The 57,671-nt window shown below is 43.3% G+C and carries 60 protein-coding genes and 1 pseudogene (2 of these 61 cut by a window edge); 55 read left to right on the top strand and 6 right to left on the bottom strand.

Going from position 1 to position 57,671, the window contains the following annotated elements:
• A protein-coding gene (locus BCU94_RS01405) for a FlgO family outer membrane protein (RefSeq protein WP_102440681.1) crosses the window boundary here: on the top strand, positions 1-601 show its 3' portion. Its footprint begins 104 nt before the window's first position; the window shows 601 of its 705 coding nt (coding positions 105-705); its start codon lies off the left edge, out of view; it ends in the stop codon at positions 599-601.
• Positions 598-1,053 (top strand): LPP20 family lipoprotein, encoded by a 456-nt coding sequence (locus BCU94_RS01400; protein ID WP_102475412.1) that lies wholly within the window; start codon positions 598-600, stop codon positions 1,051-1,053. Before BCU94_RS01405 ends, BCU94_RS01400 begins: the two co-directional genes overlap by 4 nt.
• 137 nt (positions 1,054-1,190) lie before the next feature.
• On the opposite strand, the gene BCU94_RS01395 is transcribed toward BCU94_RS01400, so the two are convergent.
• The 3 genes from BCU94_RS01395 to flgA form a co-directional block, all read right to left on the bottom strand.
• Positions 1,191-1,616, bottom strand: coding sequence for a flagellar protein FlgN (locus tag BCU94_RS01395; RefSeq protein WP_102440679.1), 426 nt, complete (start codon positions 1,614-1,616; stop codon positions 1,191-1,193).
• Positions 1,617-1,690: 74 nt separating this feature from the next.
• Positions 1,691-2,023, bottom strand: coding sequence for a flagellar biosynthesis anti-sigma factor FlgM (gene flgM, locus BCU94_RS01390; RefSeq protein WP_102440678.1), 333 nt, complete (start codon positions 2,021-2,023; stop codon positions 1,691-1,693).
• 72 nt (positions 2,024-2,095) lie between these two features.
• Complete coding sequence (gene flgA, locus BCU94_RS01385; RefSeq protein WP_102440677.1) at positions 2,096-2,803, bottom strand: flagellar basal body P-ring formation chaperone FlgA; 708 nt, start codon at positions 2,801-2,803, stop codon at positions 2,096-2,098.
• A 319-nt stretch (positions 2,804-3,122) separates the two neighbouring features.
• Here flgA and BCU94_RS01380 point away from each other — a divergent pair, with 319 nt between their 5' ends.
• The 51 genes and pseudogenes from BCU94_RS01380 (at position 3,123) to BCU94_RS01135 (ending at position 52,768) form a co-directional block, all read left to right on the top strand.
• Complete coding sequence (locus BCU94_RS01380; protein ID WP_102440676.1) at positions 3,123-4,043, top strand: chemotaxis protein CheV; 921 nt, start codon at positions 3,123-3,125, stop codon at positions 4,041-4,043.
• 141 nt (positions 4,044-4,184) lie between these two features.
• On the top strand, positions 4,185-5,024 hold the full coding sequence (locus tag BCU94_RS01375) for a protein-glutamate O-methyltransferase CheR (RefSeq protein WP_102475411.1): 840 nt from the start codon (positions 4,185-4,187) through the stop codon (positions 5,022-5,024).
• A gap of 143 nt (positions 5,025-5,167) precedes the next feature.
• Positions 5,168-5,566, top strand: a complete 399-nt coding sequence (gene flgB / locus BCU94_RS01370; RefSeq protein ID WP_076540181.1) for a flagellar basal body rod protein FlgB — start codon at positions 5,168-5,170, stop codon at positions 5,564-5,566.
• 2 nt (positions 5,567-5,568) lie between these two features.
• Positions 5,569-5,985: a flagellar basal body rod protein FlgC gene (gene flgC / locus BCU94_RS01365; RefSeq protein ID WP_102439333.1), complete on the top strand. Its 417-nt coding sequence runs from the start codon at positions 5,569-5,571 to the stop codon at positions 5,983-5,985.
• A 24-nt stretch (positions 5,986-6,009) separates the two neighbouring features.
• Positions 6,010-6,807: a flagellar hook assembly protein FlgD gene (flgD, locus tag BCU94_RS01360; protein WP_102439332.1), complete on the top strand. Its 798-nt coding sequence runs from the start codon at positions 6,010-6,012 to the stop codon at positions 6,805-6,807.
• Between the two features lie 75 nt (positions 6,808-6,882).
• Positions 6,883-8,247, top strand: a complete 1,365-nt coding sequence (gene flgE / locus BCU94_RS01355; protein WP_102439331.1) for a flagellar hook protein FlgE — start codon at positions 6,883-6,885, stop codon at positions 8,245-8,247.
• Positions 8,248-8,516: 269 nt separating this feature from the next.
• On the top strand, positions 8,517-9,260 hold the full coding sequence (gene flgF / locus BCU94_RS01350) for a flagellar basal-body rod protein FlgF (protein WP_076540191.1): 744 nt from the start codon (positions 8,517-8,519) through the stop codon (positions 9,258-9,260).
• 11 nt (positions 9,261-9,271) lie between these two features.
• On the top strand, positions 9,272-10,060 hold the full coding sequence (gene flgG, locus BCU94_RS01345) for a flagellar basal-body rod protein FlgG (RefSeq protein ID WP_102439330.1): 789 nt from the start codon (positions 9,272-9,274) through the stop codon (positions 10,058-10,060).
• A 24-nt stretch (positions 10,061-10,084) separates the two neighbouring features.
• Complete coding sequence (flgH, locus tag BCU94_RS01340; protein ID WP_102439334.1) at positions 10,085-10,759, top strand: flagellar basal body L-ring protein FlgH; 675 nt, start codon at positions 10,085-10,087, stop codon at positions 10,757-10,759.
• Between the two features lie 10 nt (positions 10,760-10,769).
• Entirely contained in the window at positions 10,770-11,867 is a 1,098-nt protein-coding gene (locus tag BCU94_RS01335; RefSeq protein WP_102439329.1) for a flagellar basal body P-ring protein FlgI, read from the top strand.
• A gap of 17 nt (positions 11,868-11,884) precedes the next feature.
• Positions 11,885-13,021: a flagellar assembly peptidoglycan hydrolase FlgJ gene (flgJ, locus tag BCU94_RS01330; RefSeq protein ID WP_102475410.1), complete on the top strand. Its 1,137-nt coding sequence runs from the start codon at positions 11,885-11,887 to the stop codon at positions 13,019-13,021.
• Positions 13,021-14,943 (top strand): flagellar hook-associated protein FlgK, encoded by a 1,923-nt coding sequence (gene flgK, locus BCU94_RS01325; protein ID WP_102475409.1) that lies wholly within the window; start codon positions 13,021-13,023, stop codon positions 14,941-14,943. Before flgJ ends, flgK begins: the two co-directional genes overlap by 1 nt.
• Positions 14,944-14,954: 11 nt before the next feature.
• Positions 14,955-16,160, top strand: coding sequence for a flagellar hook-associated protein FlgL (gene flgL, locus BCU94_RS01320; RefSeq protein WP_102475408.1), 1,206 nt, complete (start codon positions 14,955-14,957; stop codon positions 16,158-16,160).
• A 280-nt stretch (positions 16,161-16,440) separates the two neighbouring features.
• Positions 16,441-17,814: a flagellin gene (locus BCU94_RS01315; protein ID WP_102475431.1), complete on the top strand. Its 1,374-nt coding sequence runs from the start codon at positions 16,441-16,443 to the stop codon at positions 17,812-17,814.
• 309 nt (positions 17,815-18,123) lie between these two features.
• Positions 18,124-18,700: pseudogene (locus BCU94_RS01310) on the top strand (flagellin); the annotation flags it as partial.
• A 2-nt stretch (positions 18,701-18,702) separates the two neighbouring features.
• Positions 18,703-18,828 (top strand): flagellin (locus BCU94_RS19710; protein WP_277869667.1); only part of this gene is annotated, 126 nt, incomplete at its 5' end.
• A 246-nt stretch (positions 18,829-19,074) separates the two neighbouring features.
• On the top strand, positions 19,075-19,470 hold the full coding sequence (locus BCU94_RS01305) for a flagellar protein FlaG (RefSeq protein ID WP_102475406.1): 396 nt from the start codon (positions 19,075-19,077) through the stop codon (positions 19,468-19,470).
• A gap of 78 nt (positions 19,471-19,548) precedes the next feature.
• On the top strand, positions 19,549-20,916 hold the full coding sequence (fliD, locus tag BCU94_RS01300) for a flagellar filament capping protein FliD (RefSeq protein WP_102475405.1): 1,368 nt from the start codon (positions 19,549-19,551) through the stop codon (positions 20,914-20,916).
• A gap of 100 nt (positions 20,917-21,016) precedes the next feature.
• Complete coding sequence (locus tag BCU94_RS01295; protein ID WP_102475404.1) at positions 21,017-21,349, top strand: hypothetical protein; 333 nt, start codon at positions 21,017-21,019, stop codon at positions 21,347-21,349.
• Positions 21,350-21,355: 6 nt separating this feature from the next.
• Positions 21,356-21,760, top strand: coding sequence for a flagellar export chaperone FliS (gene fliS / locus BCU94_RS01290; RefSeq protein ID WP_102439482.1), 405 nt, complete (start codon positions 21,356-21,358; stop codon positions 21,758-21,760).
• Positions 21,761-22,159: 399 nt separating this feature from the next.
• Positions 22,160-23,590, top strand: a complete 1,431-nt coding sequence (locus BCU94_RS01285) for a sigma-54 dependent transcriptional regulator (protein WP_102475403.1) — start codon at positions 22,160-22,162, stop codon at positions 23,588-23,590.
• Positions 23,591-23,751: 161 nt separating this feature from the next.
• Complete coding sequence (locus BCU94_RS01280) at positions 23,752-24,927, top strand: PAS domain-containing sensor histidine kinase (RefSeq protein WP_102439484.1); 1,176 nt, start codon at positions 23,752-23,754, stop codon at positions 24,925-24,927.
• A complete protein-coding gene (locus tag BCU94_RS01275; RefSeq protein WP_102439485.1) occupies positions 24,920-26,263 on the top strand; it encodes a sigma-54 dependent transcriptional regulator in 1,344 nt (447 codons plus the stop codon). The genes BCU94_RS01280 and BCU94_RS01275 overlap by 8 nt, the downstream gene beginning before the upstream one ends.
• Before the next feature lie 228 nt (positions 26,264-26,491).
• Positions 26,492-26,833 (top strand): flagellar hook-basal body complex protein FliE, encoded by a 342-nt coding sequence (gene fliE, locus BCU94_RS01270; protein WP_102439486.1) that lies wholly within the window; start codon positions 26,492-26,494, stop codon positions 26,831-26,833.
• Between the two features lie 54 nt (positions 26,834-26,887).
• Entirely contained in the window at positions 26,888-28,582 is a 1,695-nt protein-coding gene (gene fliF / locus BCU94_RS01265; protein WP_102439487.1) for a flagellar basal-body MS-ring/collar protein FliF, read from the top strand.
• Complete coding sequence (fliG, locus tag BCU94_RS01260; RefSeq protein ID WP_102475402.1) at positions 28,572-29,615, top strand: flagellar motor switch protein FliG; 1,044 nt, start codon at positions 28,572-28,574, stop codon at positions 29,613-29,615. The genes fliF and fliG overlap by 11 nt, the downstream gene beginning before the upstream one ends.
• 44 nt (positions 29,616-29,659) lie before the next feature.
• Positions 29,660-30,637: a flagellar assembly protein FliH gene (gene fliH, locus BCU94_RS01255; protein ID WP_102475401.1), complete on the top strand. Its 978-nt coding sequence runs from the start codon at positions 29,660-29,662 to the stop codon at positions 30,635-30,637.
• Entirely contained in the window at positions 30,606-31,943 is a 1,338-nt protein-coding gene (gene fliI, locus BCU94_RS01250; protein WP_102475400.1) for a flagellar protein export ATPase FliI, read from the top strand. Before fliH ends, fliI begins: the two co-directional genes overlap by 32 nt.
• Positions 31,943-32,389: a flagellar export protein FliJ gene (gene fliJ / locus BCU94_RS01245; protein WP_102439491.1), complete on the top strand. Its 447-nt coding sequence runs from the start codon at positions 31,943-31,945 to the stop codon at positions 32,387-32,389. Before fliI ends, fliJ begins: the two co-directional genes overlap by 1 nt.
• A 148-nt stretch (positions 32,390-32,537) precedes the next feature.
• Positions 32,538-33,920 carry a flagellar hook-length control protein FliK gene (locus BCU94_RS01240; RefSeq protein ID WP_102475399.1) on the top strand — a complete coding sequence of 461 codons (1,383 nt, stop codon included), beginning with the start codon at positions 32,538-32,540 and terminating at the stop codon, positions 33,918-33,920.
• A 91-nt stretch (positions 33,921-34,011) separates the two neighbouring features.
• Positions 34,012-34,536 carry a flagellar basal body-associated protein FliL gene (gene fliL / locus BCU94_RS01235; protein ID WP_102439493.1) on the top strand — a complete coding sequence of 175 codons (525 nt, stop codon included), beginning with the start codon at positions 34,012-34,014 and terminating at the stop codon, positions 34,534-34,536.
• Positions 34,537-34,562: 26 nt separating this feature from the next.
• Positions 34,563-35,588, top strand: coding sequence for a flagellar motor switch protein FliM (gene fliM / locus BCU94_RS01230; protein WP_102439494.1), 1,026 nt, complete (start codon positions 34,563-34,565; stop codon positions 35,586-35,588).
• Between the two features lie 152 nt (positions 35,589-35,740).
• Positions 35,741-36,124, top strand: a complete 384-nt coding sequence (gene fliN, locus BCU94_RS01225; protein WP_076540237.1) for a flagellar motor switch protein FliN — start codon at positions 35,741-35,743, stop codon at positions 36,122-36,124.
• Between the two features lie 30 nt (positions 36,125-36,154).
• Positions 36,155-36,580, top strand: coding sequence for a flagellar biosynthetic protein FliO (gene fliO / locus BCU94_RS01220; protein WP_241901020.1), 426 nt, complete (start codon positions 36,155-36,157; stop codon positions 36,578-36,580).
• Positions 36,581-36,618: 38 nt separating this feature from the next.
• Positions 36,619-37,326 carry a flagellar type III secretion system pore protein FliP gene (gene fliP, locus BCU94_RS01215; protein ID WP_241901019.1) on the top strand — a complete coding sequence of 236 codons (708 nt, stop codon included), beginning with the start codon at positions 36,619-36,621 and terminating at the stop codon, positions 37,324-37,326.
• Between the two features lie 18 nt (positions 37,327-37,344).
• Positions 37,345-37,614: a flagellar biosynthesis protein FliQ gene (fliQ, locus tag BCU94_RS01210; protein ID WP_076540242.1), complete on the top strand. Its 270-nt coding sequence runs from the start codon at positions 37,345-37,347 to the stop codon at positions 37,612-37,614.
• 4 nt (positions 37,615-37,618) lie between these two features.
• The gene (gene fliR, locus BCU94_RS01205; RefSeq protein WP_102439496.1) at positions 37,619-38,422 is read left to right on the top strand and encodes a flagellar biosynthetic protein FliR; all 804 of its coding nucleotides are present in this window, start codon (positions 37,619-37,621) and stop codon (positions 38,420-38,422) included.
• Positions 38,423-38,429: 7 nt separating this feature from the next.
• The gene (gene flhB, locus BCU94_RS01200; RefSeq protein ID WP_102439497.1) at positions 38,430-39,560 is read left to right on the top strand and encodes a flagellar biosynthesis protein FlhB; all 1,131 of its coding nucleotides are present in this window, start codon (positions 38,430-38,432) and stop codon (positions 39,558-39,560) included.
• A 115-nt stretch (positions 39,561-39,675) separates the two neighbouring features.
• Positions 39,676-41,775: a flagellar biosynthesis protein FlhA gene (gene flhA, locus BCU94_RS01195; protein WP_102439498.1), complete on the top strand. Its 2,100-nt coding sequence runs from the start codon at positions 39,676-39,678 to the stop codon at positions 41,773-41,775.
• Between the two features lie 30 nt (positions 41,776-41,805).
• The gene (gene flhF / locus BCU94_RS01190) at positions 41,806-43,191 is read left to right on the top strand and encodes a flagellar biosynthesis protein FlhF (protein WP_102475398.1); all 1,386 of its coding nucleotides are present in this window, start codon (positions 41,806-41,808) and stop codon (positions 43,189-43,191) included.
• A gap of 4 nt (positions 43,192-43,195) precedes the next feature.
• Positions 43,196-44,077 (top strand): MinD/ParA family protein, encoded by an 882-nt coding sequence (locus BCU94_RS01185; RefSeq protein ID WP_076540438.1) that lies wholly within the window; start codon positions 43,196-43,198, stop codon positions 44,075-44,077.
• On the top strand, positions 44,070-44,789 hold the full coding sequence (locus tag BCU94_RS01180; protein WP_102439500.1) for an RNA polymerase sigma factor FliA: 720 nt from the start codon (positions 44,070-44,072) through the stop codon (positions 44,787-44,789). The genes BCU94_RS01185 and BCU94_RS01180 overlap by 8 nt, the downstream gene beginning before the upstream one ends.
• A gap of 41 nt (positions 44,790-44,830) precedes the next feature.
• Positions 44,831-45,214: a chemotaxis response regulator CheY gene (gene cheY / locus BCU94_RS01175; protein ID WP_076540257.1), complete on the top strand. Its 384-nt coding sequence runs from the start codon at positions 44,831-44,833 to the stop codon at positions 45,212-45,214.
• 14 nt (positions 45,215-45,228) lie between these two features.
• Positions 45,229-45,966: a protein phosphatase CheZ gene (locus tag BCU94_RS01170; RefSeq protein ID WP_102439501.1), complete on the top strand. Its 738-nt coding sequence runs from the start codon at positions 45,229-45,231 to the stop codon at positions 45,964-45,966.
• Positions 45,967-45,982: 16 nt separating this feature from the next.
• Complete coding sequence (locus BCU94_RS01165; RefSeq protein ID WP_102475397.1) at positions 45,983-48,247, top strand: chemotaxis protein CheA; 2,265 nt, start codon at positions 45,983-45,985, stop codon at positions 48,245-48,247.
• Between the two features lie 23 nt (positions 48,248-48,270).
• Positions 48,271-49,428 (top strand): chemotaxis response regulator protein-glutamate methylesterase, encoded by a 1,158-nt coding sequence (locus BCU94_RS01160; protein WP_102439502.1) that lies wholly within the window; start codon positions 48,271-48,273, stop codon positions 49,426-49,428.
• A gap of 13 nt (positions 49,429-49,441) precedes the next feature.
• Positions 49,442-49,846, top strand: a complete 405-nt coding sequence (locus BCU94_RS01155; RefSeq protein WP_241904940.1) for a hypothetical protein — start codon at positions 49,442-49,444, stop codon at positions 49,844-49,846.
• Between the two features lie 73 nt (positions 49,847-49,919).
• Positions 49,920-50,711, top strand: a complete 792-nt coding sequence (locus BCU94_RS01150; RefSeq protein ID WP_102439503.1) for a ParA family protein — start codon at positions 49,920-49,922, stop codon at positions 50,709-50,711.
• Positions 50,695-51,777, top strand: a complete 1,083-nt coding sequence (locus BCU94_RS01145; protein WP_102439504.1) for a chemotaxis protein CheW — start codon at positions 50,695-50,697, stop codon at positions 51,775-51,777. The genes BCU94_RS01150 and BCU94_RS01145 overlap by 17 nt, the downstream gene beginning before the upstream one ends.
• Positions 51,778-51,785: 8 nt before the next feature.
• Positions 51,786-52,280, top strand: a complete 495-nt coding sequence (locus BCU94_RS01140; protein WP_076540271.1) for a chemotaxis protein CheW — start codon at positions 51,786-51,788, stop codon at positions 52,278-52,280.
• A gap of 89 nt (positions 52,281-52,369) precedes the next feature.
• Positions 52,370-52,768, top strand: coding sequence for a DUF2802 domain-containing protein (locus tag BCU94_RS01135; RefSeq protein WP_102439505.1), 399 nt, complete (start codon positions 52,370-52,372; stop codon positions 52,766-52,768).
• 20 nt (positions 52,769-52,788) lie between these two features.
• Here BCU94_RS01135 and BCU94_RS01130 read toward each other — a convergent pair whose 3' ends face one another.
• Complete coding sequence (locus tag BCU94_RS01130; RefSeq protein ID WP_102475396.1) at positions 52,789-53,088, bottom strand: EscU/YscU/HrcU family type III secretion system export apparatus switch protein; 300 nt, start codon at positions 53,086-53,088, stop codon at positions 52,789-52,791.
• A 34-nt stretch (positions 53,089-53,122) separates the two neighbouring features.
• Positions 53,123-54,922, bottom strand: coding sequence for a hypothetical protein (locus tag BCU94_RS01125; RefSeq protein ID WP_102475395.1), 1,800 nt, complete (start codon positions 54,920-54,922; stop codon positions 53,123-53,125).
• A 481-nt stretch (positions 54,923-55,403) separates the two neighbouring features.
• Here BCU94_RS01125 and BCU94_RS01120 point away from each other — a divergent pair, with 481 nt between their 5' ends.
• Both BCU94_RS01120 and BCU94_RS01115 read left to right on the top strand, forming a co-directional pair.
• The gene (locus tag BCU94_RS01120) at positions 55,404-56,141 is read left to right on the top strand and encodes a VacJ family lipoprotein (RefSeq protein WP_241901018.1); all 738 of its coding nucleotides are present in this window, start codon (positions 55,404-55,406) and stop codon (positions 56,139-56,141) included.
• Between the two features lie 51 nt (positions 56,142-56,192).
• A complete protein-coding gene (locus BCU94_RS01115) occupies positions 56,193-57,338 on the top strand; it encodes a response regulator (RefSeq protein WP_102475394.1) in 1,146 nt (381 codons plus the stop codon).
• Positions 57,339-57,452: 114 nt separating this feature from the next.
• On the opposite strand, the gene BCU94_RS01110 is transcribed toward BCU94_RS01115, so the two are convergent.
• On the bottom strand, positions 57,453-57,671 hold the end of the coding sequence (locus BCU94_RS01110) for a peptide MFS transporter (protein ID WP_102439510.1). 1,287 nt of this gene lie beyond the right edge of the window; 219 of the gene's 1,506 nt are visible here — the last part of the coding sequence; its start codon lies beyond the right edge, outside the window; it ends in the stop codon at positions 57,453-57,455.

Below are 57,671 nucleotides of genomic sequence, written 5' to 3'. Positions count from 1 at the left end.
GATGAATTTTTGGTATGAGTCTGAGCCCAAAACGGATCATGTTATTCACTACGATATTCAGCAGTCAGGCATAGCGCCCAAAGCTGGGGTTAACCGCTTGGCGGAAAAAATTGTCAATGAATTAGTGCTACAAAACGACAGCTTACGAGCTGATCAACCACTGCTGATCACCACACCTGTCATGCTTGATGATTACGGACAAACTAATTTGCTGGGGCAGCAATTGCAGCAAGGCATGTTGACTGCATTTCATGCCAATGAATTTAATCTTGTTGATATGAATGTGGCTAGTTCACTTCGCGCCACTGCGGAGGGTGAGTTTATTTTAAGCCGCGACTGGAAGCAGCTTGCCACAGATTTAGCGGTATCCCATGTGGTCGTAGCCACCATGGGCACTACCTCAGAGGGTGTGGTGGTCAATGCCAGAATTGTCAATACTAGCAATAATCGAGTAGTGTCAGCGGTACAAACCTTTGTTAAAACCCACAGCCTGCCAGGCTATTTAACACCTGCCAATAAGGTGATTTCAAAAGACGGCATCTTGTATCGAAACGAGCATGCAGGTATGGCAAGCGTGACTATTTTAGGAGATAACCAATGAAGGCAATACTGTTTGCAGCCCTGACAGCAGCACTCACCTTGTCCGGGTGTGCGGTAAACGACAAGTATGTGCAATGGGAAACCGAGGCGCCTAAACAATTTCCTAAACTAACCGCTATTGGTTATGCGCCGTTAACAACGCAACCGGCAACAGAGCAATCTCACAAGGTGTTAATGGCGATGCAAGCGTCTAAAATTGCCGCTTATCGTGAACTGGCTGAGCAAGTGTATGGCCAGCAGATTGATGCCAGTAGCCAGGTCGATGATTGGTTGCTGAATAAGCAAACCGTTACCGCCAGTGTCTCGGGCATGATTAAAGGCGCTAAAGTGGTCAAAAGCTATCCGGCTGGTGATATGTATGTGACTGAGTTAGAACTGGATTTTTCACAGGTATGGAGCCTATATCAGCAGCAAAATAGGCCTAGAACGATTAAGCATGTGACTTACTTTTAGTTAAATTTAATTATTTAAATCCAGTCATTTAAATTAAATTAACTTAACTGAAGTACAAAAAAAACCGCTCTTTGAGCGGTTTTTTGGTTTTTAAAACACAATCTAGCAACTCGCAGGGCAGTTAATTACCGCCTCGATTATGCTTTAAGGTTTTGCCCTAAAGAGGAAATCGTTGAAGTTCGGCCTTTGTCATTATAGGTCAGGCTTGATGCATTACGGCTCATTTGCAGCGCTTGAGAGAAGCGATTAAGGCTGGCTATATTAAGCTCAATTAAGCTGGCATTTTGACTATTGATGGCCTTGCACTCGTCTAGAATCGCTTTGGCTTCTTCGACTTTAACAATGAGTTCTGGCTCAGCGTTTAATAATGCTTTTTCTGGGTGAGAGGCTAACTTTTCATCATTAAGTTTGAGGTTGTTTAGGCAGTCAACCTTGTCTTTTGCCAGTGACAGTAGTTTATCTGCGTCACGTTCAGTAAGGGCTAATTTTTCTTCAGATACAAGTAATTTCAGCGACGACAAGGTGTCGTGCTGAAAAGATAACAGCTGTAGTAATTCAGTCATAAGTTACTCTTTATTAAAACCCACATTACCCGTTAAGTAATGTGTGGCCGATAATATCAAGAGTAACGATGAGGTTACTCTTGGTCGAAATTTAATCCGTCAAGATCAGCTTCAAAGCTAGCAATGTTAGCAGCTAACTTTTCAGGATCGACTTTGTAGCGACCTTCTGAAATTGCTAATTTAATTGCATCAACTTTGCTTTGGTCAACTTCTGGTAAAGATGCCATATTACTCTGCACTCCCTGCAGCTGCTGCGCTTGTGCAGTAATACTGACCGAATCCGTTTTTACTGGGGCAGCCGTGGTCTTAGCCGCTGAGTCAGCTGTTTGCGTTGTTGCTCCTGCGTCGCGATTGGTGCGCAACTGAGCATGAGAAGCTGTTTTTAGATGGTTAATATCAATTGCCATGTGAGGCTCCAGCGTAATGTTAGGGTTTTCCAAACAGGTTATCGGCCTTGTCAGAAAAAACTTTAGAATATTTTACATTCTAACTTCAACTTCGCCAACGCCTGTGACAATGACATCTAATCGCCTGTTAGAATTGCTATTTCTGACTCTAATAGCATCGCCAATATTACCATCTCTTAGTGCTTCTCCGGCAGTTTTTATTTCAAATGCGTTTGTTTTAGCATAAATAGATACCGAATCTCCTTTGCAAACAAAGCATAAATTATTGTTTAGCAAAGGCGCTTTAGCTGACACACGCCTTTTTGAGCGGGTACCGAGTAATTGTGAGATCTCAGAAAAAAACTGCCCGCGGATACTGTGTTGGTCAACATAGTTAATTGCCACATTATCTGCTGTGATTAACTCACCTTTTTCAATAATTCCCAATGCTGTCACCACTGGATACATAACCTCAACTTTAACCGAGATAAACATTTGCCATGGGTAGTCATAGTCAGGGCTGATACAGCTAATTTTGACTGTGTTGGTGCGGCTAATTTCGCGGTCACTGGCCATTTCAACACTAATGGGTGGCAAACATCTTGGCGGTGTTAATCGGCCATCAAGATTTTGCGGGCTAATGTTGATCACCGCATTGGGCTTTTTAGCAATTTTTTTTGCTACTACCTCTTTAGCTAATTCAGTAATGGTCGATAGAGAGTAAGTTATGGTGGCATCTTCACTGGCGTTAACCGGTAAAGATAAAAAAATAATGATCAATAGTAGAATGTTTTTCTTCATAATATTCTAACTAGCTTGATTGGCCAGGTTACCTCTAAACTTCAATTTTAATTAGCAATGATAAGGCTAAACATTCTCAATGTTATCTTTGTCAGAAGTTTGACTTTTTTCATTGAAATCGTCGCTTAAATGCGATGTGACCACAATCAAGCAAAAACTATGCCTATAGCTAAATTTAAGCGCTAAATCAGCAAATGGGCATAAATTACTGTGTTACAATTTGCGAAAATGGTTTTACTGTCGCTTTAAAACACTGATTAACAGTGAACTCTAATAATAAATCCCACTAGGGAAAGCATTCATAAAACAAGGCAGGGTTATGTCGAGCATTCTTGATTCAGTTAATAAACGTACCCAACTGGTAGGCCAAAATAGACTGGAGTTACTGCTTTTTAAACTTAATGGTCGCCAACGTTTCGGTATCAACGTTTTTAAAGTAAAAGAAGTATTACAGTGTCCGCCACTGACAAAGTTACCCCGTTTAAGCCCAATGATTAAAGGTATTGCTCACATTCGGGGCTCGACTATTTCAGTGATTGATTTAAGTGCGGCAACCGGTGGCCGTCCGTTGGCATCGACTGAAAATTGCTTCATCATTATTGCTGAGTATAACCGCAGTATTCAGGGCTTTTTGGTTAGCTCAGTAGAGCGCATTATTAATATGAATTGGGAATCAATTATGCCACCGCCACAAGGGGCTGGGCGCAACTCTTATTTAACTGCAGTAACCGAAATCGAAGGTGAATTGGTTGAGATTTTAGATGTTGAAAAAATTCTTGATGAAATATCACCAGTAAAAACGGAATTAAGCCAAGCTGCCAGTGATGCTATTACCATTGATAAAGAGCAGCATTACCATATTATGGTGATTGATGACTCTGCAGTTGCTCGTAAGCAAATTATCCGTTCATTATCGTCATTGAACCTGCAAATTGACACCGCTATTGATGGTAAAGATGCCTTAGAGAAATTAAAAGCGATTGCCACTGAGATGGATAATGTTGCCGATGAAATTCCACTGATTATTTCAGACATTGAAATGCCAGAAATGGATGGCTATACCTTAACGGCGGAAATTCGCGACGATCCAAAACTTAAAGATATTAAAGTGGTGCTGCATACTTCATTAAGTGGCGTGTTTAATCAGGCCATGGTTGAAAAGGTCGGCGCAAACGACTTTATCGCTAAGTTTAATCCCGATGAGTTAGCGTCAGCGGTCAACAAACATCTCATTTTATAATAATTCAATCGAAAACCTAGGGCTGATGATTCACCATAGGTTGTAGATTTCACGTTTGTTACCAAGCGCTCGGTAACCAAACAAAGCGGCGGCTTTAGATTGCAAACAATGTAAAGCGCCTCTTTAAAATAGGATGTAAAAGTGCCGAACAAATCACTTGCTGAAGCAGAATATAATCAGTTTAAGCTTTTTTTAGAGCAACACAGTGGCATTGTATTAGGTGACAACAAGCAATATTTAGTAAAAAGTCGCTTAGCGCCTTTAATGGGCAAGCATGATTTGCCCTCATTATCGGAAGTGGTTAAGCGCTCAATGAAGCCAATGGAGCGGCATTTACGGGCGGAAGTGATTGACGCGATGACCACAAATGAAACTCTGTGGTTTAGAGACAAATACCCGTTTGAATTACTTCATGATGCTTTATTACCTGAATATAGCCGCTTAGGTCGGCCGTTAAAAATATGGTCAGCCGCTTGCTCGTCAGGGCAGGAGCCCTATTCATTGGCAATGACTATTTTAGAGTATCAGCAGCGTAAGCCGGGGGGATTGCCTGGTAGCGCGACGATCCAAGCCACCGATTTATCACCTTCAATGCTAGCGCGTTGTAAAAAGGCCGAATATGACAGCTTAGCCTTAGCCCGTGGGCTATCAGATGAGCGAAAGCGACAATTTTTTGATCCAATGCCGTCAGGTCATATGAAAGTGAAAGATAATGTTCAGCGGTTAGTGAATTTTAGAAGTCATAACCTGCTTGAAAGTTATAGCTTATTGGGTAAGTTCGATATTATCTTTTGTCGTAATGTGTTGATTTATTTTTCTCCAGAGGCAAAAGCTAAAATTTTGCGGCAATTTGCTGCCGCCCTTAATCCCAATGGGATTTTATTTTTAGGGGCGTCAGAATCTATCTCAGGCTTATCTGATGAATTTACGATGGTGCGTTGTAACCCAGGGATTTACTATCAAAAGAAAAATATATTGTAAGTTTATGAATTAATATGTTTTTAGTTAATAAAATGCCGACTTACGTCGGCATTTTTCATTTTTATCCTTTCTCATCTTAAAACCGCAATATTTTGGCATAAGGTTTGCTTTGTTAGTGACAGTTAGCTGATGGAGGCAATTTTATGGCGATTAATTTTGAAAATGGTTTAGGGGTACATCAATACTCGTTGGGCATACGTGCTCAAAGGGCTGAAGTGCTATCTAGTAATATCGCCAATGCCAATACCCCGGGTTACAAAGCCCGTGATGTAGACTTTGCCTCTGCCATGAATAGCGCCCGCTCTCATCAGCAAGGGCTGCAAATGAGTCAAACAACTGACAAGCACTTTGACCTTAAAGCGTTAAGCCAAGAGCATGTGCAGTTTCGGGTGCCAAATCAGCCAGACACAGGTGACGGTAATACGGTGGATATGCAAGAAGAGCAATCTGCATTTATGCAAAACTCTTTGGAATATCAAATGTCACTGGGCTTTCTTGAAAGTAAGTTTTCTGGCATGCGTAAAGCCATTAGAGGTGATTAATTATGAGTCTTTTTAATATTTTTAATGTGTCAGGCTCGGGTATGTCTGCGCAATCGGTGCGCTTAAATACCACCGCCAGTAATATTGCTAATGCCAACACAGTATCAAGCAGTGTCGGTGAGACCTATAGAGCTCGTCATCCTATTTTTGAGGCTGAAATGGCCAAAGCCAGTCATCAGCAAAATAGTTCTCATAGTGTCAGTGTTAAAGGCGTTGTAGAAAGCGATAAACCGTTATTAAAAGAATTCTCACCTAATCATCCAATGGCTGATAACGATGGGTTTATTTATAAACCCAATGTCAATGTGATGGAAGAAATGGCCGATATGATTTCTGCTTCTCGGTCATATCAAATGAATGTTCAAGTGGCTGATGCCGCCAAATCAATGTTGCAGCAAACGCTTCGTATGGGTAAGTAATATGAATTTAGTTGGAGGTAAACAATGAGCCTCGTTAATCCTTACAGTAGTCAGTCATTACCGCAGTTGCAGACGTCTACCACGGCTTCCACCGTCTCCACTAATTCAGTGGCGACAAACTCACAAACTACACAGGTATCAGACAGTAGCTTTTTAGATAGCCTAACTGCTGCGCAATCAGCTAGCACCACCGAAACTGGTGAAGCTAAAAGCCAAGAGCTAACCCAATCGGATTTCTTTGCGCTTTTGAGTCAACAGCTGTCAATGCAGGACCCGTTTAAACCTGTTGAAAACGATCAGATGATCGCACAAATGGCGTCCTTCGCGACCGTTGATGGTATTGCCAACTTAAATGCTGAAATTTTGAATTTGAACAGTGTGATGAGCTCAAGTCAGGCATTACAAGCCTCGGGCTTAGTGGGGCAAAAGGTGCTCATTCCATCAGATATTGGCCATGTCTCAGAAGAAAACCCAGTCATTAACGGTGTCATTAGTACGCCACAGCCAATCGATACCATTACCGTCACCATTGAAGACGAGTCAGGCCAAGTGATTAAAACCTTTGAGGTTGATGGCTCTGCAGGCGGCAACATTGATGTCAGCTGGGATGGCCTTGATAAAGATGGCGAACCCGTAGAAGAAGGCATGTATGCCATTAAAGCTAACGGTAAAGTTGATGGCAACGCCGAAGATTTAGCGGTTTCAACTTATGCCCATGTCACTAGTGTGTCTTTAGGCAGTGTCGCCAGCGGTCCGATCCTTAACCTCAGAGGCCTAGGTGGTATTCAATTGTCTGATGTACTGGCAGTGGCAGAAAGTTAATAACACAAACAATAATAAGCTGCCAGAAATCTGGCAGCCACACAGAACCTAATTTAAAGCGCTAAGAGGTGATTTATGTCGTTTAATATTGCATTGAGTGGTATCGCAGCTGCTCAAAAAGATCTCAACACCACGGCTAATAACATTGCCAACGTCAATACCATTGGTTTTAAAGAGTCTCGCGCTGAATTTGCCGATGTTTATGCTAATTCAATTTTTTCAAATGGTAATACCGCAGTGGGCGGCGGCGCAACCACAACTCACGTAGCGCAACAGTTTCAGCAAGGTAGCTTACTGTTTACCAACAACTCCTTAGATATGGCTATTAGTGGCGGTGGTTTCTTTGTTACTTCATCTGAAGCGGGCAGCCAAGATCATGCATTCACCCGTGCTGGTGCATTTAAAGTAAACTCAGAAAGTTTTATGACAGATTCAGCCGGTAACTATTTACAGGGTTTCCCTGTGGATGCTGATGGTAATTCGACTTCAGTGAGTTTAACCACCACCCAACCGATTAAAATCCCCGATACTGCAGGTAGCCCAGTGAAAACCGGTAACGTTGGTTTTCAAATGAACCTCAATGTTGGTGATGAAGAACTTGATCCCGCAAACTTTGATCCAGATGACGCAGATACTTACAATAACTCAACCTCAGTAACGATTTATGATTCACTTGGTGAGGCTCATATCTTGACCACTTATTTTGTTAAACCAGAAGGTGGTTCCCATACTGGTGAGAATAACTGGGTTGCCTTTTATGCTGTTGATGGCAAGCAAGTGGATATTGATGCGCCAACGGGTGGTTCATTCCCAACAGATACTACTGGTGATGGTATTGCTGATTCAACTGGTACCGCTGAAAACGCATCCGGCTGGAAAGGCTCAGTACTTACATTTAATGATGCCGGAACTTATACAGGATCTGATCCAGCGGTAGTGTCTACGGTTGAACTAGGTAGTAATGGCGCAGGTGTTATCGGCACCGGCGCTGACGGCTCCCAAAAGGTGAACATCGATTTTAATAATCCTACTCAATACGCCTCACCGTTTGAAGTGACAGAGTTAACCCAAGATGGCACCACAGTCGGGCGCTTAACCAATGTCGGTGTCGGCGATGACGGTTTAGTAACAGCCAGTTACAGTAACGGTTCAACCGTGCCATTAGCTCGGGTAGCATTAGTACGCTTTTCTAATGAGCAAGGCTTAACTCAAGTAGGTAATACCTCTTGGAAAGCCAGCTTAGACTCAGGCCCAGCACTAGCAGGTGAGGCCAATAGCGGCACTTTTGGTAGTATTCGCTCGTCAGCACTTGAGCAATCAAATGTTGATTTAACCACCGAGCTGGTGGATTTGATTTCAGCTCAACGTAACTTCCAAGCCAACTCACGTACCCTTGAAGTGAACAATACCCTTAACCAAACGGTATTGCAGATCCGCTAATTAATCTCGCGCTTTAGTAATCTCGCGCTTTAGTAATCTCGCGCTTTAGTAAAGAGTTGCCGCCATGGCAACTCTTTGCCTTATTGTTCACCTCATTCTTCACCTCGTTACTACAGCCATTAACCTGCCCAATATTGCTTATCTTGTAAATTTCCCCGCTGTTTATAACTGCAAATTTCATCTAAAACTCAAACCCTTAATTTTTTGGCACGTTGATTGCTAGTTCTGTGTATATCTTTTGTTATGAAGAAAGTTTGACGGAGCGGTAAATGGACAAATTACTTTATGTTGCCATGAGCGGCGCTAAGCAGAATATGAATGCTTTGGCGGTGCGAGCCAACAATTTAGCTAATGTGAATACTGACGGCTTTAGAGCTGATTTGGTTCAAGCACGCTCTATGCAAGCTTTTGGCGAAGGTTTACCGACTCGTGTTTTTGCAATGACAGAAAGCCCCGGGCATAACTTTGACTCAGGCCCACTTAAAACCACAGGTCGTGATTTAGATATTGCCGTTAAAGATAAAGGCTGGATAGCTGTGCAAGCAGCTGATGGCGGTGAAGCCTATACCCGTTCAGGCAGTCTAAATTTTGACACTACCGGCTTACTCACTAATGCGCGTGGCAATCCGATTATGGGGGAGGCTGGGCCAATTGTGCTGCCACTGCCGGTTGAAAAAGTGCAAATCTCCCCTGACGGTATTATCTCTGTTAGACCTCAAGGCGCCACAGCCGACATAGTCGAAGAGGTCGCGCGGATTAAATTGGTTAACCCCAACAACGCCGACATGATGCGCGGTGAGGATGGCTTGTTTCGTTTAACCACAGGGCAAAACATCCCTAATGATCCCAATGTTCAAGTTGAAAGTGGCGCAGTTGAAGGCAGTAATGTCAATGCGGTATCTGAAATGGTGGCGCTAATTGATATTCAGCGCCAATACGAAATGCAAGTGAAGATGATGAAAAACGCCGAAGATCTTGATCGCGCCTCGTCAGCTTTAATGAGAATTAGTTAGGAGTAATTATTATGCATCCTGCTTTATGGATCAGTAAAACCGGCCTAGATGCCCAACAAACCGACATTTCGGTTATTTCTAACAACGTGGCCAACGCCAGTACCATTGGCTATAAAAAAAGCCGCGCAGTGTTTGAAGATTTGCTTTATCAAACCGTTAACCAAGCGGGCGGCGTCAGTGCTGATAACACCAAACTACCTAATGGCTTAAACCTCGGTGCGGGTACCAAAGTGGTTGCCACGCAAAAGATGTTTACCCAAGGCAATATGTTAACCACAGACAATGCCTTAGATCTAATGATTGAAGGTCCAGGCTTTTTTGAAGTTGAAATGCCAGATGGCACCGCAGCTTATACCCGTAACGGCCAATTTAGCCTAGATGAAAATGGCCAAATTGTGACCCCAGGTTCGGGTTATGTCATCCAGCCTGCCATCACCATTCCTGATGATGCCACTTCAATCACAGTGTCATCTGAAGGTGAAGTTTCAGTGAAACTTTCAGGTGCTACAGAAAATACCGTCATTGGTCAGTTAGCCATGAGCGACTTTATTAATCCATCAGGGTTAGACCCACTAGGGCAAAACCTTTACACCGAAACCGGTGCCAGTGGCACGCCGATTCAGGGCACGGCTTCATTGGATGGTTTAGGGGCTATTCGTCAAGGGGCGCTTGAAACGTCAAACGTTAACGTGACTGAAGAACTGGTTAACTTGATCCAAAGTCAACGTAATTACGAAATGAACTCGAAAGTGATATCAGCTGTTGATCAGATGATGTCTTACGTAACACAGAACTTATAAGCTTTGATGATAAGAGAGGGGATGATGAATAAGGTTTTAGTCTTAGCATCAGCATTTGTGATGCTGGGTTGCAGCTCAACTCAGCAAAAACCCATAGCCGATGATCCATTTTATGCGCCTGTTTACCCAGAAGCGCCGCCAACCCAAATGGTGTCAACGGGTTCAATTTACATGGATCATCAATCATCCAGTTTGTACTCGGATATTCGTGCCCACAAAGTGGGTGACATTATTACCGTATTGCTTAATGAGTCGACCCAAGCGAAGAAAAGTGCCAATAACGAAATTAAAAGAGGCTCTGATTTAAGCGTCGATCCGGTTTATGCCGGTGGCAGCAATCTGTCGATTAAAGGAATTCCGCTAGATTTTCGTTATTCAGATGACATGAATACCAAGCGTGAGTCAGATGCCGATCAGTCAAACAGTTTAGACGGCAGCATCTCAGCCAATGTCATGCAAGTGCTTAACAATGGCAATTTAGTTATTCGCGGCGAAAAGTGGATTTCAATTAATAATGGTGATGAGTTTATTCGCGTTACTGGCATGGTACGTAGTCAAGATATCACTCCTGATAATACCGTTGAATCCACCCGTGTTGCCAATGCGCGGATTCAATATAGCGGTACCGGCACTTTTGCCGATGTCCAAAAAGTGGGTTGGTTAAGCTCCTTCTTTATGGGCCAATGGTGGCCTTTCTAAGGAGTTAACCATGAAAATCAAATCCCTCATTTTATTATTGCTCAGCATGGTGTTGCTGTCACAGCCAATTCAAGCCCAGCGCATTAAAGATATTGCCAATGTCCAAGGGGTACGAAGTAACCAATTAATTGGTTATGGCTTAGTGGTGGGGTTACCCGGCACAGGTGAAAAAACCCGTTATACCGAACAAACCTTTAGAACCATGCTAAAAAACTTCGGCATTAATTTAGCCGATAATGTTAACCCTAAAACCAAAAATGCCGCTGTGGTAGCCGTGCATGCAGAAATGCCTGCCTTTATTAAGCCCGGTCAAAATCTTGACATCACGGTATCAAGTATTGGTGAAGCAAAAAGCTTACGTGGCGGCACCTTGCTGCAAACCTTCTTAAAAGGGGTTGATGGTAATGTTTACGCCATTGCCCAAGGAACCTTGGTGGTCAGTGGCTTTAGCGCAGAAGGTCAAGACGGTTCACGGGTGATACAAAATACTCCTACCGTTGGGCGTATTCCTAGCGGCGCTATTGTGGAGCGCAGCGTGATGTCACCTTTTGCCAGTGGCGATCACCTCACCTTTAACTTGCGCCGTGCAGATTTTTCAACCGCCAAAAACATGGAACAAGCCATTAATGATTTGCTTGGCCCCGGTATGGCAAGGGCGCTTGATGCTACCTCGGTGCAAGTGAGTGCGCCTCGTGATGCATCCCAAAGAGTGTCATTTTTATCGACCCTTGAAAACATTCAAGTTGATATGGCCGATGAGTCAGCCAAAGTGATAGTCAATTCGCGTACGGGCACCATAGTGGTGGGGCAAAATGTACGCTTAATGCCAGCAGCTGTGACCCATGGTGGCTTAACCGTCACCATTGCTGAAGCGACCCAAGTATCACAACCTAATCCGTTTTCGGATGGTCAAACGGTTGTTACAACCGATAGCACCATAGATGTTGCCCAAGACGATAGCCGAATGTTTTTATTTGACCCTGGCACCTCGCTCGATGAGCTAGTCAGAGCGGTAAATTTGGTGGGCGCTGCCCCTTCAGATGTACTGGCAATATTAGAAGCGTTAAAGATGGCAGGCGCTTTGCATGGAGAGCTTATCATCATCTAAAAATTGTCGGTATGACTATGGAAAAGCTGTCAAATTCATCGAACTATCTGGATCTAGGGGGACTAGATTCATTACGTTCCAAGGCCCAGAAAGACGAGAAGGCGGCATTACAAGAAGTCGCCAAACAGTTTGAAGGGATATTTATTCAAATGCTGATGAAAAGTATGCGTGAAGCTAACGCAGTCTTTAAATCAGACAGCCCGATGAACAGTGAAACCACCGAATTTTTTGAAAACATGCGCGATCAACAAATGTCGGTGGATTTATCAAACAAAGGTATGTTGGGCATCGCAGACATGATGGTGCAGCAACTTTCTCCCCAAGAAAGCGGTTTTACCCCAGCCTCAGTGCTGCGCGGTAATATTGACGCTAACAGTGCACAGTCATTAGTTAACTCTACGAATAAGCCGGTAGATTTTCTTAGCACAGTGGTGAGTGCAAATTCTGCCCCTGAGCGCTCAGAGGCTGATCAGTCAATGTTTAACCACACAATGCCTAATCACTCAATGTCTGATCACTCAACTGTTAATATCTCAACTGCGAACGCTGCAATGGCTAAGCCGATAATTGATAGCCAAGAATTAGATCAAGTTTTGGCTGGTGATCGTGTTGCCACTAGTGGCAATAGCTTGCCGCAATCGATGGCACCAACGCCGAATCAGTTTGACAGCCCGCAACATTTTGTCTCAGTGCTTTATCCCCATGCTGAAAAGGCCGCGAAACAGCTTGGCACCACCCCTGAAGTATTACTGGCGCAATCGGCATTAGAAACTGGCTGGGGTCAAAAAATGATCCGTCGTGATGACGGCACAGCCAGCAACAACTTGTTTAATATCAAAGCCGACAGACGCTGGGACGGCGATAAAACCTCAGTCAGCACCTTAGAGTTTGAGCAAGGGGTGGCAGTAAAACAACAAGCAGACTTCAGAATGTACGACAACGTTGAACAAAGCTTTAATGACTTTGTGTCATTCATCTCCAATGGCGAGCGCTACCAAGAAGCCAAAAAAGTGGCAGCACAGCCCGCCAAATTTATTCATGCCCTACAACAAGCAGGTTACGCAACTGATCCTCAATACGCCAATAAAGTGTTGAAAGTCATGGAGTCAGTAACCAATGGACTTAAGTCCGTATTACCAAAAGAGACTAACTAATGGCTATCGATTTATTAAACATTGCCCGTTCAGGTGTTATGGCAGCCCAATCGCAAATGGGCGTCACCAGTAATAACATTGCCAATGCCAATACCGTGGGCTATCACCGCCAAGTTGCAGAGCAATCGTCATTAGGGTCCCAACAAATCGGTAGTAGCTTTTATGGTACAGGTACTTACGTATCTGATGTGAAAAGGGTTTATAACGAATATGCCGCAAGAGAGCTGCGCATTGGCCAAACCTCCATGAGTGGTGCTGAAACCCGTTACAGCAAAATGAACGAAATGGATCAGCTGTTCTCGCAAATTGGCGCCATGGTGCCAGCCAGTTTAAATGACTTTTTTACCAGCATTAATAATGTTGGCGATTTACCGACAGATCTCGGTATGCGTAACAACATGCTTAGCTCTGCCGGGCAAGTGGCTAACAGCCTTAATCAAATGCAAAGCCACCTTGACTCGCAAATGAAGCAAACCAATGCGCAAATCGGCGCGGTTGCTGATCGCATTAATGAGATCAGTACTGAGCTTGCCAACATCAACCTCGAGATCATGAAGTCGCCAGGGGCTGACAGCCAATTATTAGACCGACAAGATGCGCTGATTTTAGAGCTAAGCGAATATTCTGAAGTTAATGTTATCCCGCTAGATAATGGCGCTAAAAGCGTCATGCTCGGCGGCTCAGTGATGCTAGTGTCCGGTGAAGTGGCGATGCAAGTAGGCACCACTACAGGCGATCCCTTTTCGAATGAGCCAAGGCTAACCACATCAACCGGTAATAGCACGTTAGTGATTGACGGCTCTAAATTAGGTGGCCAATTAGGCGAGTTATTTAACTTTCGTGATCAAACCTTAATTCCAGCCTCTCAAGAGCTAGGGCAACTGGCCTTAGGCGTGGCAGATGCCTTTAACCAAATGCAGCAAAATGGTTTTGACCTAGACGGCAATATTGGCAGCAATATTTTTACTGATATTAACGACCCCAGCATGGCCGCAGGTCGAGTCGGTGCCTACAGTACCAACACTGGTGACGCCAACCTGAAAGTTAATATTGACGATGTAGGCCAATTAACCGGCAGCGCATACGAATTATCTTTCACTGCGCCAAACACCTATGAGCTTAAAGACACCCAAACAGGCAAAGTTGAGCCACTAACCCTTAATGGCAATCAGCTTGAAGGCGGCAATGGTTTTAGTATTGAAATTGATGCTGGCAGTTTTGCTGATGGCGACCGTTTTGAAATTAGACCTAATGCGGGCGCTGCAGCAGGGCTCAATGTGGCAATGACAGATCCAAGAGGCATAGCTGCAGCTGGGCCTAATATCTCAGCTGACTCAGGCAACTCAGGTAACACCAGTGTAAAGCTCACAGACATTGACCGAACTCATGCCAGCTTCCCTGAAACGGGTAGTGAGCTTACCGTCAAAATTGATACCGCTAAAAATACTTTTCAAGTACTGGATGCCAACGGAACTATCGTTGGGCCATCAGCGCCGTTTACCCCGCCGCAAATTGACACCGGCTTTGGTTTTAGTTTTGAAATTAACGACTCATCTTCAGCAGGGGTCACTGACAGCTATAGCTTTGATTTGTCCTTTGCCGAAGGCGACAACAGTAATGCGGTTGCTATGGCGCAATTGGCCGATGCCAACATTATGAATAATGGCTCAACCACCTTAACCGGGGTGTTTGAAGGCACCAAACTGGATATCGGCAGCAAAACGCAAGCTGCAGCGGTGAGCTTGGCCTCAAATGATGCCATGTATCAGCAAGCCTATAACCGAGTGCAAAGTGAGTCTGGGGTAAATTTAGATGAAGAAGCGGCCAATTTAATGCGCTTTCAGCAATCGTATCAAGCTTCAGCTCGCATCATGACAACTGCCCAGCAGATGTTTGACTCATTACTTAGCTCAGTTCGCTAGGAGAATTAATTATGCGAATTTCTACTGCGCAAATGTTTCAGCAAAACAGCTACAGCATAGCAAAAGGCCAATCTGAAACCAGCAAAACCCTCCTGCAATTAGCCACAGGTAAAAAAATTAATACCGCCGGAGACGACCCTGTGGCCGCCATTGGTATCGATAAGTTAAACCAGCAAAATAACTTAGTTGATCAGTATTTAAGAAATATTGATTACGGTGAAAACCACCTTAATCAAACAGAAACCTTACTGGGGGATTTAGATAATTTAGCTGGCAGCATGAAAGAGCAATTATTGCGTGGCTCAAACGGCAGCATGACCGACAACGAGCGGCAAACTATTGCCGATGAAATGCAAAAAACGCTCGATCAAATGCTTGCCATTGCCAACAAAAAAGATGAGTCAGGCAATTACTTATTTGCTGGCAATAAAACTGGCAGCGCACCATTTGAGTTTGATGCCAATGGTCAAATTATTTACAACGGCGACTCAGGCACCCGCGAAAGCATTATTGCCTCAGGGGTGCTGACTGACACCAATATGCCCGGTGATGCTGTTTTTATGAACGCGCTCAATGCCATGGGCGATTATAGCGCCAATTATATGGCAGGCCAGCAAGGTGAGTTTAGCGTCGATAGCGCCAAAATTACCGATAGTGCAGCACATATTGCAGATACTTATCAGTTTGCTTTTATCGACAATGGTGCAGGTGGGGTGGATGTTGAAGTCAGAGACAGCGCCAATAACGTACTGACAACAGTGGCAGATTTTGATAGTTCAATGCCAATTAAGATAAATGGCATGGAAGTAAAGCTAGATGGCGAGCCGATGGCGGGCGACAGTTTTACCCTTGAGCCTATGGCTGAGATCAGTATTTTAGACAGTTTTAGCCAGGCAATTAGCTTGCTGCAAAGTGGCGACAAGATACAAACCCCACAAGGTAAAGCGGAGTTGGCACAGTTGTTGAATAATATCGATAGTGGTGTCAATCAAATGAGCGCTAAGCGCGGTGAGGTTGGCAACAGCTTAAAAGTAATGGACCAGTACAAATCGAATCACACCGACGAGAAGGTGATCAACGCATCAGCCTTATCGATGTTAGAAGATTTAGATTATGCCGAAGCCATTATTGAGTTTGAAAAACAGCAGTTAGCACTTAATGCCGTATCAAGTGTTTTTAGCAAGGTAGGTTCAACGAGCTTGTTTGATTACATCTAACAAGCGCGATGAAACTGCAATGTCAGTCATTGGGAAACTGTATTTTTAGGCTGATATAAGCAATTGCCTTATATCAATAAAGCCTTATATGAATATCAAGTACCCAAAAACTAACAACAACGTTTAATGTTAATTTATTCATTTAATTTTGTTTAAAGGTTATTGAGTCAACCGTTTTCAGCCGCGAAATAATATGGATAGAGCGGCTGGGTCAATAACTTTATTAACAAGTTTAGCCAAGCGCTTAGCCTTGGCAATGCTACTAAAAAAGGAAAGTATCATGGCTATTTCAGTTAATACCAACGTCACCGCAATGAAAGCGCAAAACAGTTTAAATGGCGCTAATGGCAACTTGCAAACCTCAATGGAGCGTTTATCATCTGGCCTGCGCATTAACAGCGCTAAAGATGATGCAGCAGGCCTGCAAATTTCAAACCGTATGACCAGCCAAATCAATGGTATCGGGGTGGCAATGCGTAATGCCAATGACGGTATCTCAATTGCGCAAACGGCTGAAGGCGCGATGCAAGAATCCACCAATATCTTGCAACGTATGCGTGACTTATCACTGCAATCTGCTAACGGTTCAAACTCTGCAGAAGATCGCGGCGCTATGCAAAAAGAGCTTGGGGCTTTGCAGTCAGAGTTAACCCGTATTTCAGACACCACCACGTTTGGTGGTCAAAAGTTAATTGATGGCTCCTATGGTACTCAAGCATTCCAAGTAGGCTCAAATGCTAATGAAACCATTTCGGTATCGCTAAAAGCGACTGGTGCAGACGATATCGGTATTAACGAAGCTAAGGGTGCAGGTACTAGTTTTGGTGTTGCAGATGGAACGGCATTATCAACAAAAAAAGCTACGAATGGCAGCTTGTCAATTAATGGAACGTCAGTTGCTATAAGTGCAGCCGGAGCAGCTACTGTTGCTGATGAGATTAACGCTGCAAATACTGGTGTGACAGCTGAAGCAAGACTTGAAACTACTATTGATAAGCTTGACTCTGCCAGTGATGGCGACCTTGAAATTGGCGGTAAGAAATATGATTTAGCCACTTATGGTGGTGATATGGAGAGCCTTGCTGCAGATTTATCAAAAGATGGTTTTGAAGCGTCTGTTAATGATGCGGGTGCGATTAATTTGAAAACAACGGGTGTAGAAGGTATCGAGATTACGGGTAATACGGCCGGTGCTGTTGAACTTGGTGGTAAAGCAGCAGGTGCTGCTGCAGTATCTGTTTCATCTGAGCTACATTTATCATCAAAAGAGAGCTTTACAGTTGCTGACGATGGTACAGCTGATGTGGGTGAGTTAATTAGCTCAGCATCATCTTCTCTTACATCTGTGAATTCAGTTGATATCAGTTCAGCGGACGGTGCTCAAGATGCATTGGCGATTATTGATGGCGCGATAGCAGGCATTGATTCACAACGCGCAGACTTAGGTGCGGTGCAAAACCGCATGAACTTTACCATTAATAACTTAAGCAACATTCAAGCTAACGTGACTGATGCCCGCAGTCGCATTCAAGATGTGGATTTTGCCTCAGAAACGGCGCAGTTAACTAAGCAGCAGATTCTGTCACAAACCTCATCAGCTATGTTGTCGCAAGCCAACCAGTTGCCACAAACTGCCTTGTCATTGCTAGGTTAATAACTATTTAGCTAGCGAGTTAAGGAATAACTATAAGCGCAGTGTAATCGCTTTAATTAATTTGCTGAGCTTAAAATCAAAGCAGCCTTTATAGGCTGCTTTTTTGCATTTAAGCTTTTTAAATGCTGTTGCTAAAATAGTCGTTTAAGCGAGTTTATTGCGCGTTAAATCGCCTTTTTTAATTGAATTTAATAAAAAGTTTTAATTTTTTGCTAAAGCTTTTTTAGTCGCCGCCGTTACAGTATTTGTCGAAGATAAGTATCGTCTGACCTGAGTGGCAGGCACTATTAAATATAAGAGAGGCAATACATGGCTATTTCAGTTAATACTAACGTCACTTCAATGAAGGCTCAGAACTCATTAAATGGTGCCAATGGCGGTCTGCAAACGTCAATGGAGCGTTTATCATCAGGGTTGCGCATTAACAGTGCTAAAGATGATGCGGCAGGTCTGCAAATCTCAAACCGTATGACCAGCCAAATCAACGGTATCGGTGTCGCAATGCGTAATGCTAATGATGGCATTTCAATTGCGCAAACTGCAGAAGGTTCAATGCAAGAGTCAACCAACATCTTGCAGCGTATGCGTGACTTATCACTGCAATCAGCTAACGGTTCAAACTCAACTGATGATCGTGAGTCAATGCAGAAAGAGATCTCTTCATTACAAAGTGAATTAACGCGTATTTCAGATACGACGTCTTTCGGTGGTCAGAGTTTGCTTGATGGTTCGTATGGCACTCAAGCATTCCAAATAGGCTCAAATGCTAATGAAACCATTTCGGTATCGCTAAAAGCGACTGGTGCAGACGATATCGGTATTAACGAAGCTAAGGGTGCAGGTACTAGTTTTGGTGTTGCAGATGCAACGGCATTATCAACAAAAANNATTCAAGATGTGGATTTTGCCTCTGAAACGGCGCAGTTAACTAAGCAGCAAATTCTGTCGCAAACCTCATCAGCGATGTTGTCGCAAGCTAACCAGTTACCGCAAACGGCATTGTCTCTTTTATAATGACATCGAAGCGTTAATTAACTTCGCGCTAAGAACGCACTGGCATTACGCTAAGGCTAGAATTAAAGGGAGACTCGGCAACGATTCTCCCTTTGTGCTTTTTAGTAAAGTGAATCATGGGTCACTTGTTTGGGTGACTGTTTTTGTATGGCAATTGCCGCATCGGTAACTAAGTTGAATTTTTTATTGATTTAAACTTAGTTGGCGCATTAATTGCTTGAATTATTGAGTTTGTCGAGGTGCACCATGGAAGTCAATATCACCAATGTAGCCAATGCTGCAATGCGTAAAGATAGTTTAGCCACCCTTGCAGAAAAAAATGCCGCCCAAGCATCAACCGCACTGGCTGAAGAGGGAATTCAACAAGCCGGCGATGTGGCGCGCACCACAGATAAAGTCAATGAAACGGCCAAAACCGATGCTGAGCAGTTGCAGCATGCGGTTGATGATATTAATCAGCAATTATCGCTAATGCAAAAAGGCTTAGCCTTTAATATTGACGAAGAGTCAGGGGAGGCGGTGGTTAAAGTTATTGACGTTAAAACTGGTGATTTAATTCGTCAAATTCCCAATGAAGAAGCATTAAAAATGGCGAGCAAGCTCACAGACATTGCCAGTATTTTTATGGAAACTGCAGTGTAGTCATTGTTTTAAAACAATAATCATAAAAGTTATGATTATTCCAAATTAGATAGCAGATATTGCATTAAAGAGGTCGCTATGGGGTTAACATCGGTAGGTATTGGTTCAGGCATGGATATCGCAGGTATTGTTACTGCGCTAGTTAATGCTGAAAGCGCCGGTAAAATTGCGAGTTTTGATACCTCTGAAGGCAAGCTAAATGCGCAGATATCCGGTATTGGGTTACTAAAAAGCTCACTGTCAGAATTCCAAGATAAACTCGAACTATTGACAGATTCTGCAACCTTTGACAGCCATAAAGTGTCCCAATCCAATAGTGATTATTTTAAAACCACGGTAGATGAAAGTGCAGTACCGGGTAAATATCAAGTCATTGTCGAGCAATTAGCCCAGAGTCAAAAAGTTGGCTCTGCTGCCGTGGCAGATGCTGATAGCCCCATAGGTGAAGGTTCGTTAAGTATTGGTGTTGGCAGTGACAGCTTTGATATTGAGGTTGGCGCTGAAGACAGCTTAACTGACATCATGGAAAAGATTAACGCCGCTGAAGATAATGATGGGGTCACCGCCACCATTATTAATGGCGATAATGGTCCGCAGCTTATTTTAGGTTCTAAAAATACCGGCACTGACAATTTAATTACCGTTACCGCAACTGACACCGATGGCGGCACAGGCTTAGCCGATGCCTTTGCCATGACGGAACTCACCCCAGCCCTTGATGCGATATTAACGGTTGATGGCGTCAAGGTGACTTCAAGCTCAAATGATGTCAGTGACATTATTACCGGGGTTAGTTTGGAACTGACGGATGCTGATATTGGCAAAACCACCACCATTACGGTGGATGAAGATACCGATAAAGCCTCATCAGCAATTGAGGGGTTTGTTGAGAGTTATAACGCCTTAATGACCACGATTCAGGACTTGTCTCGCTATGATGCAGCCACTGAAAATGCCGCTATTTTACAAGGCGACCCACTGCCGCGAAGCTTACAAAGTCAGCTCAGAAATATCATTTCCAGTAGTTTTGAAACCAGCTCTGGCAGTGGCTCACAAATGCTGATGAATATTGGTATTACTACGACCCGTGAAGGTTTGTTAGAAATTGATGATGATAAATTATCAGAGGCCATCGAAGCTGATAAAGGCGGCATTAAAGAGATGTTTATTACTGAGGATACTGGCCTAGCGTCACGACTGGATACCTTTGTAGATAGCTACCTTGAACCCGGTGGCATTATTGATGGCCGTAATGACACCATTGATAATCAGTTATCACGCCTTGAAGACAGTCGAGAAGCATTAGATTTAAAAATGAGCGCCTACAGTGACCGTTTATATAAGCAATTTAATGCCATGGATTTAGTGGTGGCAAGCCTTAACTCCCAGTCGAGCTCTTTATTTAATGCCTTAGATTCAATGCCTGGCGTGGTGAAGAAGACTTAATACAAATTCAATAGGGCTACTTGGCGATGCTTTGGCGATGTAACTCGCTTTTGAGCCCTAAATACTGCTTAACATTATTTCCCCTACGTTGGAGTACTCAGTGAATCCCATCCTTAGTGAACTTGAACAACTCAATTCAGCAGCGTTTTCCGCTATTACGCAAATAGAACAGGCTAAACCGGAAGATGAACAAGTTGATGAGTTGGTATCACAATTGCAGGTACTTATTCAACGGCGTCAAATTGTCATTCAAGCGTTAGTTAACGATGATAGCGTTACTGATAGAGCAATACTTGAAAGTCAGTTTGATTACACTCAATCTTTATTTATAAAGGCTACGAGAGTGTTAGAGCATCGCAAGCTATTACTTCAGGCTGGCAATGCGGCTAAGCGCCAAATAAACGTATATAAATCTATAGATGCAAATAGGTAGGTAATTATGAGAGGTTCACTGCAGACATATCGCAAGGTATCAATCGAAAGTGGCATGGCAGTGGCGTCGCCACACCGAATTATACAAATGTTATTAGCAGGTGCACTTGAAAGACTTGCTCAAGCAAAATATGCCATTGATCAAGGTGATATCGCCAGCCGTGGTGAGTTATTGGGTAAGGCTATTGGCATTGTGTCTGGGCTTAATGGCAGTTTAAATATGGAAGCCGATGGTGATGTCGCCGGAAATTTAACTCAGTTATATGACTTTATGTTGCGCAGATTATCAGATGCTAACATCAATAATGATGCTGAAGCCATTGATGAAGTAGCGGGGTTGTTACGAACCATTAAAGAAGGTTGGGATGCTATCCCAGAAGAAATGCACCAAGTAACCTCTGAAGCTAGTTAAGTGTTGATTAACAAAAGGCGCAGCAAGCGCCTTTTGTCGGTTTTCAATGCCGTAAAGCCGGTCACAGTTTGTTGGCATTTGTGTGTAAAGTAGTCTGTTGGTTTCATAAATCAATGAGATGCTGTAATTTTGTGGTTTGTCACTTGATTCTCACTGGCTGATAATACAATATTCATTTTATAAAAACGTTTAGACTATATTGCGCAGATGTCCGTGTTTACACTATGTGTAACCAAAGCGTATAGGTAGGATGTTGTATTAATGTATTTGTGGTAAGTTTGTCACCAAATATTTATCCATATTGCATATAATAATCACAATCAAGTCGCACTTCCGTTTTATCTCGTATAGCGTGATAATGGCTGTGAAATAATAATAACTCGAGCTTTGGCCTTCTTAATGATGCAAATAGAACAACGAATATTAATTGTTGCTGACCCTTCTGAGCGTGTCTCTCGTCTTTGTTGTATTTTTGATTTTTTAGGTGAAAAGTATCATCTAATTACTAAAGACGATCTTGCCTCATTAACCGCAGACTGTCGTTATCGGGCGTTAGTGCTTGATACCCAATCAGTCACGGCTGAGTTTATTAAAAGCGTGAAGTCATCAATGCCTTGGCAGCCAGTGCTATTATCAGGTGAAAGTAACCTTAATGGTGGCAACGTATTAGGCACCATTGCTGAGCCAATAAGCTACCCGCAATTGACCGAATTACTGCATTTTTGTCAAGTCTATGGCCAAGCTAAACAGCCGCAAACACCCACCAGCGCTAACCAAACTAAACTATTCAGAAGTTTAGTGGGCCGCAGTGAAGGTATTGCCAATGTCAGACACCTTATTAGCCAAGTGGCCAGTTCTGACGCAACCGTGCTGGTACTGGGTCAGTCTGGCACCGGTAAAGAAGTGGTAGCCCGTAATATTCATTACATGTCTGATCGCCGCGATGGACCATTTATCCCGGTCAACTGTGGTGCTATTCCGCCTGAGTTATTAGAAAGTGAACTATTTGGCCATGAAAAGGGCTCATTTACTGGGGCTATTTCAACCCGTAAAGGCCGCTTTGAATTAGCTGAAAATGGCACGCTGTTTCTTGATGAAATCGGCGACATGCCACTGCAAATGCAAGTAAAGTTACTGCGGGTATTGCAAGAAAAAGTATTCGAACGTGTCGGTGGTTCTAAAACCATCAATACCGATGTACGCATTGTTGCGGCCACTCACCGTGACTTAGAAACCATGATCAGCGAAAATGAATTTCGAGAAGATTTATATTATCGTTTGAATGTGTTTCCAATAGAAATGCCTTCATTAAGTGAGCGCAGTGATGATGTGCCATTATTATTGCAAGAGCTTGTGAGCCGTGTTTTTAACGAAGGCCGCGGTAAAATCCGCTTTACCCAGCGCGCAATCGAATCATTAAAGGCCCATAATTGGTCTGGTAATGTCCGCGAGCTGTCGAATTTAGTCGAGCGTTTAACGATTTTATTCCCTGGTGGCTTGGTTGATGTGAATGACTTACCAAGAAAATATCGTTATATCGATGTGCCAGAATATTGTGTTGAAGTCAGTGAAGAGCAGCAAGAGCGTGATGCATTAGCATCTATCTTCAGTGATGAGGAACCCATAGAGCTACCTGATACCCGCTTTCCAAGTGAATTACCGCCTGAAGGGGTAAACCTTAAGGATTTATTGGCAGAGCTTGAAATTGACATGATCCGCCAAGCGTTAGAGCAACAAGATAACGTGGTTGCCAGAGCCGCTGAAATGTTAGGCATACGCCGAACCACCTTGGTTGAAAAAATGCGTAAGTACGGTATGGGTAAAGATTAATCAAGCTCTTACCGACAGTAACTTACAGCTAAATAACAAATAGACAAAACGAGTAAAAAGCATGCATTAGGGCATGCTTTTTGCTTTTGCGCCGTTAAAAACTTTAAACTGGCATACCAAATGCATTGGTAGTACAAAGTTATTATTTTGACGGAGTGACCATGTATTCAGCGCAATCACTAGTAGAACAGCCGCAGTATTGTGATAGCTACAAACTAGCCGAGCCTGCAGCAATTGTCAGCGAGGCGCCAGCAGCGCCAATTACACTGCGTCAATCAGTGAACCTCGATCTGCAAGCTGAAACATCACGTCCGCAAAAGGCAGCTAATATGTCTAATCAAATGGCGCATATTCTTCAAGCTATGCCTTCAGGTGTAGTGATTATCAATGGTGACGGTATTGTGACCTTGGCCAACCCAGTCGCAACTGACTTATTAGGCCGGCCGCTGCAAGGGGCCAAGTGGTTTGACATTATTAACCGCGCTTTTTCACCCCAAGATGATGACGGTTATGAAGTGTCACTAAAAGATGGCCGCCGAGTAAAGCTGGCGATTACTCCGCTGTCGCCAGAGCCTGGGCAGTTAATTGTGTTAACTGACTTAACTGAAACCCGCTTATTACAGAAAAACCTATCTCATTTACAGCGCTTATCAGCACTGGGCAAAATGGTGGCAACCTTGGCGCATCAGGTCAGAACGCCGTTATCGGCCGCGATGTTATATGCATCAAACCTTGCTAGCCCTAAATTAAATGATACGGCTAAAAAGCGTTTTCAAGGCAAGTTAGTCGATAGGCTTAATGAGCTAGAGCGTCAAGTTAATGACATGCTACTGATGGCAAGAAACAAACAAGATGGCGCCGCAGAGTCGACATCTACTGCAGATATTATTGAGCCTGTGCTGGCAAATTGTGAGCCCATTGTTGAAAACAAACAGTGTAAATTACACTTTATTGATCAAACCGATAAACACATTATGGCTAACACGAATGCCTTAAGCTCGGCGATTAACAATCTGGTGATGAACAGCCTAGAGGCCAATGCCACAGAAATTCAGATTGTGACTGGCGAAGATGAACACGGCATTAATATCGATGTGATTGATAACGGTAAGGGTTTATCAAAAGAGATGCAGCAACAAGTATTGGAGCCTTTTTTTACCACTAAAAGCCAAGGGACAGGCCTAGGCTTAGCGGTAGTGCAAACCGTGGTGAGAAATCATGGCGGCAGATTACAGGTGACATCGCAGCCGCACAAAGGCAGCTTAATTCGACTATCATTTCCTATGGCTAAAGACACGGAACAAGCCAAAAAAATAGTGGAGGGATCCCATGAGTGAAGCCAAGTTACTGTTAGTTGAAGATGATGCTGCGCTGCGTGAAGCCTTACTTGATACCTTGATGTTAGCCCAATATGACTGCGTTGATGTGGGCTCTGCAGAAGAGGCCATTATTGCCATGAAAACCACGACGTTTGATATGGTTATCAGTGATGTGCAAATGGAAGGTATTGGCGGGCTAGGGCTATTAAACTATTTACAGCAAAACCATAGTAAAGTCCCCATTTTATTAATGACCGCTTTTGCCACCATTGACAGTGCGGTTAGCGCCATAAAACTTGGTGCGGCGGATTATCTGGCTAAACCTTTTGCGCCTGAAGTGTTGTTAAATCAGGTATCTCGCTACTTACCCCTTAAACAAAATTTAGGTCAACCTGTGGTCGCCGATGACAAAAGCTTGGCGCTACTGAATATTGCCCAGCGGGTGGCAAGCTCTGATGCCTCAGTGATGATCATGGGGCCAAGTGGATCGGGCAAAGAAGTGCTAGCACGTTATATTCATCAAAACAGCCCTCGAGCAGAAAAACCTTTTATCGCCATTAATTGCGCAGCAATACCTGAAAATATGCTTGAAGCCACCTTATTTGGCTATGAAAAAGGCGCTTTTACAGGCGCTTATCAGGCATGCCCTGGAAAATTTGAACAGGCTCAAGGCGGCACCATATTGCTTGATGAAATTTCTGAGATGGAGCTAGGGCTGCAAGCCAAATTGTTGCGAGTACTGCAAGAGCGTGAAGTTGAGCGTTTAGGTGGCCGTAAAACCATAGCCCTTGATGTGAGGGTACTTGCCACTTCAAACCGTGATTTAAAGTCCATGGCAACATCGGGCGCATTTCGAGAAGATTTATATTACCGCATTAATGTATTTCCACTAACCTGGCCTGCATTAAACCAACGACCGGCTGATATTTTACCCTTAGCAAGGCACTTGCTGGTTAAGCATGCTAAGGCATTTAATGTCTCACCAGTGCCAGAGTTAGATGAGATAGCTTGTCGTCGTTTATTGGCTTATCGCTGGCCAGGTAATGTCCGTGAGCTGGATAATGTTATTCAGCGCACCTTGATACTGAATAATGGCGAGGAGATAACTGGCGCGGATATTATTCTTGAAGCTGAAGATGTTACTTTGAGCCCCAATGAGCAACCCGTGGCCGCTGCTGAAACGGACGGGCTTGGGGGCGAACTGCAGGCTCAAGAGCATGTGATTATTTTGGAAACCTTAAATCTATGTAATGGTAGCCGTAAAGACGTAGCTGAGAAGCTGGGAATTAGCGCCAGAACATTGCGCTATAAAATGGCTAAAATGCGTGACTTGGGTATTCAAGTCCCTGCTTAAATATCGACGTTTAGTTCATCTTTATACTTAACTCTAAATTCTAAAATATTAGCTTAACCGCTTTGATGTTACTAAAGCGGTTCTATTTTGTGTGTTTTTCACCCTTTCAAGTTGTTTTTAAGCTCTTTTCATGGGCTTAAGTGTATTTAAGCTATTGTTGGCATCCTACTTGCTAATTCTATTGTAACTGTTTTTAAGTCGTCAAATATCCGACGAATGGAGTTTACAATGCAGATTAGTTCAAATCCTTTTTTACAAGAAATGCAATCCTTAAAGGGTGAGATTTCGCCTAATCTTGGCTTACCTATTCAAGCGGATATGATTCAAAAAGTCGGTAATACTTCTGGTGCTGACTTTGGCCAATTGTTATCTCAAGCGGTTGGTGGCGTGGCTGATTTACAATCAAACTCAGCTAATTTAGCCACCCGATTAGAGATGGGCGATAGCACTGTGACCTTATCTGATACCGTGATTGCCCGTGAAAAAGCCGGGGTTGCATTTGAAGCAACGGTGCAAGTGAGAAACAAACTTGTAGAAGCGTATAAAGAAATTATGAGTATGCCTGTTTAGGCTTTTGTTAATAGTATTGTTGTTGATATTCTGGTATTGAAGTAGGTAAATATTGTGAGCACAGATCTAGTATTAGATTCAGATAAAGTCGATAGCACAGGGATTCAGCAGGAAAATAAACCTGGCTTGAAAAGCTCGTTTGGTAGTGCTGACTTTATGCGTCAAATCACTATGATATTGGCTTTAGCTGTATGTCTTGTGCTGGCAGTATTTATGATTATTTGGGCGCAAGAGCCTGAATATAGGCCTTTAGGGCAAATGGAAACTGCTGAAATGATCCAAGTATTGGACGTTTTAGATAAGAATAAAATTGCCTATAAAATCTCCGGCGATGTAGTCAGTATTCCTGAAAACAAATATCAAAATGTCAAACTGCTGCTGGGCCGTGCAGGCGTTGAAGCCAGTAGTCAACCAACCGATTATTTAAGCCAAGACAGCGGTTTTGGTGTTAGTCAGCGCATGGAGCAAGCCCGCCTAAAACAAAGCCAAGAAGTTAATTTAGCCAGAGTGATAGAAGAGCTAAAAAGTATTAGCCGCGCCAAAGTGATATTAGCTATTCCCAAAGAAAATGTGTTTGCCCGTAATAAATCTAAACCTAGCGCTACCGTAGTTGTGAGCGTTCGTCGTGGTAGCCTTGGCCAAGAAGAAATTGACTCTATCGTTGATATTGTCGCCTCAGCAGTACAAGGCTTAGAGCCAAGCCGGGTGACAGTGACCGATTCAAATGGCCGCCTGCTAAATTCAGGTAGCCAAGATGGCGCCTCCTCAAGAGCCCGCCGCGAGCTTGAATTAGTGCAGCATCAAGAAGCAGAATATCGTAACAAAATCGATTCGATATTAATGCCTATTCTAGGCCCTGAAAACTTCACTTCTCAAGTGGATGTCAACATGGACTTCACCGCGATTGAGCAAACCGCGAAACGCTTTTCGCCTGATTTACCCGCTGTACGCAGTGAAATGACCATAGAGCGTAATTCAAGCGGTCAATCAATGGGTGGCATTCCAGGGGCATTAACCAATCAGCCTCCTATGGATTCAGATATTCCACAAGAAGCAGGCGCAGAGCAAACTACAGCGGTTAATGGCAATAGCCATCGAGAAGCAACCCGTAATTTTGAACTTGATACCACCATCAGCCATACCCGCCAGCAAGTGGGTGTGGTGCGCAGAGTCAGTGTGTCGGTGGCCATTGATTATAAACCGGGACCTGCTGATGAAAGTGGCATAGTGACCCGCATTCCGCGCACCGAACAAGAGCTAACCAATATTCGTCGCTTACTTGAAGGGGCGATGGGCTTTACCAGTCAACGTGGTGATAGCTTAGAAGTGGTCACAGTACCGTTTATGAACCAGCTTATTGAAGAGCTGCCCGCCGCTGAAATGTGGGAGCAGCCTTGGTTTTGGCGCGCGGTGAGATTGGTGTTAGGGGCGTTTTTAGTCTTAGTGCTGATTTTGTTTGTGATTCGCCCTATGTTAAATCGTTTGTTTAATAACGACGAAGTCGAGATGCCCGAAGAGCCGCGCTTAGGTCATGAATTGGCTGAGATTGAAGATCAGTATGCCGCCGATACCTTGGGTATGCTCAATAGCCAACAAGCAGATTATAGCTATGCCGATGATGGCTCGATTCAAATACCAAACCTGCATAAAGATGATGATATGATTAAGTCGATTAGGGCATTAGTGGCTAATGAACCTGAACTTTCTACCCAAGTAATTAAGAGTTGGTTACAAGAAGATGGCAAATAATACCCTGGCAGCACCCGTAGGCGAACAGCCTACTCTTGAAGAGCTGAGTGGCATTGATAAAACTGCTATTTTGTTACTGAGCTTAAGTGAAGCAGATGCCGCCTCAATCTTAAAGCACTTAGAGCCAAAACAAGTGCAAAAAGTCGGTATGGCCATGGCCGCCATGCAAGACTTTGGTCAAGAGAAAGTCATTGGGGTGCATAAGCTGTTTTTGGAAGAGATTCAAAAGTTTTCTTCCATTGGTTTTAACAGTGAAGAGTTTGTCCGCAAAGCATTAACTGCGGCCCTAGGTGAAGACAAAGCCGGTAATTTGATTGAACAAATTATTATGGGCAGTGGCGCTAAAGGCTTAGATTCGCTTAAGTGGATGGATGCACGCCAAGTGGCGACCATTATTCAAAACGAGCATCCACAAATCCAAACTATTGTTTTATCTTATTTAGAGCCTGATCAAGCGGCTGAAATCTTCAGTCAGTTCCCTGAAAATACCCGTTTAGATTTAATGATGCGCATTGCTAACTTAGAAGAAGTTCAACCAGCAGCTTTGCAAGAATTAAACGACATCATGGAAAAACAATTTGCCGGACAAGGCGGCGCACAAGCTGCGAAAATGGGCGGCTTGAAAGCGGCGGCCAATATCATGAACTTCCTTGATACGGGTGTTGAAGGCCAGATCATGGAAACCATGCGTGAATCTGATGAAGAAATGGCGCAGCAAATTCAAGATCTGATGTTTGTGTTTGAAAACTTAATTGATGTAGATGATCGCGGTATTCAAGCTTTGCTGCGTGAAGTTCAACAAGATGTGCTAATGAAAGCATTAAAAGGTGCTGATGATCAGTTATCTGACAAAATTATTGGTAATATGTCTAAGCGAGCAGGTGAGCTATTACGTGATGATCTTGAAGCCATGGGGCCGATAAGGATCAGTGAAGTGGAAATGGCTCAAAAAGAGATCCTTGCGATTGCGCGTCGATTAAGTGACAGCGGCGAAATTATGCTCGGTGGCGGCGGTGGTGATGAGTTCCTATAGTCCGATTTAAGCCGATTTTATAACGAGGTACAACCAGAGCAATCATGACTAAAGCTAATAACAATAATAACCTAACAGAAGTTGATGAAGATTTTAGCCATTGGCAATTACCGGATGTTTCCCAACAAAAAACTGACACTGGCTCAAATTTATTTGGCCAACTAGGACGTCAAAATTCCCAGCCTGTTGCTGAAGACAAGCCCCTTTTACCGCCTACCATGGCTGAAATAGAGCAAATTCGAGTTGAAGCTGAACAAGAAGGTTTTGAGCAAGGCCAGCTTGATGGGCTAGCGAAAGGCACGGAGCAAGGTCGGCTTGAAGGTTTAGAGCAAGGTCACGCTGAAGGCTTTAGCCAAGGAGAACAACAAGGTTATGAAGTGGGTTTAGCCAAAGCTAATGAGATGCTTGAGCGTTTATCTGGCTTAGTTGAGCAATTTGAGCAACCCTTATTAGTGCTTGATGCTGAAATTGAAGCTGAGCTATTACAGCTATCCATTAATCTGACCAAATCCATCGTCGGTAATGAATTACAAACTCATCCTGAACATATTTTATCTGTACTGCGTCAAGGGGTAGATTCGTTACCGATTAAAAAACAACAAGTCACTCTGAGGTTTAGCCCAGATGATGCTGCACTTGTTAATCAATTATACAGTGAAGCGCAATTAGCTAAGAATCGTTGGGAAATTGAAGCTGATCCATCTCTTAAAAACGGTGACTGCATCATTCACAGCGAGCGCTCCAGTGTCGACTTACGAGTTGAAGCGCGTATGAGTCAAGCTCTTAGTGGCTTGCAGCAACAGGTCGCAGCGATTCAGGCCAATGTGCAAACGATTAAGTCAGATTCAAGTCACTACACCACTAGCATTGCCGAGGATGCTAGCGAATGTAGCCTTAAGGTGGTGGGAGCAAAGCGGGATCAACTCACTGATGACAATGTTTCTTCTGTCGTACATGAAGAGGGTTTACACCTTGTTGATGAGGTAGATGATGCTAAATCGCCAACATCAGTTACTAAATAAATTTAAACTCCATAGTAATAAAGTCACCCCCATTCGGCCTGTGGCCAGTGGTCAGCTGGTTAGGGTTGTTGGCTTAACCCTCGAAGCTACCGGCTGTAGAGCCCCTGTCGGCAGTTTATGCTCTATCGAAACCATGGCCGGTGAGCTAGTGGCTGAAGTCGTTGGATTTGATGATGAATTACTTTATCTCATGCCCGTTGATGAATTAAGAGGGGTGTTACCGGGAGCAAGAGTGCAGCCTTTAGGTGAGCAGTCAGGGTTAAATGTCGGCTTAAGTTTACTTGGTAGAGTTTTAGACGGTAGTGGTTTACCCCTTGATGGCCTTGGACCATTAAATACTGAGCAACATGCCTCGCGTCATGCGCCGCCCATTAACCCTTTATCGCGCCGCGCGATTACCGAACCATTAGATGTGGGGGTTAGAGCCATTAATGCCATGTTGACCGTAGGTAAAGGCCAGCGGATGGGCCTGTTTGCCGGCTCTGGTGTGGGTAAAAGTGTGCTGTTAGGCATGATGACTCGCGGCACCACTGCTGACATTATTGTGGTGGGGCTGGTGGGTGAACGTGGCCGTGAAGTAAAAGAGTTTATTGAAGAGATTTTAGGCCCAGAAGGCCGAGCCAGATCTGTGGTGGTCGCAGCACCTGCTGATACTTCACCATTGATGCGATTACGCGCCTGTGAAACCTCAACACGTATTGCGGAGTATTTTAGAGACCTTGGCTATAACGTATTGTTATTGATGGACAGTTTAACCCGTTACGCCCAAGCCCAGCGTGAAGTAGCCTTGGCAGTGGGTGAGCCTCCGGCGACCAAAGGTTATCCGCCATCGGTGTTTGCTAAATTACCCCGCTTGGTCGAACGGGCAGGTAACGGCGGCCCAGGTCAAGGTTCGATTACCGCATTTTATACCGTGCTTACCGAAGGTGATGATCAACAAGATCCCATTGCCGATGCGTCACGGGCGATTTTAGATGGTCATATTGTGTTATCAAGAACGCTGGCAGATTCTGGCCATTACCCCGCGATTGATATTGAGCAGTCCATTAGCCGCGTCGCACCTATGGTGATTAGCACTGAGCATTTAGAGTCCATGCGTCTGGTTAAACAGATGTATTCACTTTATCAGCAAAATAGAGACTTAATTTCAATTGGGGCTTATTCCCAAGGCAGCGATCCACGCATTGATAACGCTATTCGGTTACAACCAGCGATGAATGCATTTTTACGCCAAGGATTTAAAGATGTTGTTTCCTTTGATAACAGTCAAACCATGGTTGGGCAGATTGCTGCTCAGTGTAAATAATGCGCCGAGCTGATCCATTAATCACAGTGCTTAAACTCAATAAAGAAGCAGAAGAACAGGCGGCTTTACAGCTTAAATCTGCACAATTAGAACTACAAAAATGTGAGGGGCAATTAGAGGCGTTAAATAATTATCGCCTCGAGTACATGAAGCAAATGAATGAAAATCAAGGCAAAACGCTAAGTGCCAGTGAATATCATTCTTTTCATGAATTTATTAAGCAAATTGACCAAGCACTAGTGCAGCAAGTTAATACCGTTAAAGAAGCACAAAATCAGACCCAACATCGACAAGTTAATTGGCAGCAAAAGCAACAAAAGCGTAAAGCGGTTGAATTGTTGTTAGCTAAAAATGATCAAAAAGCTCAGCAAATAGCCAATAAACAAGAGCAAAAAGCCTCAGATGAATTTGCGATGCAGCAGTTTATTCGTAAAACCCCGCGTTAAATTCCCTTATCCGTTTTTAGCCTAATTAATTTTTATTCTGGCACTCTTATTGCTTGGTTCGTTATTAATAATAAAAGCGTCAGCAATGTGACTTTCATAATTTTATAGCACCAAGTAAGTTTTCGGTGTTATTAACTCGGAGTTTGTTATGCAGCAAGTGAGTAATATTTTACTTGGAAATAGCAATAAAATGGCGAATTCCCCAACGGGAGAGACGCCGCAAGGTACTGATAGCTCATCTTTTTTGTCGGCGCTTAATCAAGTTTCTCAAACTGATGAGATGCAGGGTAACACTGAGCAAGCTTCTGAAAATAACACAGATATCAATCTGGTGGATGACAATGCCTCACAAGAGCATATTGCTGCAGAAACCGATATTGCTTTAATCTTTGCTCAAATTGACTTAGCAGAAAATTTTGAAACCAATAGCCAACCAACAGGTGGCAACATATTGCCGCTGGCTATTGAGGCCGATTCAACTACAGAATTTTTAAGTGACTATTCAGCTGAGCAACTACAAAATTTATCTGAATTTAGTGCAATGTCTGCAGCTGAGTTGTCAGCATTATCAGTCAAGGAGTTAAATCAGCTGATCACTGACTTTAACCAGCAAACTCCCATCCAAGGTGGAGCCTTACTCCCTTTGATTGAGTTAGCAACAACCAGCGCCATAGATAATGCTGAAAAACCAGCCCTTGCACTTAGCAGTGGCTTTAGTTCAATTCATAAAAACATAATGGATAACAATAGCGCTGCTGTTGATGTAAACAAAAACCTAGTTGATGTAAACAAAGGCTTAGTTGATGCAAACAAAACTTTAGGCGCTCCTGACAGTATTGAAGGCAAAATAACCTCAAAGGAATCTGGGGTTAACCTGAGTAAAGCTGAGTTCTCGGTATCCATGGATAAGTCTGCTATTCCTTCCTCTGCCAATAGTCCTAGTAGTAATGCCCTAGCAAATAATGCCATTGCCCTTAGCGCTGGTGAGTTTACTCTTGATGCAGAATCTGTGGATCTCAAGGCGATACAAAATCAAAGTAGCTTAACGTCAGTGCATAAAAGTGATGTGCCGCAATTTCAATTATCGTTACGCCAAGGATCTGAGTCGGTAGGGCAAATGCAGGAGATGATCCAAAAGTTCGCCCCTGTGATGAAGCAACAACTCATGACGATGGTAGGACAGGGCATTCAACATGCGGAAATTCGATTAGATCCGGCAGAGCTTGGCCATATGGTGGTCAGAGTTCAAGTTAATGGCGATCAAACCCAAGTGCAATTTCAAGTGGCGCAGACACAAACCCGAGACCTATTGGAGCAAGCTATTCCGCGGCTACGGGAAATGCTAGCAGAAGAAGGGCTGCAATTGGCTGACAGTCATGTTTCTCAAGACGGCGAACAGCAGAAAAACGCTGATTATGATGAGTCGAGTGCTAGTAATGACAGGCTTTTGGATGAAATTTCAGCACAAGAACTTGAGATAGTCACAAAACATGCCATGAGTGGCAGTTCAGCTATAGATTATTACGCTTAAGTCGGTAACCTATGGGTTAATGATCGCAAAATCAAAAACTAAGCTGAAACTTAGTTAACACAATAATAACAACAGCGTGATGGAATCATTTATGCCAGAAGAAGCTTCTTTAGAATTAACTACCCAGAACCCACCAAAAAGTATCAATAAAATGATTATTTTTTTGGTGGTTGGCATGTTGCTGCTGGCAGGCATTGCTGTGACAGTGCTGTTTTTTATTGGCGACAATGCGAAAGCGACTGCAAACTCACCTGCAACTGACATAAGTACTGCAACTGTAGTAACTGATGCTGCTACTGGTAAGGCAAATTATGTGGGTATGCCAAGACCATTTTTATTCAATCTAGCGGGTGCTAATCGTTCACGTTTAGTTGAAATAAAAGTGCAGTTAATGGTGCGAGGCGATGACGGCGTTACTGCAAAAATGCACATTCCTTTAATTGAACATGCGCTTTTAAACACATTTAGCGCAGCAGATGTACAAAAGCTAAGTACCCAAGCGGGTAAAGATGAATTACGCCAATTAGCCCTATTAAATGTTCAAAATACATTGCAACCCATAACCGGCCAAAAAGTCGTTGAAAGAGTACTTTTTACTGGTTTTGTAATGCAATAACGCCATGAAAAATCCAAGGTGATGATGTGAGTGATTTATTAAGCCAAGACGAAATTGATGCGCTACTCCATGGCGTCGACGATGTTGATGAAGATGATATCTATGATACTGATGAAACCAGAGCATATGATTTCTCCTCTCAAGATCGCATTGTTCGTGGGCGAATGCCAACCCTTGAAATTGTAAATGAACGTTTTGCTCGTCACTTACGCATCAGCATGTTTAACATGATGCGCCGTGCTGCTGAAGTGTCTATTAACGGCGTGCAAATGCTTAAGTTTGGTGAGTACGTTCATACCCTATTCGTACCAACCAGCCTGAATATGGTGCGCTTTAGTCCGTTAAAAGGCACGGCGCTTATCACCATGGAAGCAAGGTTAGTCTTCATTTTGGTGGATAACTTTTTTGGTGGTGATGGCCGCTTTCATGCAAAAATTGAAGGGCGTGAGTTTACTCCCACAGAGCGTCGTATCGTCCAGCTGCTATTGAAAATCATTTTTGAAGATTATAAAGATGCCTGGGCACCAGTAATGGATGTTGAGTTTGAGTATTTAGACTCAGAGGTCAACCCTGCCATGGCCAATATTGTTAGCCCAACAGAAGTGGTGGTCATTAACTCTTTTCATATTGAAGTGGATGGCGGCGGCGGTGATTTTCATATCACCATGCCATATTCGATGATCGAGCCTATTCGTGAGCTGCTTGATGCCGGTGTTCAAAGTGATAAACAAGATACTGATATGCGTTGGGGACAAGCATTGCGTGATGAGATCATGGATGTGCAAGTAGGGATTGATGCCAACATCATTGAGCATGAAGTGACATTAAGAGATGTGATGGGCTTTAAAGCTGGGGATATTATTCCTATTGAGCTGCCTGAGCATGTGATGATGCGAGTTGAGGACTTACCGACTTACCGCTGTAAGCTAGGTCAATCCCGCGAAAATCTGGCATTAAAAATTAGCGAAGTTATTCCAAGGCCTGAAACGGCGAAATCAGAATTACAGCTAATTACTCGTAAAGGCAAAGCCCGCGATCTTACTGTGCTATAGATAGGCTTATTTCAAAAAAAGTTTTATTTTAACAATCTTTTTTAAAAAGTTTTTTTAAACAAGGTGCTGAAATTAATAATAATTTATAGATTTAATAATTATTGTCCGTGAATGTTTAACGGATAACATGTCAGAATTTTAAGGTGAAATAAATGAGTGATACCGATGATTGGGCTGCAGCAATGGCAGAGCAGGCACTTGAAGAAGCAAAAGAAGCTGAACAAGTCGCCCTTGATGAACTGGTAGATGAAGCCGCGCCAATCTCGCATGATCAAGCTGAAAAGCTCGATGCCATTATGGATATACCGGTAACGATTTCGATGGAAGTCGGTCGCAGTTTTATTAGTATTCGTAACTTGCTGCAACTGAACCAAGGTTCGGTGGTCGAGCTAGATCGGGTGGCGGGTGAGCCCCTTGATGTGATGGTAAATGGCACGCTTATCGCTCATGGCGAAGTGGTTGTGGTGAATGACAAGTTTGGTATTCGTCTGACAGATGTGATTAGCCAAACAGAACGCATTAAGAAGTTAAAGTAATCGAACAAGCATTAAGGATTTAACCCTGTGTTGAATGTGTTCTCCTCGCTAGCGTTAGCTAGCTCTGCGCTTACTGACACGGCAACAACCGCAGTTGCCACAACCGTGTCTAAAGCCCCAGAAACATCAAATGTGGCTGCGCTTTCAAGCATGGTGGGCGGGCTTATTCTCGTTATCGCCATCATCTTTTTACTGGCATTTATTGTCAAAAAATTAAACTTAGTGCAGTCAAATCAAGGGGTGATAAAAACCATTGCCATGACGCCACTTGGTCAAAAAGAAAAGTTGGTTCTGGTTGAGCTTGAAGGTCAGCAATATCTGTTAGGGGTGACCTCACAGCAAGTTAACCTTATTGATAAGCTAGACACAAACGTTGAAATAGAAAGCACTAGTTTTGCCACTCGTCTCAAGCAAGCCAAAGCGCAAGCAACAGTCAAGGCCAAGGATCTGCAATAATGAAAAGATGGATAGTGCTGGCTTTGTTGGCTGGATTAATGTTCACGCCAGTTAGTTTTGCAGAAGATGGCTTACTAAAAGCAGTGACAGTGACTGCAGGGGCTGACGGCAGTACCGAATATTCAGTCACTATGCAGATTTTACTGCTAATGACGGCCATGAGCTTTATTCCAGCAATGGTAATAATGCTGACCTCATTTACCCGCATCATCGTGGTGCTATCAATTTTGCGCCAAGCATTAGGTTTGCAGCAAACCCCATCAAATCAGGTGCTCATTGGCATTACCATGTTCATGACCTTTTTTATCATGGCGCCAGTATTTGATAAAATTCATGCTGAAGCGGTAAAACCTTACATGAATGAAACTCTGACAATGCAGCAAGCCTTTGAAGTGGGTAAAGAGCCCTTAAGGCAGTTTATGTTGGCGCAAGTCAGAACCACAGATTTAGAAACCTTTGTCGAAATTTCAGGTTATACCGATATCACTTCCCCTGAGCTGGCTCCGATGAGCGTTTTGATACCAGCGTTTATCACCAGTGAGCTTAAAACCGCGTTTCAAATTGGCTTTATGTTATTTGTGCCATTTTTGGTATTGGATTTGGTGGTCGCCAGTATTTTGATGGCAATGGGTATGATGATGTTATCGCCGATGATTGTGTCCTTGCCCTTTAAAATCATGCTGTTTGTGTTGGTTGATGGTTGGGGCTTAGTACTGGGCACCTTGGCCAGTAGTTTCGGCACTTAGGTTTAGGGAGCAGGGCTAATGTCACCAGAGTCATTGATTGATATTTTTCGTGAGGCGCTGTCCGTTATCGTGCTCATTGTCTCGGCTATTATCTTACCGGGTTTATTTGTCGGTTTGATTGTGGCGGTGTTTCAGGCTGCCACCTCCATTAATGAACAAACCTTAAGTTTCTTACCGCGTCTATTAATGACCCTGTTTTCACTGATGTTTTTAGGCCATTGGCTGGTGCAAACCATGATGGATTTTTTCTATAATATGGTGGATATGATCCCGCAGGTTATAGGTTAGGTCATTGGATATTCTGTTCGAGGAAATTAGCCAAACCATTGCCGCCTATATTTGGCCGCTGTTTCGTATTTCTTCAATGCTAATGGTAATGACGGTCTTTGGCGCCAATACGACTCCGTCGCGGATCCGCTTATTATTGGCGATGGCCATCACCATTGCCGTTGCGCCGGTACTGCCAAAAACAGCATATGTGGAGCTATTTTCATTAACTGCAGTATTTGTTTCAGCTCAGCAGATTTTAGTGGGCACAGCTATTGGTTTTGTGACCATTTTAGTGATGCAAACTTTTGTATTAACAGGGCAAATTATTGGTATGCAAACCAGTTTAGGCTTCGCTTCCATGGTGGACCCAGGCTCCGGTGAGCAAACCCCGGTAGTGGGTAACTTCTTTTTATTGCTGGCGACCTTGATTTTTTTAAGTGTAGATGGTCATTTATTGATGTTTAAAATGCTGGTGGCCAGCTTTGAAACCATTCCGGTTTCAACCGAAGGCTTTAGCATTGCCAATTATAAAAAACTTACCGAGTTTGGCAGTTATATGTTTGGCGCGGCGTTAACCATGTCAATATCAGCGATTGTGGCATTATTGCTTATTAACCTCTCGTTTGGAGTAATGACCCGGGCTTCACCGCAGTTGAATATTTTTGCCATCGGTTTTCCAGTGACTATGGTCAGTGGCTTATTTATTCTCTGGCTGACCCTAGGCCCTATCATGTCTCATTTTGATCAGGTGTGGCTGCAAGCCCAGCTGCTGATGTGTGATATTTTACAACTGACCTGTCACATTGACGGTTCCATAAGCCAGTAGGGACAAGATGGCAGAAGATACCGGTCAAGAACGCACCGAGGACCCCACCGCCAAGCGACTGGAACAGTCCCGTGAAAAAGGTCAGGTCGCCCGCTCTAAAGAGTTAGGAACCGCAGCAGTATTATTAGCATCTGCTGTGGGGTTTGCGTTTGTTGGCCAAGATCTGGCGCGCAGCTTACACAGCGTGATGACGCAAATGCTCACCATGGAGCGGGATCAGATCTATGACACCAACTCTATGTTCCTAGTTTGGGGGGTTATTGGCGCTGAGCTTGCTTGGCCATTATTCAGTTTCATTGCTTTTCTCGCCTTTATTGCCTTCCTTGGCAATATTGTCTTAGGCGGTATTACTTTTTCGGTTAAAGCTTTTATGCCTAAGGGCAGTAAAATGAACCCTGCTAAAGGCTTTAAAAGAATGTTTGGCACCCAGGCCTTAGTTGAACTAACTAAAGGTATTGCTAAATTTTTGGTGGTGGCAATATCGGCGTATTTTTTATTGTCGTTTTATTTTTACGATATTTTGACCTTATCTATGGGTCATTTACCGGGAAATATTTACCATGCGCTGGATCTATTGGTATGGATGTTTATTTTATTGTGTTCATCAATGCTATTGATTGTGGTGATTGATGTGCCATTTCAAATATGGAACCACAATAAACAGCTTAAAATGACCAAACAAGAAGTTAAAGACGAGTATAAAGACTCTGAAGGTAAGCCTGAAGTAAAAGGCCGTATTAGGCAATTGCAGCATGAGATGGCCAATAAACGCATGATGTCTGAAGTGCCCAATGCCGATGTGATTGTGGTTAACCCAGAGCATTACGCTGTGGCAGTAAAATATGATGCCAGTCGTTCATCTGCGCCATTTTTAGTGGCAAAAGGGGTTGATGATGTGGCCTTTAAAATTCGCGAAATAGCCCGAGAGCACGAAGTGCCAATTGTATCAGCGCCGCCGCTAGCCAGAGCCATATATCATACAACTAAAATTGACCAACAGGTACCGGAAGGACTATTTACCGCCATTGCACAAATCTTAGCTTACGTATTTCAGTTAAAACAATACCAAAAGGGTCGCGGTAAACGTCCAAAACCTATTCCGCTCAATCAACCTATTCCGGATGATTTAAAACATTAGCTGCGGTGTTTTTAGGCACTCAAACCGCAACAGCTGCTATTAACTAATAGCTTGGCTTAGTAATTGCATTTCGCTGATGTCAGCGTCAAAAATATTACGAAAGGGTTTACGGTTAATGGATGTAAAGACAGCGCTAGGTCAAGCAAAGCAAATACGATTTAGCACATTCAAAGGTATTGGTACCCCTTTATTGGTGCTGGCTGCATTAGGTATGGTGGTATTGCCGATGCCGCCATTTCTGCTTGATATTCTATTCTCCTTTAACATTTCCCTCGCTTTAATCGTGTTACTTGTCGCTATTTATAGTGATCGCCCACTAGATTTTGCCGCATTTCCGACTGTTTTACTGGTGGCCACCTTATTACGCTTAGCATTGAATGTGGCCTCAACACGAATAGTGTTACTTGAGGGGCATAACGGTGGTGACTCCGCGGGTAAAGTGATTGAAGCCTTTGGTTCGGTGGTGATTGGCGGTAACTATGCTGTGGGTTTAGTGGTGTTTTTAATCCTGATCATCATCAACTTTGCCGTAGTAACCAAAGGTGCGGGGCGTATTTCAGAAGTGAGCGCGCGTTTTACCTTGGACGCCATGCCGGGTAAACAGATGGCCATTGATGCCGATTTAAATGCCGGCACATTAACTCAAGATCAGGCACGTATTCGCCGTGCTGAAGTGACGAAAGAAGCTGACTTTTATGGCGCGATGGACGGTGCGTCAAAATTTGTGAAAGGGGATGCTATTGCTGGGATTATGATTCTGGTGATTAATATCCTTGGCGGTTTTGTCATCGGCATGGTGCAGCACGGCTTGGATTTTTCAAGCGCGGTGGAGATTTATACCTTACTGACCATTGGTGATGGTTTGGTGGCGCAAATACCCGGATTGCTTTTATCTATCGCCGCCGCCTTGATGGTGACGCGCCAAAATGAGTCTGGCGATATGGGCGGGATGATGATCAGCCAAATGTTCCATAGTCCTAAGTCTATGGCCATTGCATCAGCCGTGCTTTTTGTTATGGGTGTTGTACCTGGTATGCCACATTTCGCGTTTTTAACGTTCGCATTTATTACCGCAGGCGCAGCTTACTTTATTTATAAACGCAATAACGACAATAAAACCCTTGCGCTAGAAAAAGCAGTTAAAGGCCCAAGCGATGTCAAAGAGGCTGAGCCCAAAGAGCTAAGCTGGGAAGATGTACATCATGTAGACACCATTGGCCTTGAAGTGGGCTATCGACTTATTCCGCTGGTAGATAAAGGTCAAGGCGGCGAGTTACTCAGTCGAATTAAAGGGGTACGTAAAAAATTATCGCAGGAATTGGGCTTTTTGGTACCGGCAGTGCATATTCGTGACAACTTAGATTTATCCCCCAACTGCTATCAAATATCCTTAATGGGCGTGGTAGTTGGCGAAGCAGAAGTAAGACATGATTGCGAGTTAGCGATTAATCCAGGTCAGGTTTACGGCAAGCTTGATGGCATAGAGACCAAAGATCCAGCTTTTGGTTTAGAAGCCGTTTGGATAGCTCCAGCACAACGTGAACATGCGCAAACATTAGGTTATACCGTGGTTGATACCGCGACTGTTGTTGCTACTCATATAAGCCAGTTACTGACCAATAATGCGGCTAAATTATTGGGCTATGAAGAAGTGCAGCAGTTAATGGATATGCTATCGAAAAACTCGCCGAAGTTAGTGGATGGCTTTATACCAGACGTTATGCCGCTAGGTTCAGTGGTAAAAGTGATGCAAAACCTTCTTAATGAAGGAGTTTCTATCCGAGACTTGCGCACAATCGTGCAAACACTGTTAGAATACGGCAGCAAAAGTAATGATACTGAAGTGTTAACCGCTGCAGTACGTATTGCCTTGAAACGAATGATAGTGCAAGAGATCTCTGGGCCCGAATTGGAAATCCCTGTCATAACATTGGCGCCAGAGTTGGAACAGATGTTGCACAAGTCTATGCAGGCAACCGGCGGTGAAGGGCCCAATATTGAGCCAGGCCTTGCAGAACGTATGCAGAAGTCATTATTAGATGCTTCTCAGAAGCAAGAAATGGTCGGTCAACCAGCCATTTTATTGACATCAGGCATGCTTAGGTCAACTTTGTCGCGGTTTGTGAAATACACCATTCCTAATTTACGGGTTATTTCTTACCAAGAAATACCCGATGAAAAGCAAATACGCATAGTATCTGCAGTTGGGCAATAGCAATGACTTTCAGTTTGAAAGAGGTACGTAGTGAAAATTAAACGATTTTTTGCCAAGGATATGCGCTCAGCATTAGCTCAAGTCAAAGAGACTTTGGGCTCTGACGCGGTGATCATGTCGAATAAGAAAGTAACTGGTGGCATCGAAATTGTTGCAGCAGTTGACTACGATGAGCCTAAAGTTGATGTTGCAGTAAAATCGCCCGTTGCAGCCTTTATGGATGTGACTGAAGACCGTGTGTCAATTGGTGCTAATAAACCTGCTATTAAAGCACACACTAAAGTCAGCCCACCGCCAGTAGCTGATTCATTACAGGCGTTATTAGAAAAGCAGCATAGCCGCCTGCAGCAACAAATTTCCCAGCAACATGAAGAGCCGGAATTACCAGATTGGGCTAAACAGTTAGAAGCAAGCAAACCTGCAGCTAAAGAACCAAGACAGCATCAGCAACACATTGAGCCGTCTAGATCTCCAAATAAAGGTCATTCAGCTGAAATGGAAGCAATGCGCGAAGAGATGGCGTCACTGCGTGGTTTGCTAACTCATCAAGTTTCTTCATTAATGAAAGAACAGAAAAAACGCACCGATCCTGTGGGCGCGATGCTTGAAAGTAAATTAATTGCCGCAGAGTTCTCGCCTGCTGTCGCTGCCAAGTTATCCAGCCTAAGTCAGCAGTTTTCTCCCGCCGATTTAGTCAGAGCCTTACCCCAAAGTTTGGCCAACCTGCTCGATAACCAAGGTGACGATATTGTGCGCACTGGTGGCGTAGTCGCATTTGTCGGTCCAACTGGTGTCGGCAAAACCACTTCATTGGCTAAAATTGCTGCCAGATTTGCCGCTCATCATGGCCCAGAACAAGTTGCGTTAATTACCACAGATCATTATCGTATTGGAGCCTTTGAGCAATTGGCAACTTATGGCAAAATAATGGGCTGTCCAGTTAAACAAGCACATGATTTAACTGAATTAGAACAAATTCTTTATCAGTTTAAGAATCGTAAGTTAGTATTGATTGACACTGCGGGTATGGGGCAACGAGATTTACGCCTTTATCAGCAGTTAGATGATTTGATGGCAAACACCAGAATACCCATTCGTAGTTATTTGGTGATGTCGGCAACCTCTCAACGAAGAGTGTTACTCGATGCCGTAGAACATTTTAAAAGAATCCCGTTATCTGGGTGTATACTGACAAAATTAGATGAGTCAGTATCTATTGCTGGCGCATTAAGTGTATTAATCCAAAATGGGTTGCCACTAAGTTATGTTACTGATGGGCAGCGTGTTCCAGAAGATATGCAGGTTGCCGATACGCTTTCATTAGCAAGACAAGCGTTAGCAGCACTTAACGAAACAAAACCTCAAACGTCACCTGACACTGCGTGGTCAAATGACATGGCCTATGCATTCGAGTAAAGATATGACCCGAGATCAAGCAAGTGGTTTACGTATGATGAATCAACCAAATAACGATAAAGTAAAAGTAATTGCAGTCAGCGGTGGTAAAGGCGGCGTGGGTAAAACCAGTGTGTCGATTAATACCGCGGTAGCACTTGCTGAGAAAGGCAAACGGGTTTTAGTACTCGATGCCGATTTAGGACTCGCCAACGTTGATGTGATGTTAGGTATTCGAGCTGAGAAAAACTTATCTCACGTATTATCTGGCGAAGCAGAATTAGACGACATTATTGTTCGAGGCCCGAAAGGCATTGGTATTGTACCTGCCACATCAGGCACTCAAGCGATGGTGGAATTGACCCAAGCGCAACATGTTGGATTAATTCGTGCCTTTAGCGATATGAAAACCCAGTTTGATATTTTAATCGTTGATACCGCAGCGGGTATCTCTGATATGGTGCTGAGTTTTTCCCGTGCCTCACAAGATGTATTGATTGTAGTTTGTGATGAACCGACATCAATAACCGATGCCTATGCCCTGATCAAAATATTAAGTCGTGAGCACGGTGTGTTCCGCTTCAAAATTGTGGCAAATATGGTGCGCAGTTTGCGAGAAGGCATGGAGTTATTCGCCAAGTTAAGTAAAGTAACCGATAGATTTTTAGATGTGGCTTTAGAGCTTGTTGCGACAGTGCCATTTGATGAAAATTTACGTAAATCAGTACGTAAGCAGAAGTTGGTTGTGGAAGCATTTCCAAAATCACCAGCAGCCATTGCTTACCACGGTTTAGCCAATAAAATCATGAGCTGGCCTGTGCCACAGCAGCCTGGTGGTCATCTAGAGTTCTTTGTTGAACGTCTTGTTCAGCGCAAAGAAGTAAAAGAGGATACACCGAGTGAATAAAGCCGCCGCGTATACTCAGTTTGATAATAAAACCTCAATTGTTGAACAGTATGCACCGCTGGTAAAAAGAATTGCACATCATATGTTGGCAAGGCTGCCAGCATCGGTACAACTTGATGACTTATTGCAAGCTGGGATGATGGGGCTGCTGGAAGCATCATCAAAGTTTGATGGCTCTAAAGGCGCCAAATTTGAAACCTTTGCTGGGATCCGAATTCGTGGTTCGATGATCGACGAAATTCGCCGTGGTGATTGGGTGCCGCGCTCGGTACATCGTAACCAACGCCGTGTTGCACAAGTTATCGATGAACTGGGTCAAGAATTAGGTCGTGATGCCAGAGATACTGAAATCGCAGAAAAATTGGAAATATCTCTTGAAGAGTATCACCATATTTTAAACGATGTTTCAGTAGGAAAAGTTATTGGGATTGAAGACTTAGGTGTTTCAGAAGATGTGATTGTGTCTGATGAATTAACTGAGGATGAAAGTTTTGATTCTTTAGCCGAAGTGCAGTTTAAATCGGCATTAGCACAAGCAATTACCACATTACCCGAAAGAGATGCGCTAGTTTTGTCGCTATATTATGACGAAGCGTTAAATTTAAAAGAAATCGGTGCCGTTCTTGAGGTCAGCGAGTCGCGTGTTAGCCAGATTTTAAGTCAGGCAATGCTGCGTCTCAAAGGCAAACTCAAGCATTGGACACAGGTATAATTACTAATAAGAGCAACGAATTAAGCTCACCGGAGGAAACCTTGGACAAGAATATGAAGATACTGATTGTTGATGATTTTTCAACAATGAGACGTATCATAAAGAACTTGTTGCGAGACTTGGGATTTAATAATACTCAAGAAGCAGATGATGGCAATACCGCACTACCGATGTTACAAAAAAGCGATTTTGACTTTGTCGTAACCGATTGGAATATGCCGGGTATGCAAGGGATTGATTTGTTAAAAGCCATTAGAGCTGACGATTCATTAAAACACTTGCCAGTATTAATGGTAACAGCAGAAGCAAAACGTGAACAAATTATTGCCGCAGCGCAAGCTGGCGTTAATGGCTATGTGGTTAAACCTTTTACCGCAGCAACGTTAAAAGAAAAACTCGATAAAATCTTTGAACGTTTAGCCTAAGCAAAGGATAAGTTATGCAGGCAGCAATATCAGGGCTCATAGATCTTGAGCAAGCCCAGCAACTTGTTAAATTGCTTGAAGATGGACAACAAGAGCAAGCTGATGCGGTCATTCGTGACCTGTCAGTGCCAATACAACGTGAACTGTTTGATGAAGTTGGCAAGCTGACCCGTCAGTTACACAGTTCACTAAATGACTTTCAATTGGATACCCGTCTGGTTGAACTTGCTAACCATGAAATACCCGATGCAAAAGAAAGACTCAACTTTGTCATTGATATGACAGAGCAAGCTGCAAATAAAACCATGGATGCAGTTGAAGAATGTTTACCTTTGGCCGATACAATAATAAATAACATTCAATCGGTCACGCCAATGTGGGACAAATTGATGCGTAGGGACATTTCCTTAGTGGAATTTAAGTCCTTGTGTCATGACGTTCAACATATCATGTCCCATAGCGAACATGATTCAAATCGACTAAGAGAACTGCTCAATCAAATATTGATGGCGCAAGATTTTCAAGATTTGACTGGCCAAATGATCCGCCGAGTTATTGACTTAGTCATCGAAGTTGAAAGCAGTTTAGTGTCTATGCTGACAATCTTTGGCGAAAATGCAGCCGACTCGGATCGAGTCATTGATGATAATAAAATTGAAGCAGAAGGCCCTATCTTAAATGCTGACACCCGCGAAGACGTGGTGACTGGCCAAGATGAAGTGGATGATCTGCTATCAAGTCTGGGTTTCTAATTAGGAGTCAAATTTAATGTCTTTTGATGTTGATGAAGAGATACTCCAGGACTTTTTGATTGAAGCTGGTGAAATTTTAGAGCTTCTACAAGAGCAACTCGTCGCTCTTGAAAATAATCCTGATGATGCTGATTTACTGAATGCGATTTTTAGAGGTTTTCATACTGTAAAAGGTGGCGCAGGCTTTTTGAGCTTAGGCCCTATGGTCGATGTGTGCCACGAAGCTGAAAATACCTTTGACTTACTGCGAACGGGTAAGCGTCAAGTAAATGCCGAATTGATGGACATCATTTTGCAAGCTGTTGATGCGATTAATTCGATGTTTGCACAGACCCAGCAAGGTCAGCCACAAGATGATGCCGACGCCGACTTATTAGCTCGTTTAAAGCTGTTAAGTTCTGGAGCGCCATTAGCCTCAGAGCTTGCCAGCACGCCCGAAGACGCGTTAATTGCTGAAGAGGCTTTAATTGAAGAGACTTTAATTGAAGAGACTTTAGCTGAAGTTGAGCCGATTGCTGAAGACTCTGAAGCATCAGTGGGCTCTATTGATGATATCGACGAGAGTGAATTTGAAGCCTTACTCGATGCACTTCATGGCGCAGGAAACAGTCCTACCTCTAATTCAACAAAAGACCTTATTGATGATACCTCGAGTGCTTCAGTCGCTAATGGTGACACTGCTGTTGCCAGTGATGAAATCAGTGATGATGAGTTTGAAGCCTTACTGGATGAATTGCACGGCGCTGGTAGTTTTAAAGCCGCGAGTACCCCAATTGCAGAAGTAAAACCTGCGGTAATAGAACAAGATCCAATTGTTGATGGCGATGATATTACCGACGATGAGTTCGAAAAGTTATTAGACGAATTACATGGTAAAGGTGCCGCTCCTCTGGCTGTTAGCCTAGCGCCTTCAGCAGTTACTCCCGCAACTCCTGCAACTCCCGTTTCAATGCCCGCAGATATTGCGCCATCAAAAGCCGTCTCAAACACAGCTGCGCCAGCACAGCCAAGTGCGACAGACACAAAACCAGTGCCAGCCACTAAAGCTGCCGCGCCAGTAAAAAAAGCAGAACCTGCTAAAACCCAAGGTGCCATGCCACAGGGTGAAACCACCGTAAGGGTTGATACTTCGCGCCTTGACCAAATTATGAATATGGTTGGTGAGCTGGTGCTGGTACGAAACCGCTTAGTGAGTTTAGGTATTTCTCGCGATGATGAAGAAATGTCGAAAGCACTTGCCAATTTAGATCTGGTTACTGCCGACCTACAAGGCGCGGTAATGAAGACCCGCATGCAGCCAATTAAGAAAGTATTTGGCCGCTTCCCAAGAGTGGTTCGCGATTTAGCCAGAACACTGAATAAAGAAATTGATTTAATCATGGTAGGTGAAGATACCGATCTTGATAAAAATCTAGTTGAAGCACTGGCAGATCCATTAGTCCATTTAGTACGTAACTCGGTTGATCATGGCATTGAAATGCCTATTACTCGCGAAGCGAATGGCAAACCAAGAACCGGTACGATAACTCTTTCTGCAAGCCAAGAAGGCGACCATATTCTTCTTAAAATTGAAGATGATGGCGCAGGGATGGATGCCGATAAGCTAAAAGAAATCGCCATTAGCCGCGGGGTTCTAGACGAAGAATCAGCCGCAAGAATGACTGATAATGAAGCTTATAACTTAATTTTTGCCCCAGGTTTTTCAACCAAAGTTGAAATTTCAGATATTTCAGGCCGCGGCGTTGGAATGGACGTGGTGAAAACCCGCATCAGCCAATTAAACGGCACAGTGCATATTGATTCGGTAAAAGGCCAAGGCACCATTTTAGAAATTAAAGTGCCACTGACATTAGCGATTATGCCCACATTAATGGTGGATGTTGCTAAGCAGGTGTTTGCCTTACCGCTTTCAAGCGTTAATGAAATTTTCCACCTCGATTTAACTAAAACTAATGTTGTCGATGGTCAGCTCACCGTCATAGTGCGCGATAAAGCCGTGCCACTGTTTTATTTAGAGCAATGGTTACATCGCAACAAGACCACGCTTACTCATGGCGATAAAAAGCAAGGCCATGTAGTGATTGTGCAACTTGGTACCATGCAAATTGGTTTTGTGGTTGATGCATTAATCGGTCAAGAAGAAGTTGTGATTAAGCCTTTAGGCAGTATGCTGCAAGGTACGCCGGGTATGGCAGGGGCAACAATTACCTCCGATGGAGGTATTGCATTGATCCTTGATGTACCGGGTTTATTAAAATATTACGCCAAAAGTAAAAGATAAAATTCCAATTGATAAGGAATGAAATGGCTACCAAAGTTTTAGTTGTTGATGATTCAAGTTTCTTTAGACGTCGAGTCAGCGAAATAGTGAATCAAGATGACGACCTCGAAGTGGTGGGTGTTGCAGTCAATGGCCAAGAAGCCATCGACATGGCTGAGAAATTAAAGCCACAAGTCATCACCATGGATATCGAGATGCCAGTGATGGACGGCATTACTGCTGTGCGTAAAATAATGGCAACTAACCCAACACCGATACTGATGTTTTCGTCTTTAACCCATGATGGCGCTAAAGCGACGCTTGATGCGCTTGATGCCGGCGCATTGGATTTTTTACCGAAACGCTTTGAAGATATAGCCTCTAAAAAAGAAGAGGCCATTAAGCTACTGCAACTAAGGGTTAAAACCTTAGGCAGAAGACGATTATATAAGCCATTACCAAGAACGGTTACAGCTCGAAATGCAGCAGATGCAGCTAACCCTGCAAGCTTGAGAACCACATTAGCATCGAAACCGGCCTTAAATAATCGCTCGCAAGCGAATAATTCACAGGCCAGTAGCGCCCAAAACGTGTGTTCTGCCAGCGCCATTAGAGCGAGCGGTAAAAAATATAAAGCCTTGCTGATAGGCACTTCAACGGGTGGGCCTGTTGCACTGCAAAAAGTCTTAACGGCATTTCCTGCAAATTACCCACACCCAATATTACTTATTCAGCACATGCCGGCTGCGTTTACGCCTGCTTTTGCCAGTCGCTTAAATAGCTTATGTCAGATTACGGTAAAAGAAGCGCAAAATGGGGATGTACTGCAACCCGGTTGTGCTTATTTAGCCCCAGGTGGCATGCAATTGATGGTGGAGCGAAGTGGTTCATTTGGACGTTTAAAAGTTATCGCCGGTAATGCCGAGATGAACTACAAACCCAGTGTGGATATTACCTTTGCATCAGCCTCAAAAGTGTTTGGCGGTGATGTATTAGCGGTTGTACTTACCGGTATGGGCGCAGATGGCAGAGAAGGCGCCAGAATGCTGAAAGCCGCTGGAGCAACGATTTGGGCACAAGATGAAGCTAGTTGTGTGGTGTATGGTATGCCGCAAGCGGTTACCGTAGCAGGTTTATCAACTCATTCCATTGCTATCGACAGTATGGCGGAGTCCATTATCAAAGAGACGGCCCGTGGCTAAGGTCAACAAGGCAATGAACACCCAACAAATGTCAGTGGTGTTTTTATTGATTATCGCGGTTATTACGCTGGCAGGATTATATTTTGAGGCGGCAAAAACTAACCGCGAATTGTCTCAACAAGTTGCGCAACTAAAAGCATCGCAAGTGTTGTTAATGGTGCCTGATGAGCAGGCAGCGGACATTGCTGCTTGGCTTGGAAAACATCCAGAACCCACCAAAGCATTAGTGCAAAAGGCGGCGAATGGTGAAGCGGTGACATTAAGCCTAGGGCCTGGATCGACAGCTGAAAATAACCAGCACTTTCAGCCACAGGAACAGCAGAATATACAAACGCTTGAAAACGCTCAAGGGGTAAAAGTAATCCCCTTACCCCATGGTGGGATCAGGATAACCACCCGTGAATCAGACTCACTTTAGAGCAGATTGTAATCTAGTGTAGTCAGTTAATAATCAATTGAATAATAACAATAATAAAGCTATGAGGCGTCATTTGAAAGTTTGGACAATCGCAAATCAAAAAGGCGGCGTAGGTAAAACAACTACGGTTGCCAGCCTTGCTGGCGCGTTAATTAAGCGTGGTCAAAGGGTATTGATGATTGATACAGACCCTCATGCATCGCTAGGTTATTATTTAGGGATTGATTCTGAGCAAATCCCCAGTTCACTTTACGATATTTTTTTGGCGCATAAGCCGTTATCTTTAGCGGATGTTGAAAAGCATATTGTGCCGACCTCAATTGATGGTTTAGATCTTATTCCTGCCTCAATGGCGCTAGCCACATTAGATAGAGCTTTGGGACATCAAGAAGGGATGGGACTGGTTTTACGTAACCTATTAGCCTTGCTAGATGACAAATATGATATTGCTATCATTGATTGCCCGCCTATTTTAGGGGTGTTAATGGTTAATGCTCTGGCGGCAAGTGAACATATAATCATTCCAGTTCAAACTGAGTTTTTGGCCATAAAAGGCTTAGAGCGAATGGTGAAAACCATGGCGCTAATGGGGCGTTCAAAGAAAACAGATTACAGCTTTACCATTTTAGCAACCATGTATGATCGGCGCACTAAAGCGTCACCTGTAGCGTTACAATCCTTGCAGCTAAGCTATCCAGAAACTTTATGGCCTGATGTTATTCCTGTGGATACTAAATTTAGAGATGCCAGTTTAGCCCATGTGCCACTATCCCATCATATGCCCAGCAGCCGTGGGATGAAAGCCTATAATCGCTTACTGGATTTTTTAATGTCTAGGGAGTTAACTCATGTCAAAATCGGTTGATGAAACTGTTTTTGATTTCTTCTCAGTATTATTACAAGAGCCTTCTGATAAGGCTTTAGATGCTGCTACAAGCTGCAATAAACAGACTTCAATCAGCAGACTACAAGTCGCTCAACACACAGACTCTACTAGCAGTACAGAGGTTGCAGAAATTTATGAAGGCTCCCTGCACAATAGTGAAGATAAATATTTACATGCCACAACTAAGTTGGCGGCTCCAAGTCTTCGCTTGCAAACGGTCGCGACGCTGGGTGAATCTTTAAGTTCGTCATTTGCTGAGCCGCAAGTGGATAAAAATGCCTTATCTAAATTATTGGCGGTAGTCTCAGCACCAGTATCAACAACTTCAGAACAATGTGTTGAATCTCCACTTGAGGTAAAGCAAGTACTTAAAGGTACGGTGCAACAGGCAAAGCTGCCAATAGCTCAACCTGCAGCACAGGCCGCGAAATTATCCGTAGTGGATAATAAAGATTCTCAAATCTCAGCCGATATAGATAATCATAAGCGAGCTTATGTTGAAACCGCGGTTATCGACGTCAGTCAGTCGCCCGCTAAAGCTGAATTAGCATCGATTCCGCCAAGTATCACCACAGATTTACAAGATGTTTTAGATGATGAATTTCAGGTGTTATTTTTCAATGTGGCAGGCTTGACGCTTGCGGTGCCATTGGTGAGTTTGGGCGGTATCGTAAAAATTGAACATATTAATCACCTGATAGGGCGCCCCAAATGGTTTTTAGGGGTACAAACTCGTCGAGATCAAAAGGTGAATGTTGTAGATAGTTGCCGCTGGGTGATGCCAGAAAAGTACACCACCGAAATGGCGCAATCTATTGATTATCAGTATATCGTCATGCTTGAAAACAGTGACTGGGGACTGGCATGTGAATCCTTAGTTAACGCGGTAAAAATTAATAAATCTCATGTCAATTGGCGTGAAAAAGCGGGTAAGCGTCCATGGCTTGCCGGCGTAGTAAAAGAACAAATGTGTGGCATTTTAAATGTGCAAGCGCTCATTGAAATGCTAGATGCAGGATTAGGTTGTCAAGATTCGATTGTCTGAGGTTATTTATGACAGATTCAAGAAATGTAGCAGCGGTTGCTGCAGGTAAAGAAGATGTAGTTTTACAGTGGGTTACTTTTAAGTTAGATAACGAAACTTATGGTATCAACGTCATGCAAGTTCAAGAAGTATTACGTTATACCGAAATTGCCCCCGTTCCCGGTGCGCCTATGTATGTGCTTGGTATCATTAATTTACGTGGCAATGTCGTCACAGTGATAGATACTCGTTCACGCTTTGGCCTTGATGCTGCAGAAGTCGATGACTCATCGCGAATAGTCATCATTGAAGCAGAAAAGCAAGTGATTGGTATTTTGGTTGATAGCGTTGCCGAAGTGGTTTACCTTCGCCGCTCTGAAATCGATAATGCCCCGAATGTCGGCACTGAAGAAAGTGCTAAATTCATTCAGGGAGTCAGTAACCGAGATAATGAGTTATTGATTTTAGTCGACCTTGATAAGTTACTATCTGACGATGAGTGGGCAGAAATAACTCAGTTATAAGCGTTTTTTGCGTTTCAACTAAAGCCAGCATTATTATTTGCTGGCTTTTGTGTTTTAATGACAAAAATCAGTCTTATCAGGAAGTATGAATGTCGCAAGAATTGCTTATCACTATTGTTATTTATGTTGTCACTTGTGCCGCAATAGCGATGTTTTTTTCAAAAAGAGCCAGCAAGCTGCAAAGCAAAGTAGATGCATTAACTGTGTTGGTAAAAGAAAATGATCGCCAGCGAGAAACCGTTAAACGAGAGCTGCAGGAATTACGCAGTGGCACTATCGGTGTTGGTAAGCGTGTTTTAGAGTTAGAGCAAAAATTAACTAAACAATCACAGCGCCTAGAAGAGGCAAGTCAGCAAGACCCACAATCTAAATTATACTCTAGAGCATTAAAAATGGTGGGGTTAGGTGCTGGAGTGGAAGAGCTGATTAATGAGTGTGAACTACCTAAAGCAGAAGCGGAATTAATTATCCGTTTACATAAAAAGTAGCTCGTCATTTTGCGAAAGCGCTAAGCTTGTTCAATGATTTTTTGATGTAAGTTATCCCATTGCTCTGGAAATTTACCATCTAACATATACACAAATGCAATGAGCTCGGCGATTAAGGTGTAGAGCTCTTGGGGCACTTGTTCACCGAGTGCTAATAACTGTAAAAATTCACTTAAATTCTCATCTTGATGGATATAGACGCCAGCATCTTTTGCTAGTGCTATTATCTCTTCAGCGACTAAATCTTTGCCTGTGGCGGTGATCGTTGGCGCGCTAATGCCATCAAAGCTTAGCGCGACCGCTTTCTTAATTTTAGTCATTATTTGCTCCTAATTTCACGTCTTAAAGTGCATCTTAAGCATTGGTTTTTACTAGATAATGATCGCCTGGTAATAAGGTTGCGGGTACATTATCAATTACCGTGGTGAACTCTCGCGCGACAAAGCCTGCCTGATTTATTTTTATGCTTAATAGCGCTTGAAAATCACTCACTTTATCTAACAGGCTTTGATTTTCACTGGTAAATTTAACATCAAGAAAATCTCCTATCTTATGGGCATTAACCAATAAAGCCCCCTGAGCCAGATTAAATTTTAATTGCAACCGCCAACTTGTTATCGCGCTGTTATCATTAGAAGAGCCCCGTTCAAACTTGCCCTCTAATTGCTCTTTTCGTGGGCCAATGGAGTAAGGCAGCGCTATATACCAAGCGAGATGCTGATTAGCGTCGCTACTCGCTTGTTGGTATCCGCCAAAGCTAGAGGCTAGTTTGCCTAAGGACTCGACGCTGCGGGCTTTATCTAAGGCACTTAAAAGCAATTGGCTTTGGTCAGTGTTGTTGAGTACTTTTTGCTGCAGTTTATCAAGGTAGTGCTGCAATGACGGGCTCAGCTGGGTGTGAGCGCCTTGGCGTTTAAAGCCAATGAGCAACTGAAATAGTGCGCTAATTGCCCCAGCTGTTAATGCTGTATTGGGTAGCTGCTGCGTATTGGCCAGATTTAAGTTGGTTAAGCTCAGTAGCTCTTGTTTTAATAAGCTTTGATCTGCAAGTTGGGTTAATGGCCGTGGATTTAAGCTCGGCAGTAATGCTAATAAAGCACTGACAAGGGTATTAGTTGCATTATTGCTGCAAGCATTTTTAAGTGGCATTGCGCCAGCTTTATGTAAATTTTGTTTCAGTACTTCAACGGGGCTTTTGTTTACTTGAGCCACAGTTGAGCTTGCAGCGTGTTGATGCGAGTTTACCTGTTGCTGAGGTGGTTTTACATTGGTCACCGTGGTTTCAACACTGGCTCTTAAAGGTATTTGCTCAAGCTTTTTTAATAGCTGACTCAGTAATTGGGCCGGTTCATCTTTTCTTACCACAATATGTTCTGAGATCGCCTTTAACTTATTGTGATTGTTGTCATTGTGGCTATTGGTGTCAATCGCAAACAAATCAGCAGTCGCAACATGCAATATTGGGGTTAATGTTAACAGCGGTTTCCCAGCCACTTGGTTGATATGAGCAAGGTGTTGGCCTTGAGGCAATTTTGCTGATGCTGACACTGAAATCTCAGCCCCGGTATTAAAGCGCAAGTGATTATGTTTTATTTCAACCACAGGTAGCGGGTAACCTTGTGCTCTGGCGGCCAAGGCCAATAATTGCGGTGATGAAATATTATTGCTTTGTGCCAGTTTTAGCAGCTCAATAGGCAGCTTAGTTTGTATCGCAGGTGCGACTAGCACTAACTGCTTATTGGTGAGACTGCTCGTTGTGGCCTGTTTATGAGATGCGGTACCAGTGAGCTTAGTTAATTGCTTTATCGTGTCATTGTTTAACATTAACTGCCCACCAGAACGCAGGATTTGCTGTATTTGATGGCAGGCTGAAAATTGAAATGTTTTATTCGCGACGGCAAAGGTAACCGCGGCATGGTTTTTGGTATCTTGAGATAACTGGGGTATAGATGATGAGCAGGCTGTAGACGCTTGGTTTGTAGCTGATAATAGCGGTGTCGATGATGATTGTGTTGTCGATGATGACCGTATTGAAGATGGCAGCGTAACAGGCACTAAGCTTGCTGGTTTAGCGATATTCGCGCTGGTTAAATTGTGGCGCATTTTTGAGGCTTCAGTTGTCGCCAGTCTTGCTGTGATTAAGCCTTGTGTCATATTTTTTTATCGTCACTCAAGTTGTTTATTGCTATTTACGTAACAATTTACGAAACCATTACCTAACTATCACCTTTAAATATGTTCTATTACAATTTAAGCGTTGATCTCCTACACTCCTTGAGTATCCTTAGCCGTAATTGTTGACTATAGGTGTTGTAGTTGTAGTATTTTTGACTATCAACAGTGATAAATTCGCGCAATTAATACTGTAAATGAAATCTTAAAAGTTTATTTGGCTAACTTAAATAGCGTTACACAGAATAGGTTATACAGACTGTATCGACTTGATAGTCCTTTGCTTTAATCTTCAATGTAAATCTTTGCTAGAGTTAATCTGTAAGCTTTACTGGTAAGTGAATACAAGTTGAATTTGTAATCTAGCGCGACTGAAATAGAGCCTTAACTCAGAGTATTTCAGTATTGAATTGTCCCGAAAGAGAGATGTATGAAGTATAAATTGTTGTTGCTTTCTTTATTGATGGCTTGCAGTGTCTTTTCATTAAAAGCCGAACCTATTCAGCAGGCAAACAAGCCTGATGTCGAAGTCATCTATGATGATCCTCGCGATCCCATAGAGGGATTTAACCGTGCCATGTGGGATTTTAATTACCACTATCTTGATCGTCATTTTTTCCGCCCTATAGCCCATGGATATAATGATTATTTGCCAACACCAGTAAAGTCTGGGGTTAATAATTTTGTGCGTAACTTTGAAGAACCAAGTTCGTTAGTGAATAACGCATTACAAGGTAAGTGGGGCTGGGCAGCCAATGCTGGTGGCCGATTTACCGTTAATACCACTCTAGGACTTTTTGGGGTGATTGATGTGGCAGACATGATGGGCATGACCCGCAAACAAGATGCCTTCAATGAAGTGTTAGGTTATTACGGCGTGCCAAACGGCCCTTATTTTATGGCGCCTTTTTTTGGTCCTTATGTGACAAGGGAACTCGCCTCAGATTGGGTTGATAGTCTATACTTTCCTTTGTCAGAGTTCTTGTTATGGCAGTCAGTCCTTAAGTGGGGCTTGAAAAACCTCGACTCACGAGCATCAGCCATCGATCAAGAACGTCTATTAGATAATGCACTTGATCCATACACATTTGTCAAAGAAGCCTATTTTCAATATATGGATTACAAAGTTTATGATGGCAACGTGCCAGTCAAACAAGATGATGATGAATTACTAGAAGAATATTTATTAGAGCTTGAGTGATATTGCTGAACGATGAGGCTTCTTCGACAGCAGTGCTATCGGGGGAGTTTTATGGCATTAACCAATGTCGCCGTGTTATTAGTTGAAGATGATGCAGTTTTTAGGCAGTTAGTCGCTGACTTTTTAACTCAGCAAGGCGCTGTGGTTTTTGAAGCAGAAAATGGTGAAGAGGGCGTCAAAGCCTTTCAAGCACAGCCTGTTGATATCGTCATTGCTGATTTAAGCATGCCACGCTTAGGGGGCCTTGGTATGCTTAAACAGATAATCGAGTTAAACCCTTCAGTCCCTTCAATTGTCATATCAGGTAATAATGTGATGGCTGATGTCGTGGAAGCTTTGCGCTATGGCGCCAGCGATTACTTAGTCAAACCCGTTTCTGATCTTTTTATCATCCAGCAAGCCATTGAACAAGCTATAGCGCCGCAGGCTCAGTCCGATAAGCTTGATTTTAATGACAGCCATGCAGTTATCAACTCTGCCGCTAAGATGAGCGAAGATTTATCATATCAAGAATTAGCTGATAACTTTAGCCTACTGGAAAGCAGTGCTGAAGCAGCTAAGAGTGTGCAGCAGCAATTGTTTCCTACCTCAAATATTGGTTACCCTAACGCCGATGTTCACTATAGCTTGTGTAAAAATAGTGATGTAAGTGCTTATTTTATTGATTCCACTATGGTGGGAGATAAGCATTTAATGATGTACATGGCGCATTTTTATCCTGAAGATAATCGCGCCGCATTCGGCTGTGTATTAATGCGAAGCTTTGTTAACCAAAAATTAAAACAATACCGTAATGGCGTCAGTGATACCTTAATCGAGCCTTACAATATGCTGAGCTACTTGAATGAGCGTATGGTGACTTCAGGCCTGAACTTGTATGTGGATATGGTGTATGTGTGTGTTGAGCTTGAACACTTCAGAGTTGCGATTGGCCAAGCTGGTAGCGGACTGCGTTGCTATTTACGTAATAATAACGGTTTAGCACCATTGGCGATTTCACCTTCACGACAACTAGGCTCAGATGAGTGGAATAAGCCTAGTATGCAGTTTAGGAGTTTACTGCCAGAAGAAAAGATCTGTATTGTCAGCAGTGATGCAAATCATCGAGCTCGATTACTGAATAACCAATTTAATGGCTTGTTCTATGATGAAGCGCTAGCCGCTGGCGGCTTTATGGAGTTAGCTTTTAAGCTGTAATAGATTAAATGCAAGCTGCCCACGTCATAAACACAGTATTGGATAAATAAAGCTGAAATAAAAAACCTCGCAAATGGCGAGGTTTTTTAATTCATGATGCACTAAAGCTAAGTATTAATGCTTTATTGCTTCATGTTCAGCCGTCACTGCAATTTCTTCAGTTAACGCTTGCTCTTCAGTTTCGTTGTGACCTTCAGCGCCGTGCATCCAATCAACTAGCTTGTCAGCCATGAAGTATAAGATAACCGCTGAGATACCTGCTGTGATCGCAATACCAGCAAAAATAGACATTGCATTGGCAAGTTGATCTTCCACATCACCGCCGTGACCAAT

Origin of the sequence: Shewanella sp. 10N.286.52.C2, assembly GCF_002874545.1 — a bacterium.
In the GTDB taxonomy this organism is placed as follows: Bacteria; Pseudomonadota; Gammaproteobacteria; order Enterobacterales; family Shewanellaceae; genus Shewanella.
Note: the sequence above shows the minus strand (reverse complement) of the source record. Positions and strands in the feature narration are given on the sequence as shown.

Bases quoted from the DNA above. Each gene is read 5' to 3' on its own strand.
- BCU94_RS01400 (WP_102475412.1), top strand. From the start codon at position 598: ATGAAGGCAATACTGTTTGCAGCCCTGACAGCAGCACTCACCTTGTCC.
- BCU94_RS01395 (WP_102440679.1), bottom strand. From the start codon at position 1,616: ATGACTGAATTACTACAGCTGTTATCTTTTCAGCACGACACCTTGTCG.
- flgM (WP_102440678.1), bottom strand. From the start codon at position 2,023: ATGGCAATTGATATTAACCATCTAAAAACAGCTTCTCATGCTCAGTTG.
- flgA (WP_102440677.1), bottom strand. From the start codon at position 2,803: ATGAAGAAAAACATTCTACTATTGATCATTATTTTTTTATCTTTACCG.
- BCU94_RS01380 (WP_102440676.1), top strand. From the start codon at position 3,123: ATGTCGAGCATTCTTGATTCAGTTAATAAACGTACCCAACTGGTAGGC.
- flgB (WP_076540181.1), top strand. From the start codon at position 5,168: ATGGCGATTAATTTTGAAAATGGTTTAGGGGTACATCAATACTCGTTG.
- flgC (WP_102439333.1), top strand. From the start codon at position 5,569: ATGAGTCTTTTTAATATTTTTAATGTGTCAGGCTCGGGTATGTCTGCG.
- flgD (WP_102439332.1), top strand. From the start codon at position 6,010: ATGAGCCTCGTTAATCCTTACAGTAGTCAGTCATTACCGCAGTTGCAG.
- flgE (WP_102439331.1), top strand. From the start codon at position 6,883: ATGTCGTTTAATATTGCATTGAGTGGTATCGCAGCTGCTCAAAAAGAT.
- flgF (WP_076540191.1), top strand. From the start codon at position 8,517: ATGGACAAATTACTTTATGTTGCCATGAGCGGCGCTAAGCAGAATATG.
- flgG (WP_102439330.1), top strand. From the start codon at position 9,272: ATGCATCCTGCTTTATGGATCAGTAAAACCGGCCTAGATGCCCAACAA.
- flgH (WP_102439334.1), top strand. From the start codon at position 10,085: ATGAATAAGGTTTTAGTCTTAGCATCAGCATTTGTGATGCTGGGTTGC.
- BCU94_RS01335 (WP_102439329.1), top strand. From the start codon at position 10,770: ATGAAAATCAAATCCCTCATTTTATTATTGCTCAGCATGGTGTTGCTG.
- flgJ (WP_102475410.1), top strand. From the start codon at position 11,885: ATGGAAAAGCTGTCAAATTCATCGAACTATCTGGATCTAGGGGGACTA.
- flgK (WP_102475409.1), top strand. From the start codon at position 13,021: ATGGCTATCGATTTATTAAACATTGCCCGTTCAGGTGTTATGGCAGCC.
- flgL (WP_102475408.1), top strand. From the start codon at position 14,955: ATGCGAATTTCTACTGCGCAAATGTTTCAGCAAAACAGCTACAGCATA.
- BCU94_RS01315 (WP_102475431.1), top strand. From the start codon at position 16,441: ATGGCTATTTCAGTTAATACCAACGTCACCGCAATGAAAGCGCAAAAC.
- BCU94_RS01305 (WP_102475406.1), top strand. From the start codon at position 19,075: ATGGAAGTCAATATCACCAATGTAGCCAATGCTGCAATGCGTAAAGAT.
- fliD (WP_102475405.1), top strand. From the start codon at position 19,549: ATGGGGTTAACATCGGTAGGTATTGGTTCAGGCATGGATATCGCAGGT.
- fliS (WP_102439482.1), top strand. From the start codon at position 21,356: ATGAGAGGTTCACTGCAGACATATCGCAAGGTATCAATCGAAAGTGGC.
- BCU94_RS01285 (WP_102475403.1), top strand. From the start codon at position 22,160: ATGATGCAAATAGAACAACGAATATTAATTGTTGCTGACCCTTCTGAG.
- BCU94_RS01280 (WP_102439484.1), top strand. From the start codon at position 23,752: ATGTATTCAGCGCAATCACTAGTAGAACAGCCGCAGTATTGTGATAGC.
- BCU94_RS01275 (WP_102439485.1), top strand. From the start codon at position 24,920: ATGAGTGAAGCCAAGTTACTGTTAGTTGAAGATGATGCTGCGCTGCGT.
- fliE (WP_102439486.1), top strand. From the start codon at position 26,492: ATGCAGATTAGTTCAAATCCTTTTTTACAAGAAATGCAATCCTTAAAG.
- fliG (WP_102475402.1), top strand. From the start codon at position 28,572: ATGGCAAATAATACCCTGGCAGCACCCGTAGGCGAACAGCCTACTCTT.
- fliH (WP_102475401.1), top strand. From the start codon at position 29,660: ATGACTAAAGCTAATAACAATAATAACCTAACAGAAGTTGATGAAGAT.
- fliI (WP_102475400.1), top strand. From the start codon at position 30,606: ATGCTAAATCGCCAACATCAGTTACTAAATAAATTTAAACTCCATAGT.
- fliJ (WP_102439491.1), top strand. From the start codon at position 31,943: ATGCGCCGAGCTGATCCATTAATCACAGTGCTTAAACTCAATAAAGAA.
- BCU94_RS01240 (WP_102475399.1), top strand. From the start codon at position 32,538: ATGCAGCAAGTGAGTAATATTTTACTTGGAAATAGCAATAAAATGGCG.
- fliL (WP_102439493.1), top strand. From the start codon at position 34,012: ATGCCAGAAGAAGCTTCTTTAGAATTAACTACCCAGAACCCACCAAAA.
- fliN (WP_076540237.1), top strand. From the start codon at position 35,741: ATGAGTGATACCGATGATTGGGCTGCAGCAATGGCAGAGCAGGCACTT.
- fliP (WP_241901019.1), top strand. From the start codon at position 36,619: ATGTTCACGCCAGTTAGTTTTGCAGAAGATGGCTTACTAAAAGCAGTG.
- fliQ (WP_076540242.1), top strand. From the start codon at position 37,345: ATGTCACCAGAGTCATTGATTGATATTTTTCGTGAGGCGCTGTCCGTT.
- flhB (WP_102439497.1), top strand. From the start codon at position 38,430: ATGGCAGAAGATACCGGTCAAGAACGCACCGAGGACCCCACCGCCAAG.
- flhA (WP_102439498.1), top strand. From the start codon at position 39,676: ATGGATGTAAAGACAGCGCTAGGTCAAGCAAAGCAAATACGATTTAGC.
- BCU94_RS01185 (WP_076540438.1), top strand. From the start codon at position 43,196: ATGACCCGAGATCAAGCAAGTGGTTTACGTATGATGAATCAACCAAAT.
- BCU94_RS01170 (WP_102439501.1), top strand. From the start codon at position 45,229: ATGCAGGCAGCAATATCAGGGCTCATAGATCTTGAGCAAGCCCAGCAA.
- BCU94_RS01165 (WP_102475397.1), top strand. From the start codon at position 45,983: ATGTCTTTTGATGTTGATGAAGAGATACTCCAGGACTTTTTGATTGAA.
- BCU94_RS01160 (WP_102439502.1), top strand. From the start codon at position 48,271: ATGGCTACCAAAGTTTTAGTTGTTGATGATTCAAGTTTCTTTAGACGT.
- BCU94_RS01155 (WP_241904940.1), top strand. From the start codon at position 49,442: ATGAACACCCAACAAATGTCAGTGGTGTTTTTATTGATTATCGCGGTT.
- BCU94_RS01145 (WP_102439504.1), top strand. From the start codon at position 50,695: ATGTCAAAATCGGTTGATGAAACTGTTTTTGATTTCTTCTCAGTATTA.
- BCU94_RS01140 (WP_076540271.1), top strand. From the start codon at position 51,786: ATGACAGATTCAAGAAATGTAGCAGCGGTTGCTGCAGGTAAAGAAGAT.
- BCU94_RS01135 (WP_102439505.1), top strand. From the start codon at position 52,370: ATGTCGCAAGAATTGCTTATCACTATTGTTATTTATGTTGTCACTTGT.
- BCU94_RS01130 (WP_102475396.1), bottom strand. From the start codon at position 53,088: ATGACTAAAATTAAGAAAGCGGTCGCGCTAAGCTTTGATGGCATTAGC.
- BCU94_RS01125 (WP_102475395.1), bottom strand. From the start codon at position 54,922: ATGACACAAGGCTTAATCACAGCAAGACTGGCGACAACTGAAGCCTCA.
- BCU94_RS01120 (WP_241901018.1), top strand. From the start codon at position 55,404: ATGGCTTGCAGTGTCTTTTCATTAAAAGCCGAACCTATTCAGCAGGCA.
- BCU94_RS01115 (WP_102475394.1), top strand. From the start codon at position 56,193: ATGGCATTAACCAATGTCGCCGTGTTATTAGTTGAAGATGATGCAGTT.